Origin of the sequence: Fructobacillus tropaeoli (assembly GCF_001047135.2) — a bacterium.
GTDB lineage: Bacteria > Bacillota > Bacilli > Lactobacillales > Lactobacillaceae > Fructobacillus > Fructobacillus tropaeoli.
Map to the genome: position 1 here is coordinate 173,015 of NZ_DF968080.1, position 53,429 is coordinate 226,443.

At 45.2% G+C, this 53,429-nt stretch carries 54 protein-coding genes, 2 pseudogenes and 1 riboswitch (1 of these 57 cut by a window edge); of the genes and pseudogenes, 14 read left to right on the top strand and 42 right to left on the bottom strand.

Annotation, left to right across the window (positions count from 1 at the left end):
- From AOQ32_RS03685 to AOQ32_RS03740, 11 genes and pseudogenes are all read right to left on the bottom strand, one after another.
- A protein-coding gene (locus tag AOQ32_RS03685) for a glycoside hydrolase family 73 protein (protein WP_207657365.1) crosses the window boundary here: on the bottom strand, window positions 1–75 show its 5' end (the start). Its footprint begins 1,074 nt before the window's first position; the window shows 75 of its 1,149 coding nt (coding positions 1–75); its start codon is at window positions 73–75; the stop codon falls past the left edge of the window.
- Between the two features lie 243 nt (window positions 76–318).
- Complete coding sequence (locus AOQ32_RS03690) at window positions 319–1,551, bottom strand: acetate/propionate family kinase (RefSeq protein WP_059393642.1); 1,233 nt, start codon at window positions 1,549–1,551, stop codon at window positions 319–321.
- A 42-nt stretch (window positions 1,552–1,593) separates the two neighbouring features.
- Entirely contained in the window at window positions 1,594–2,598 is a 1,005-nt protein-coding gene (locus AOQ32_RS03695; protein WP_059393643.1) for a class I SAM-dependent methyltransferase, read from the bottom strand.
- A gap of 37 nt (window positions 2,599–2,635) precedes the next feature.
- Complete coding sequence (locus AOQ32_RS03700; RefSeq protein ID WP_059393644.1) at window positions 2,636–2,956, bottom strand: hypothetical protein; 321 nt, start codon at window positions 2,954–2,956, stop codon at window positions 2,636–2,638.
- 3 nt (window positions 2,957–2,959) lie between these two features.
- The gene (locus AOQ32_RS03705) at window positions 2,960–3,409 is read right to left on the bottom strand and encodes a type IV pilus modification PilV family protein (RefSeq protein WP_059393645.1); all 450 of its coding nucleotides are present in this window, start codon (window positions 3,407–3,409) and stop codon (window positions 2,960–2,962) included.
- On the bottom strand, window positions 3,390–3,590 hold the full coding sequence (locus AOQ32_RS03710; RefSeq protein ID WP_059393646.1) for a hypothetical protein: 201 nt from the start codon (window positions 3,588–3,590) through the stop codon (window positions 3,390–3,392). The genes AOQ32_RS03705 and AOQ32_RS03710 overlap by 20 nt, the downstream gene beginning before the upstream one ends.
- A 34-nt stretch (window positions 3,591–3,624) precedes the next feature.
- Entirely contained in the window at window positions 3,625–4,023 is a 399-nt protein-coding gene (locus AOQ32_RS03715; RefSeq protein ID WP_148666517.1) for a hypothetical protein, read from the bottom strand.
- Window positions 4,007–4,309: a competence type IV pilus major pilin ComGC gene (gene comGC / locus AOQ32_RS03720; RefSeq protein WP_059393698.1), complete on the bottom strand. Its 303-nt coding sequence runs from the start codon at window positions 4,307–4,309 to the stop codon at window positions 4,007–4,009. The genes AOQ32_RS03715 and comGC overlap by 17 nt, the downstream gene beginning before the upstream one ends.
- 242 nt (window positions 4,310–4,551) lie before the next feature.
- The gene (locus tag AOQ32_RS03725; RefSeq protein WP_059393648.1) at window positions 4,552–5,586 is read right to left on the bottom strand and encodes a type II secretion system F family protein; all 1,035 of its coding nucleotides are present in this window, start codon (window positions 5,584–5,586) and stop codon (window positions 4,552–4,554) included.
- A 3-nt stretch (window positions 5,587–5,589) separates the two neighbouring features.
- Window positions 5,590–6,549, bottom strand: a pseudogene (locus tag AOQ32_RS08975) (ATPase, T2SS/T4P/T4SS family).
- Between the two features lie 196 nt (window positions 6,550–6,745).
- A complete protein-coding gene (locus AOQ32_RS03740; RefSeq protein ID WP_059393651.1) occupies window positions 6,746–7,600 on the bottom strand; it encodes a bifunctional 5,10-methylenetetrahydrofolate dehydrogenase/5,10-methenyltetrahydrofolate cyclohydrolase in 855 nt (284 codons plus the stop codon).
- 109 nt (window positions 7,601–7,709) lie between these two features.
- Here AOQ32_RS03740 and AOQ32_RS03745 point away from each other — a divergent pair, with 109 nt between their 5' ends.
- Together AOQ32_RS03745 and AOQ32_RS03750 are read left to right on the top strand one after the other, a co-directional pair.
- Complete coding sequence (locus AOQ32_RS03745; RefSeq protein ID WP_047975365.1) at window positions 7,710–8,189, top strand: deoxycytidylate deaminase; 480 nt, start codon at window positions 7,710–7,712, stop codon at window positions 8,187–8,189.
- A gap of 78 nt (window positions 8,190–8,267) precedes the next feature.
- On the top strand, window positions 8,268–9,230 hold the full coding sequence (locus AOQ32_RS03750) for a thymidylate synthase (protein WP_059393652.1): 963 nt from the start codon (window positions 8,268–8,270) through the stop codon (window positions 9,228–9,230).
- Between the two features lie 90 nt (window positions 9,231–9,320).
- Here AOQ32_RS03750 and uvrA read toward each other — a convergent pair whose 3' ends face one another.
- The 11 genes from uvrA to tgt form a co-directional block, all read right to left on the bottom strand.
- Window positions 9,321–12,209, bottom strand: a complete 2,889-nt coding sequence (uvrA, locus tag AOQ32_RS03755) for an excinuclease ABC subunit UvrA (protein ID WP_059393653.1) — start codon at window positions 12,207–12,209, stop codon at window positions 9,321–9,323.
- Window positions 12,210–12,295: 86 nt separating this feature from the next.
- Window positions 12,296–14,305: an excinuclease ABC subunit UvrB gene (gene uvrB, locus AOQ32_RS03760; protein WP_059393654.1), complete on the bottom strand. Its 2,010-nt coding sequence runs from the start codon at window positions 14,303–14,305 to the stop codon at window positions 12,296–12,298.
- Window positions 14,306–14,417: 112 nt separating this feature from the next.
- Window positions 14,418–16,481: an LTA synthase family protein gene (locus AOQ32_RS03765; RefSeq protein WP_242976716.1), complete on the bottom strand. Its 2,064-nt coding sequence runs from the start codon at window positions 16,479–16,481 to the stop codon at window positions 14,418–14,420.
- 71 nt (window positions 16,482–16,552) lie between these two features.
- Window positions 16,553–16,813 (bottom strand): DUF1797 family protein, encoded by a 261-nt coding sequence (locus AOQ32_RS03770; RefSeq protein WP_047975370.1) that lies wholly within the window; start codon window positions 16,811–16,813, stop codon window positions 16,553–16,555.
- A gap of 6 nt (window positions 16,814–16,819) precedes the next feature.
- Window positions 16,820–17,875, bottom strand: coding sequence for a lysylphosphatidylglycerol synthase transmembrane domain-containing protein (locus tag AOQ32_RS03775; RefSeq protein WP_059393656.1), 1,056 nt, complete (start codon window positions 17,873–17,875; stop codon window positions 16,820–16,822).
- Window positions 17,876–17,885: 10 nt separating this feature from the next.
- Window positions 17,886–18,965, bottom strand: a complete 1,080-nt coding sequence (locus AOQ32_RS03780) for an LTA glycolipid anchor biosynthesis glycosyltransferase, IagA/BgsA family (RefSeq protein ID WP_059393657.1) — start codon at window positions 18,963–18,965, stop codon at window positions 17,886–17,888.
- A 1-nt stretch (window position 18,966) separates the two neighbouring features.
- Window positions 18,967–20,196, bottom strand: coding sequence for a glycosyltransferase family 4 protein (locus AOQ32_RS03785; RefSeq protein WP_059393658.1), 1,230 nt, complete (start codon window positions 20,194–20,196; stop codon window positions 18,967–18,969).
- Between the two features lie 119 nt (window positions 20,197–20,315).
- Window positions 20,316–22,088, bottom strand: coding sequence for an ABC transporter ATP-binding protein (locus AOQ32_RS03790; RefSeq protein WP_059393659.1), 1,773 nt, complete (start codon window positions 22,086–22,088; stop codon window positions 20,316–20,318).
- Window positions 22,081–23,814, bottom strand: a complete 1,734-nt coding sequence (locus tag AOQ32_RS03795; RefSeq protein ID WP_059393699.1) for an ABC transporter ATP-binding protein — start codon at window positions 23,812–23,814, stop codon at window positions 22,081–22,083. Before AOQ32_RS03795 ends, AOQ32_RS03790 begins: the two co-directional genes overlap by 8 nt.
- A 142-nt stretch (window positions 23,815–23,956) precedes the next feature.
- Window positions 23,957–24,301 (bottom strand): preprotein translocase subunit YajC, encoded by a 345-nt coding sequence (gene yajC / locus AOQ32_RS03800; protein ID WP_059393660.1) that lies wholly within the window; start codon window positions 24,299–24,301, stop codon window positions 23,957–23,959.
- Window positions 24,302–24,348: 47 nt separating this feature from the next.
- Window positions 24,349–25,566 (bottom strand): tRNA guanosine(34) transglycosylase Tgt, encoded by a 1,218-nt coding sequence (gene tgt, locus AOQ32_RS03805; RefSeq protein WP_059393661.1) that lies wholly within the window; start codon window positions 25,564–25,566, stop codon window positions 24,349–24,351.
- 170 nt (window positions 25,567–25,736) lie between these two features.
- Between tgt and AOQ32_RS03810 the strand changes: the two genes are divergently transcribed.
- Entirely contained in the window at window positions 25,737–26,255 is a 519-nt protein-coding gene (locus AOQ32_RS03810; protein WP_059393662.1) for an NUDIX domain-containing protein, read from the top strand.
- Window positions 26,256–26,648: 393 nt separating this feature from the next.
- Here the strand turns inward: AOQ32_RS03810 and AOQ32_RS08645 are convergent, their stop codons facing one another.
- Window positions 26,649–26,810, bottom strand: coding sequence for a hypothetical protein (locus AOQ32_RS08645; RefSeq protein WP_158531861.1), 162 nt, complete (start codon window positions 26,808–26,810; stop codon window positions 26,649–26,651).
- 162 nt (window positions 26,811–26,972) lie between these two features.
- On the opposite strand from AOQ32_RS08645, the gene AOQ32_RS03815 reads away from it, so the two are divergent.
- Window positions 26,973–27,713 carry a sulfite exporter TauE/SafE family protein gene (locus tag AOQ32_RS03815; RefSeq protein WP_059393663.1) on the top strand — a complete coding sequence of 247 codons (741 nt, stop codon included), beginning with the start codon at window positions 26,973–26,975 and terminating at the stop codon, window positions 27,711–27,713.
- A gap of 72 nt (window positions 27,714–27,785) precedes the next feature.
- Here the strand turns inward: AOQ32_RS03815 and trpA are convergent, their stop codons facing one another.
- Genes trpA through AOQ32_RS03850 form a run of 7 tightly spaced genes read right to left on the bottom strand, consistent with a single transcriptional unit; the run spans window position 27,786 to window position 34,549 of the window.
- Window positions 27,786–28,574: a tryptophan synthase subunit alpha gene (gene trpA, locus AOQ32_RS03820; RefSeq protein WP_059393664.1), complete on the bottom strand. Its 789-nt coding sequence runs from the start codon at window positions 28,572–28,574 to the stop codon at window positions 27,786–27,788.
- Window positions 28,567–29,775 carry a tryptophan synthase subunit beta gene (gene trpB, locus AOQ32_RS03825; RefSeq protein ID WP_059393665.1) on the bottom strand — a complete coding sequence of 403 codons (1,209 nt, stop codon included), beginning with the start codon at window positions 29,773–29,775 and terminating at the stop codon, window positions 28,567–28,569. Before trpB ends, trpA begins: the two co-directional genes overlap by 8 nt.
- Window positions 29,775–30,602: a phosphoribosylanthranilate isomerase gene (locus AOQ32_RS03830; RefSeq protein ID WP_059393666.1), complete on the bottom strand. Its 828-nt coding sequence runs from the start codon at window positions 30,600–30,602 to the stop codon at window positions 29,775–29,777. Before AOQ32_RS03830 ends, trpB begins: the two co-directional genes overlap by 1 nt.
- Window positions 30,595–31,386, bottom strand: coding sequence for an indole-3-glycerol phosphate synthase TrpC (gene trpC, locus AOQ32_RS03835; protein WP_059393667.1), 792 nt, complete (start codon window positions 31,384–31,386; stop codon window positions 30,595–30,597). The genes AOQ32_RS03830 and trpC overlap by 8 nt, the downstream gene beginning before the upstream one ends.
- Window positions 31,383–32,396 (bottom strand): anthranilate phosphoribosyltransferase, encoded by a 1,014-nt coding sequence (trpD, locus tag AOQ32_RS03840; RefSeq protein ID WP_059393668.1) that lies wholly within the window; start codon window positions 32,394–32,396, stop codon window positions 31,383–31,385. The genes trpC and trpD overlap by 4 nt, the downstream gene beginning before the upstream one ends.
- Window positions 32,389–32,988 (bottom strand): anthranilate synthase component II, encoded by a 600-nt coding sequence (locus AOQ32_RS03845; protein WP_059393669.1) that lies wholly within the window; start codon window positions 32,986–32,988, stop codon window positions 32,389–32,391. Before AOQ32_RS03845 ends, trpD begins: the two co-directional genes overlap by 8 nt.
- The gene (locus tag AOQ32_RS03850; protein WP_148666518.1) at window positions 32,972–34,549 is read right to left on the bottom strand and encodes an anthranilate synthase component I family protein; all 1,578 of its coding nucleotides are present in this window, start codon (window positions 34,547–34,549) and stop codon (window positions 32,972–32,974) included. The genes AOQ32_RS03845 and AOQ32_RS03850 overlap by 17 nt, the downstream gene beginning before the upstream one ends.
- Window positions 34,550–35,430: 881 nt before the next feature.
- Here AOQ32_RS03850 and AOQ32_RS03855 point away from each other — a divergent pair.
- From AOQ32_RS03855 to AOQ32_RS03890, 8 genes are all read left to right on the top strand, one after another.
- Window positions 35,431–36,309: a shikimate dehydrogenase gene (locus AOQ32_RS03855; RefSeq protein ID WP_059393671.1), complete on the top strand. Its 879-nt coding sequence runs from the start codon at window positions 35,431–35,433 to the stop codon at window positions 36,307–36,309.
- The gene (aroD, locus tag AOQ32_RS03860; protein ID WP_059393672.1) at window positions 36,306–37,058 is read left to right on the top strand and encodes a type I 3-dehydroquinate dehydratase; all 753 of its coding nucleotides are present in this window, start codon (window positions 36,306–36,308) and stop codon (window positions 37,056–37,058) included. The genes AOQ32_RS03855 and aroD overlap by 4 nt, the downstream gene beginning before the upstream one ends.
- Before the next feature lie 12 nt (window positions 37,059–37,070).
- The gene (locus AOQ32_RS03865; RefSeq protein WP_059393673.1) at window positions 37,071–38,507 is read left to right on the top strand and encodes an MFS transporter; all 1,437 of its coding nucleotides are present in this window, start codon (window positions 37,071–37,073) and stop codon (window positions 38,505–38,507) included.
- Window positions 38,508–38,670: 163 nt separating this feature from the next.
- Window positions 38,671–39,840, top strand: a complete 1,170-nt coding sequence (gene aroC, locus AOQ32_RS03870) for a chorismate synthase (RefSeq protein ID WP_059393674.1) — start codon at window positions 38,671–38,673, stop codon at window positions 39,838–39,840.
- A gap of 9 nt (window positions 39,841–39,849) precedes the next feature.
- Window positions 39,850–41,136 carry a 3-phosphoshikimate 1-carboxyvinyltransferase gene (aroA, locus tag AOQ32_RS03875; protein ID WP_059393675.1) on the top strand — a complete coding sequence of 429 codons (1,287 nt, stop codon included), beginning with the start codon at window positions 39,850–39,852 and terminating at the stop codon, window positions 41,134–41,136.
- Between the two features lie 5 nt (window positions 41,137–41,141).
- On the top strand, window positions 41,142–41,999 hold the full coding sequence (locus AOQ32_RS03880) for a prephenate dehydrogenase (protein ID WP_059393676.1): 858 nt from the start codon (window positions 41,142–41,144) through the stop codon (window positions 41,997–41,999).
- Window positions 41,996–42,508 carry a shikimate kinase gene (locus tag AOQ32_RS03885; protein ID WP_059393677.1) on the top strand — a complete coding sequence of 171 codons (513 nt, stop codon included), beginning with the start codon at window positions 41,996–41,998 and terminating at the stop codon, window positions 42,506–42,508. Before AOQ32_RS03880 ends, AOQ32_RS03885 begins: the two co-directional genes overlap by 4 nt.
- Window positions 42,509–42,519: 11 nt before the next feature.
- A complete protein-coding gene (locus AOQ32_RS03890; protein WP_059393678.1) occupies window positions 42,520–43,062 on the top strand; it encodes a hypothetical protein in 543 nt (180 codons plus the stop codon).
- A gap of 60 nt (window positions 43,063–43,122) precedes the next feature.
- Here AOQ32_RS03890 and AOQ32_RS03895 read toward each other — a convergent pair whose 3' ends face one another.
- From AOQ32_RS03895 to AOQ32_RS03920, 6 genes are all read right to left on the bottom strand, one after another.
- Window positions 43,123–43,401: a hypothetical protein gene (locus AOQ32_RS03895; protein ID WP_059393679.1), complete on the bottom strand. Its 279-nt coding sequence runs from the start codon at window positions 43,399–43,401 to the stop codon at window positions 43,123–43,125.
- Between the two features lie 148 nt (window positions 43,402–43,549).
- Window positions 43,550–44,272, bottom strand: a complete 723-nt coding sequence (locus tag AOQ32_RS03900) for a gamma-glutamyl-gamma-aminobutyrate hydrolase family protein (protein ID WP_059393680.1) — start codon at window positions 44,270–44,272, stop codon at window positions 43,550–43,552.
- A 140-nt stretch (window positions 44,273–44,412) separates the two neighbouring features.
- Window positions 44,413–44,685 carry a hypothetical protein gene (locus AOQ32_RS03905; protein WP_047975489.1) on the bottom strand — a complete coding sequence of 91 codons (273 nt, stop codon included), beginning with the start codon at window positions 44,683–44,685 and terminating at the stop codon, window positions 44,413–44,415.
- A gap of 77 nt (window positions 44,686–44,762) precedes the next feature.
- The gene (locus AOQ32_RS03910) at window positions 44,763–45,326 is read right to left on the bottom strand and encodes a hypothetical protein (protein ID WP_059393681.1); all 564 of its coding nucleotides are present in this window, start codon (window positions 45,324–45,326) and stop codon (window positions 44,763–44,765) included.
- Window positions 45,327–45,526: 200 nt separating this feature from the next.
- Entirely contained in the window at window positions 45,527–46,201 is a 675-nt protein-coding gene (locus tag AOQ32_RS03915) for a hypothetical protein (protein WP_158531862.1), read from the bottom strand.
- A gap of 228 nt (window positions 46,202–46,429) precedes the next feature.
- Complete coding sequence (locus AOQ32_RS03920; protein WP_059393683.1) at window positions 46,430–47,182, bottom strand: 3-oxoacyl-ACP reductase; 753 nt, start codon at window positions 47,180–47,182, stop codon at window positions 46,430–46,432.
- Between the two features lie 101 nt (window positions 47,183–47,283).
- A riboswitch (TPP riboswitch) is annotated at window positions 47,284–47,373 on the bottom strand.
- Window positions 47,374–47,569: 196 nt separating this feature from the next.
- On the opposite strand from AOQ32_RS03920, the gene AOQ32_RS08875 reads away from it, so the two are divergent.
- Both AOQ32_RS08875 and AOQ32_RS09045 read left to right on the top strand, forming a co-directional pair.
- Entirely contained in the window at window positions 47,570–47,719 is a 150-nt protein-coding gene (locus tag AOQ32_RS08875; RefSeq protein WP_199504892.1) for a hypothetical protein, read from the top strand.
- 30 nt (window positions 47,720–47,749) lie between these two features.
- Window positions 47,750–47,878 (top strand): hypothetical protein, encoded by a 129-nt coding sequence (locus AOQ32_RS09045; RefSeq protein WP_275542754.1) that lies wholly within the window; start codon window positions 47,750–47,752, stop codon window positions 47,876–47,878.
- 132 nt (window positions 47,879–48,010) lie between these two features.
- On the opposite strand, the gene AOQ32_RS03925 is transcribed toward AOQ32_RS09045, so the two are convergent.
- From AOQ32_RS03925 to AOQ32_RS08650, 6 genes and pseudogenes are all read right to left on the bottom strand, one after another.
- The gene (locus tag AOQ32_RS03925) at window positions 48,011–48,280 is read right to left on the bottom strand and encodes an NINE protein (protein WP_059393684.1); all 270 of its coding nucleotides are present in this window, start codon (window positions 48,278–48,280) and stop codon (window positions 48,011–48,013) included.
- A 244-nt stretch (window positions 48,281–48,524) separates the two neighbouring features.
- Window positions 48,525–49,565: pseudogene (locus AOQ32_RS03930) on the bottom strand (hypothetical protein); the annotation flags it as partial.
- A 17-nt stretch (window positions 49,566–49,582) separates the two neighbouring features.
- Entirely contained in the window at window positions 49,583–50,059 is a 477-nt protein-coding gene (locus AOQ32_RS09050; RefSeq protein WP_083994394.1) for a glycoside hydrolase family protein, read from the bottom strand.
- A gap of 424 nt (window positions 50,060–50,483) precedes the next feature.
- On the bottom strand, window positions 50,484–51,611 hold the full coding sequence (locus AOQ32_RS03940) for a site-specific integrase (protein ID WP_059393687.1): 1,128 nt from the start codon (window positions 51,609–51,611) through the stop codon (window positions 50,484–50,486).
- Between the two features lie 175 nt (window positions 51,612–51,786).
- Entirely contained in the window at window positions 51,787–52,104 is a 318-nt protein-coding gene (locus AOQ32_RS03945) for a hypothetical protein (protein ID WP_207657366.1), read from the bottom strand.
- A gap of 371 nt (window positions 52,105–52,475) precedes the next feature.
- On the bottom strand, window positions 52,476–53,429 hold a 954-nt coding region (locus AOQ32_RS08650), incomplete at its 5' end, for a DUF5906 domain-containing protein (protein WP_059393689.1).

Here is a 53,429-nt window from a genome sequence, read left to right on the forward strand (position 1 = left end):
ATTCTTTGCCTGATATCCCTGGCGATTGAACCAGAAGGCCCCACCAGCTGCTAATAGCAAAACGAATAGGATCATGATAATTCGGAACCGCCAACTATGTTTTTTGCGTTTCTTTGACGATTGCCGACGTTTTTCAAATTCCATCAGTAATGTTTCCAATCTTCAATCTTATTTCGCCTGGTCAACTCGATTTGTACGGGAGTTTAACCAGCAACTCCTAGTATACTACCCTTTATAAAGAAATATAATTAAAAAAACATAACGAGTGCAAGCAGCGTTGTACTCATTATGTTTTCTTTTGATTAAGTAATTATAAAATTAAGCCATCAATTCTTGCACATCACGAGCAATCATCAATTCTTCATCAGTTGGCACAACTAAAGTCTTAATTTTGGCATCAGCAGCTGAAACATCAGCCTCTTCACGGCAACCAGTGTTCTTATCCTGGTCAATCTTGATGCCAAAGTAACCTAAGCGGTCAACGACTTCTTCTCGAACCCAATCAGCATTCTCACCAATACCGGCAGTAAAGACCAAAGCATCAGCACCACCCATTTCAGCAATGTACTGACCAATGTAACGAACAACACGGTCAACAAAGATTTTAATTGCCAAATCAGCCTGTTCGTTGTCCTGACGGGCAGCCAAAAGATCACGCATATCACTTGAGACCTGTGAAATTCCCTGCAATCCTGATTTCTTGTTCAAGATTGTCAACATGTCTTCATTTGACAAGTTTTCCTTGGTTTGGATAAAGTTTACCAATGAAGCATCCACATCCCCTGAACGAGTCGCCATCGTCACACCTGCTAATGGTGTGAATCCCATTGATGTATCAAATGACTTACCGCCCTTAACAGCCGTAATTGAAGCACCGGCACCAAGGTGCAAGGTAATCAACTTCAAGTCCTTCAAATCCTTGCCTAAAATGTCAGCAGCACGGCCGGCTACATAGCGATGTGAAGTTCCGTGAGCACCATACTTACGTGCACCATACTTTTCATAGTATTCATAAGGCAATGAGTAAAGGTAGTTCACCTTTGGCATTGTCTGATGGAAAGAAGTATCAAAGACGGCGACAGAAGTTGCGTTTGGCAATAACTTTTGGAAGGCACGGATGCCCAATGCGTTGGCTGGGTTGTGCAATGGTGCATAATCAGCCAATTCATCAATCTTAGCTAAGACATCATCGTTCACCAAAACAGACTTGTCAAAGTATTCACCACCGGCAACAACGCGATGACCAACACCAACGATTTCGCTAAAGTCTTGGATAATATCCAATTCTGACAACTTTTCAAGCATCAAGTTAATGGCAACTTGGTGGTCCTTGATGGCGGTAACGGTCTTAAACTTAGCCTTGTCACCAGATACCTCAACGTCAGCATTCTTGGCCGCTTGATCATTGGCCGCAAACTTGATCGTTACAATGGCATCATCCATTCCGATTCGTTCAATTAACCCTTGGGCGATTACTTGCTCTTGTGGCATCTCTAAGAGCTGAAACTTCAATGAAGAACTACCGGCATTCACTGCCATAATCTTTGCCATGAAAAAAATCCACCTATCTTTGTTTTTTAATTCATTTCTAACTTACTTTAGTTTACCCCAGGCTTGGATATCTTGCAAAAATTCTTGCAAGGCCTTTTGGTCCTTAACGGAAGGATACTGTCCCATCAAAACTTCTTGCTTTGGCAGCGCATCTTTCTTCCGCAAAACCAAGAAAGCTTTCGCCTGTTCTTGATTTTGGAAATACTCTGCTGGCAGTGACAAAAATGCCTTTAATTGAGCCTTTTGTGAGAATAATTTCAGGATTGACTCATGCCGTGGCCCTGTTAATAAATCATTTGGCACGATAAGATAAATCCAACCATCATTCTTCACTAAATCTAATGATTTTTCAATCATTAAATAATGAGCATAAGATTGGCCATCTTGTTCTGAAAAGGCTGTGACAAAGCTTTCCGGTGCTTCTTTCGGGTAGTAGCCGATTGGTAAGTCACCAATCACAACATCAGCAGGCGCGACTTCCTCTTTTTTCAAGCCAACAACATCCCCCAAAAACAGTGTTGGGTCTTCTTTCAGTGCAGCTACCAATTCACTGGCCAAATCAAGCTGGCCTTCATCGTTATCAATCCCAGTTAAATCGTGGATTGAAAGTTCATGACGACTAGAGCTTTCAACGATTGTCCATAGGAGGTTGCCAGTGCCAATAACCATGTCAGTGATACTCGTTTGTTCACTAGGATTAGCTGTCTGGTAAATCAGCTCGCCCAAAAGATAACCAATACCATCTGGGGTTAACTGAAGGTTTGCTGGTACTTTATCCTCTCGATCAGCTTTCAAAACCAAAAGTTGTAAGATATTACGTTGGTCGCTGAAAGACAATTTTGGCCAGTCAATCTCTTCTAACGACTGTAATGCCTTTTTAGAATCATCAGCCAATTGGTCATGGTCGGAGCTAAGAATCTCTTTTTTATTCAGCCTCTCTAAAGCCATGACGAGGGCTTCTCGATTGGTCGTTTTTTCTTGATTTTTCACCGTCACTACGGCTTGATCAATTTTTTCAAAATATGCAGGAATTTGTCGATTTATCATGGTCTTATTTTAGCCCTTTTTGCTAGTCTAGACAAGGCTAAGGGGCTAAAAGTGGTCGCCAGTAATCCTGATGTTTATTAGTAATTTTAATCTGCTTTTCTCCCGATTCAATTAACCAAGGATCACCCTGAATTTGGCCAGATTGTTGGTTATCTTGGTAAAACAATCGTGATGCTTCAATTTGCCTTGTATCGATGGTCGTCGTTTCCAACAATAATAATTGGCTATGCAGCTTTTGGTGAAAAATTTTTGTCTGTAAAAAGAACAGCAAGCCAATGAGTGTCAATGCCAAAATGGTCGGTAACAGTAAGTAGGCTGGCTGACGGTTTCGCTGCTGGCGTGGCTGATTATTAAACATCTTTTACCCCTCTTCTACAATGGCCTGTTTCGTATTAGGCAAAAAAAGTGTGCCGCTCGCTTTCTCATGCCCCCGAGAAAAAACAGTCAAAAGCTGATAGGTTCCAAAATTATCAATCCGTAAATCATCAATCCCGTGTAGCAAGAGCACGCGACCATGATGAGTCCCATCCAAAACTAAGTCATGCTTAGCAATTTTCAACGTAACCGGATCGCCAATGGTCTTCTTCAGCTGAATTTCATGCAATTGAACTTGATCCAGTTGATAGTTTTGCCGACCCAACTGTGTTAAGGCTGCCTGAAAATCAGTCTGTACATCTTGCGTCTGCCCCTTTTTACTTTGTGGCAAAATGACCATTAACGCTTCAAAGACCATCGCTGCCACGACGAGGGCCATGATTGCTTCCACCATGGTAAAGCCGTTCCGGCTACTTTTACTTTGAACTGCCGTCATGATTGGCTTCTTCCTTTTCCTTTTGCTTTTGGTCAACAAAAGACTGCCATCTCTCTAACGCCTTTCTTTTTTCCTGGTTGGCCGCCTTATTCTGCAAAATCAGTTCTCCCTGCTTTTTCTGATAGTTGCGCAACGTTTCTAGTTCAAAAACAACCACACCAGTAATTAGCGTCAGTGCCATCACCCCCTCAACGAGGGCAAATCCTAACGATTTTCTAGACTTTCTCGAAACGATAGGTACCACCTCCAAATTGGAAAATAAGACGCCAGTTTACTTGGCCCTGGCGCCAGGAAATATGACCGGGGGCCACATAGCCACTCGGCTTAATCACGATTTTTGCTGTCTGATCAACTTTACTTTTTACTGGGTAAGAAAGCACTTCTTGACCAATCACCAACTGGTCTGATTGAAAATCGAGAATACTTTCAACCTCTTTTGCTTGTGCTAATAGACGGGCTCGTTGAAAATGGGCAGCAAATTGCTGTTGAAAATCTGCAAAACTCTGCTGATTTGGCCTCGGCCGTAAGGCTAATCCAAGCCCAAGCAAAAGTGCTACCAGACTTAGGACAATCACGGATTCGATCAAGGTAAAGGATTTAAATTTTAGCTTCATGACCTGCAATCACAATTTTCAGTGCCTTAACTTTTTCAAGCTGTTCCTTGGTCAAGTAGTTTTCCTTTGCTAAATCATCCATTGTGACCTGTTTCTTTTCTGGGTGGTCATTAACATACAAATCAACCTGTGTCTGTACAGTGGCGACCATTGCCTTTGCATGGGTTTGCTGCGCCTTATCTCGTTGTTGCGTTAAATTCGGCAAAATCAGTAACATCAAAAGACCAATAATGAAGAGTACTACCGTCGCTTCAATCAATGTGAAACCGTTTTTCTTCGCTGCTATCCGCCGATTTTTTGCTCGGACTACTGCATAGCAAGCCTTTGATTGACAAATTTTACGATGTTCACGTTTAAGCCAAAAACGTTTGTGGGGTTGAAAAAAGGACCGCTGGTTGAATAAACCAATCTGCATCGGATGGTTCATCGGATGGGACTGATGGTGACAGTAATCCCGGGGCCTTCCAGCCAATCGAGACCGTCCCCCCGTTCCAGTTTGTGTGTGCTTAACAAAGTCAGATGTGTGTGTCATATCGACATTCCTCCTAAATTTTTATACAGCGGTAATAGCATTGCGAGGTATAACAAAACAATGGTCAGTCCAATCAGGGCAAAAAAGAGCGGTTGAACGAGGCCTAATAATCGGCTGACTTGGCGGTCAAACCGTTGAAATTCGCTTTTGGCATAGTAAGTCAAGTAGGTACCAAGTACTGGCCCGGTAAATCCCCTATCTAAATAAGTCGCTAGTGGCTTTTTCAAATAAGATTGATTGCCAATCCAACTTTGCAAAGTTTGACCGCTTTGCACGGCATCTTGTGCTCGCTTAGCAATGGCCACAACCAGTCCGTTTTTCTTAGCGGATAAGGCCGCAAAACGATCAATCACATTGGGCAGCGTGTGGCCTGCTAACAGCAAAATCCCCAGATGTTCTGCTAGCAGATAAGTTAAGAGCGTCTGCATCAGCGTGCCCAAAAAAGGGACCCGAGTGACGACTTGAATTCGTTGTAGTGGTGCTAAACGCTTCAGTAAGAAAATCGAAATAATAATCATGACTAAAACAAGGCCAAAGAGAAAAGCTAAGCCATGCAAATAAAAGAGAGCAGGATTGCTGCCTGGACCTTGCCCTCCCTTTTGTCCGGCCGACAAAGCATGAAAAATGGGATAAAGATACGTCTCCATCCCCACAACCAGGGATAATAAAAAAACCAATAAAATCACCGGATAAGTTAGAATCTGGCGGAGCTTTTGTTTGTAGCGCAACACTTGGTCAAAGTTACTCGCCAAAGCGGTCAGCGTTTGGTCAAAATTACCATGTGACTGACCCAAATCAAGATAAATTCCAACCGAAGGACTTAAAACCTTTCCCAGACTTGTAGCTAATGGTTGGCCATGCTCCAACTGGCCACGGATGGTCTGTAGCCTTTCTTGCCAACCTGGATGGGCACTTGCTAAAACATCGAGACTCAATGATAAGGCATAACCAGATGCCGTTAACTCACCAAGCTCAGCCAAAAAAAGAACCTGGTCACTTTCAGAAAAACGTATTTTTCGTTGCGGACGCATCAATTAAACCTCCTGATTTCCTTGTTGGTAGCGTTTTAAATTTTCGGCATAGGGACGGTGATGAGTTACTTCACCCGCCTGCCAGTTAGCCACCCCGCACACAACCCACAGCTGACCATCTAAGTCTGGAAGCAAGCGCTGATAAACTGTCTTAACTAAGGCTTGGTTCAGTAATTGACGGTCAAGGCCAAGGTTGAGCAAACGATCAAAAACTGCCAGTTCAGAATTGGCATGCAAAGTACTCAACACCAAATGACCAGCTAGGGCTGCTTGAAGGGCGGCCTGAGCAGTCTTGGCATCACGAATCTCGCCAATCACTAATAGATCTGGCCGGTGACGCAGGGCCACCTTGATTAAGGATTGGTAATCAATTCCTGCTTGTTCGTTGACCTGCAGTTACAAAAAAGCTGGCTGGTAGATTTCAACCGGGTCCTCAACCGTTAAGACAACTTTGCCTGGTGACCAGACATCCAACAAGCGATAAAGGGTACTAGTCTTACCTGACCCTGTGGGGCCGGCTACCAAGTAAAGACCGGCACTGATTTTTTCGGCAACCAAGTCTGCAAATGTTGCTGGATCAAACCAGCGGTTTTGTGACAAATCAGGGTAAATCAACCGCAAAACGGCACTTTCTTGCCCCAAAAAGTCGCCAACAGTTGAAACGCGAACGAAGCCCTGGCCAAAATCAAAGCGGCCCAGTTGTGGCCGCCGGCTCTCGGCCAAATTTAAACCCGCCCGGTACTTCACAACAGCTAAGGCTCGTTTTCCAAAATCTGCTTCCAGCACTGCCAGGATTCTCACTTGACCCAAAATTTGCGCTCGTACCTGGTAATTACCACCTTCTGCCGGTAAAAAATAAAAGTCCGTTACCTTTTTCGTCTGCCCCCAGGATAGGACTGCTTGAATCCAATCAGCGGGGTCTGCTCGTTCATGTTCGGGCCAATTGGCCAATTTCTTGATCATGGTGTCCTCCTTTCATCGCTAGTGAATAAGACGACCAATTCAGCAAAAAATTGCTCAACTTCAAAACGTTCGGTTAACCAATTTTTTGCTCCATTGCCCTCTATACAACACTATTGGGTTTGACGAAAAAAGATTTTGAAAAACAAAAAAGACCGAATTCAATGAATTCGATCTTTTAAATAAGCATAATTAATTTTTACTGATTTTTTTCTTGGTTCAAAGCTGCTGCAAAAGTATTTTTCAACAGCGTAGCAATGGTCATTGGACCAACACCACCTGGAACTGGCGTAATGAAGGATGCCTTCTTTTCGGCCGAGGCAAATTCGATATCACCGGTCGTCTTACCATCGACAACGTTCATCCCAACATCAACCAAAACAGCACCATCCTTGATTTGGTCGCCAGTAATAAAGTTCGCAATACCTACTCCAACGACAACAATGTCCGCATCCTTGAGGGAATCCAGGAGCATTTCACGTGGTGTGTAACGGTGAGCCAACGTCACCGTTGCGTTCGCGTTGTTCAACAAAGCAGCCATTGGACGACCAAAGAGTTGAGAACGACCAACGACAACAGCTTTCTTACCATATGGATCAATGTCATAATGCTTCAACATCGTCATCACGCCTTGAGGAGTGGCTGCCACGGCGTATTCACCAGGTTGGTCACCAAAGAGCATTCCCTGGTTGAAAGCACCTAATCCATCAACATCCTTTTCAGGGGCGATGGCTGAGAAGACCTGCTGGTCGTTAACAGCTTCTGGCAATGGTGCCTGAACCAAAATACCAGTCACGCTTGGATCTGCGTTCAAATCTGCTACAATCTTTAAGACGGCTTCTGTTGTCACATCGTCAGCAACCGCAATATCCTCAGTGGCAATGCCAACCTTGGCTGCTGCGCGTTGCTTCATGCCAACATAGAGACGTGATCCATCATTTTTTGGATCAAAAACAACCGCTAGCTTTGGACTCAACCCCGATTCCTTGACCTTGTCCGCCAGTGCGATTTTGAGGTCCTTTGAGAGGGCCTTTCCGTCTAAAATAGTTGCCATTATGTTTCTCCTTGTTCCTGATTTTCCGAACGTTTTATTATAAAATATCTTTGTAAGACCATTTTATCAGAATAAAACCGTTTTTTGTTTACAGAAAGGTAATTTTTTTATGTCTGACAACCGTATTTCTTGGGATCAATACTTTATCGCACAAGCCGCCATCCTCTCAACCCGGTCAACTTGTACTAGACGTCACGTTGGTGCCATCCTCGTGAAGGACCATCGCATTATCGCCTCTGGCTACAACGGTGCCGTTTCTGGGACCCCTCACTGTACAGAAGTTGGCGACTATATCGTTGATGGTCACTGCATCAGAGCCGTTCACGCTGAACAAAACGCCCTCATGCAAGCCGCCTCGATGGGGATTGCCGTTGAAGGATCAGAAGTCTATGTGACCGACGTTCCCTGCGTGCAATGTACGAAACTGTTGCTTCAAGCCGGTATTACCAAAATTAACTTCATGCGTGATTATCGCAATGATGAATTCGCCGAGTCCCTCTTAAAAGAAAAAAACGTTGCCTTAGTCCAAGTTCCCTTCGAAGCCCAAACGGCTGAACAAATCAACCTCGCTCAATTTATTAAAGACTAGCCAAAGAAAAAGCAAGGAGGACACCTTGCTTTTTTGCTATACTAAGAAGGACTAATTTTTATTAAAGGGGACTTAATCATGAGTCAAAACGAACAAACATACCTCGATCTGGCCGCTAAAATCTTGAACGAAGGCCACTACAAGGACGATCGGACTGGGACCGGAACCTATTCAATCTTCGGGACGCAAATGCGCTTTGAACTCCAGGAAGGCTTCCCTCTTTTAACCACTAAAAAAGTTTTCTTCAAGCTGATCAAATCAGAATTGCTCTGGTTCTTGCGCGGGGATAATAACATCCGCTTCTTGTTGCAAAATAATAACCATATCTGGGACGAATGGGCCTTTAAAAACTGGATTGAGTCCGACGAATATAGTGGACCGGACATGACTGATTTTGGCTTGCGTTCACAAACCGATGCCGAATTCAACGCCCTCTACCAGGAGCAAAAGGACATCTTCATCGACAAAATCTTAAACGATGATGACTTTATGGAAAAGTACGGTTATATCGGTGAGGTTTACGGTAAGCTCTGGCGGTCATGGGCATCTGTTTTGCCCGATGGTGGCACCACAGACCAAATCAGCAACTTAATCGACCAAATCAAGAACAATCCGAACTCTCGGCGTCTGATTTTGTCTGCTTGGAATGCCGAAACGACCCCTCAAGCACCACTGCCATCTTGCCACGTTTTGTCACAGTACTACGTTAGTGATGGTAAGCTCTCAGCACAACTTTACCAACGTTCGGGCGACTTCTTCTTAGGTGTTCCCTTCAACATCGCTTCATACTCGCTGTTGATTCACATGATTGCTGCTCAAACCGGTCTGGAAGTCGGTGACTTCGTCCACACTATCGGCGACACACACATTTACAAGAACCACGTCGACCAGGTCAAAGAACAAATCAGTCGGCCAATGCATCCATTGCCAAAGCTTTGGCTGAACCCTGAGGTCAAATCAATCTTTGATTACACCATGGATGACATTAAAATTTTGGATTATGAATCAGAACCAGCTATCCGCGGTGCAGTTGCGGTTTAAGCCGAGCTATTCACTTCCCAATTTATTATGAAAAAACAAAACGGCAGTGACCATCTAAAACTAAATGGTCACTGCCGTTTTTATTGTTCTTTAGGACTGCGCTGATTTTTCATCACGCTTTTCGCGAGCGATATCGCGGTCCATAATCTTTTTCAAATACTTAGCCGTATAAGATTCGGTGTTTTTGGCCACCTTTTCCGGTGTCCCAGTAACCAGAATCTTACCACCGCCGGCACCACCCTCTGGACCCAAATCAATCAACCAGTCGGCTGACTTGATTACGTCCAGGTTGTGTTCGATGACGACGACCGTATTGCCTGCATCAACCAAGCGGTTCAAAACCGTTAGCAAGCGAGCAATGTCATCAGTGTGCAAACCAGTTGTTGGTTCGTCGAGAATATAAATCGTCTTCCCGTTTGTCCGGCGATGCAATTCAGAAGCCAACTTCATTCGCTGTGCTTCCCCACCTGATAGTGTTGTTGCGGATTGGCCTAATTTTACATAGCCCAAACCAACGTCATTAATGGTTTGCAAACGACGGGCAATCTTTGGAATTGGTGCAAAGAAATCAAGAGCTTCCTTGGCAGTCATATCCAAGACCTGAGAAATCGTCTTGTCCTTGTAAGTGACTTCCAACGTTTCGGAGTTGTAGCGAGTACCACCACAGACCTCACAGGCCACGTAAACATCCGGCAAGAAATTCATCTCAATCTTGATGACCCCATCACCACGACAGTTTTCACAGCGGCCACCCTTCGTATTGAAGGAGAACCGTCCCTTGGAATACCCACGGAGTTTGGCCTCATTTGTTTGAGCAAACAACTCGCGAATATCATCGAAGACACCCGTATAGGTTGCGGGGTTTGACCGCGGTGTTCGACCGATTGGCGATTGATCGATATCAACCACTTGCTCTAGGTTTTCAATTCCCTCAACCGAGCGGTAGGCACCAGGCTTATTTGAATTCTTATTGAGCTTTTGTTTCAAAACTCGCTTCAAAATGGTATTGACCAGTGTCGACTTACCCGATCCAGAAACCCCCGTAACGGCGACAAACTTTCCCAATGGAAATTTCGCCGTAATGTTTTTTAGGTTATTTTCCTTGGCTCCCCGAATGACAATTTCTTCGCCATTGCCCTTCCGACGAGACTTCGGCACCGGAATGTAACGCTTTCCTGAGAGGTACTGACCAGTCAAAGATTTGGGATTCTTCATGACTTCAGCCGGCGTACCAGCGGCCATAATTTGGCCACCTAGTGATCCAGCCCCAGGGCCAACATCAATCAGGTAATCAGCAGCTTCCATGGTATCTTCATCGTGTTCAACGACAACCAGTGTGTTCCCCAAATCACGCATTGACTGCATCGATGCTAACAGTTTATCGTTATCACGCTGGTGCAAACCAATCGATGGTTCATCCAAAACATAGAGGACCCCAGATAGGTTTGACCCGATTTGTGTCGCCAAGCGAATTCGTTGCGATTCCCCACCAGACAATGTGGAAGCTGACCGAGACAACGTTAGGTAATCAAGGCCAACGGACCGTAAGAAACCAAGTCGATCTTGAATTTCCTTTAAGATTGGCTGGGCAATTTCTTGGTCTTGGGGACCAAAGGTCAAATCAGCAAAATAAGCCAATTCCTCATCAACCGGCAAATTCGTGACATCACCAATATTGCGGCCACCAACCTTGATGGACAAGGCCGCCGGGTTTAACCGGTATCCATGACATGCTGGACAGGTCAGTTGCGTCATGTATTGAGCCATCTGGTCACGAGTAAAGTCGGAATTGGTTTCCTTATAACGCCGGGAAACGTTGTTCATCACCCCTTCAAAAACCTGGTCAGCATCACGAACGCCACCAAAATCATTTTGGAAGTGGAAGTGGAATTCCTTCTCACCCGACCCATACAAAATCAGGTCCTGGTCCTTCTTCGACAAATCCATAAAGGGCACATTTTGATCAATCCCAAATTGTTCACAAAACTGTTCCAGCAGTGCTGGATAGTAGTTAGAAGAAATTGGGTTCCAAGGCGCCAGAGCGCCCTGTTTCAACGTCAGAGTATCATCTGGCACAACCAGATCCAAATCGACCTCTTGAGTCGCTCCAAGCCCCTGACAGACAGGACAAGCCCCCATCGGTGCGTTGAAAGAAAAGAGTCGCGGCTCCAATCGGCCAACCTTAAAATCTTTCAGGTCGCCCAAATAGTGGTCTGAGAACCGCAATGGCGCAGGAACTTCCTCGTCACCACGGCCAACCGGCTCCAAAACCACTAAACCGCCAGCTAGGTTCGTGGCTGCTTCAATCGAATCGAAAAGGCGAGACCGGGCATCAGCACGCAAAACAATCCGATCCACCAAAACATCAATATCATGGAAACGATTACGTTCCAAAGCGAGGTCGTCAACCGTATCAAGTTCAACAATCTCACCATCAATGCGAGCCCGTAAATAACCCTGCTTTTGCATCTGAGCAAAGGCCTTTTCGTGGGTGCCCTTCTTGTGCTGGATAATCGGTGCAAAGACCTGCAAACGGGTTCCCTCAGGTAACTCTTTTTGAGCATATTCGACCATCTGATCAATCGAATGCAGAATTTTCGTCCCATCCTTTGGATCATCAGGCTTCCCCACTCGAGCAAACAACAAACGGAAGTAATCTGAAATCTCGGTTACCGTTCCGACTGTTGATCGAGGATTATTCGAAGTTGTTTTTTGATCAATGGAAATGGCCGGTGAAAGGCCGTCAATCGAGTCGACGTCGGGCTTATCCATCTGCCCCAAGAATTGCCGGGCATAGGCGGACAATGATTCCACGTAGCGGCGTTGCCCCTCGGCATAGAGGGTATCAAAAGCCAGAGAAGACTTTCCAGATCCGGATAAGCCAGTCACAACCGTGAGGGATTCCTTTGGAATATCAACATCAATATTTTTTAAGTTATGGGCACGAGCCCCGCGAATTTCAATTTTATCTTTCGCCATAAAATCCTCTTTCATGGTCAAACGAGCACTCACTCGCTTGGCAAGTTCAGCCCTGTTTTATCACATCGGTGACCTGAGGCCAACCTTTAGCGGCCGGCCCGTTTCTTTAATTTCATAATATTATCGCGAATTTTAGCAGCCGTCTCAAAGTCTAAGCCCTTTGCCGCCGCCTTCATTTGGCTAGTGAGGTTTTCTAAAATTTCAGTCTGGTCTGATTTTGGCAAATCAGCAAAGTCAACTTGCGTCAAGTCAACGTCCTCAACCTCTTCGGCAGCCTTACTTGCACTAATTAGGTCGCGAATTTCCTTTTTAATTGTTTGTGGCGTGATGCCGTGTTCCTTGTTATACGCCATCTGAATGTCACGACGACGAGCCGTTTCATCCATGGCTTCCTGCATGGCCCTTGTCACCTTATCGGCATACATAATCACGTGGCCGTTCGCATTTCGAGCAGCACGACCAATCGTTTGAATCAACGAGCGCGGATTACGCAAGAAACCTTCCTTATCAGCATCCAAAATGGCCACCAAAGAAGTTTCGGGGACATCAATTCCTTCACGCAACAAGTTAATGCCGACCAGCACATCGTACTTGCCCAAACGTAAATCACGGATAATGGCTGTTCGCTCAAGCGTCTTGATATCGGAATGGAGGTAGGCAACTTTGATGCCAACATCCTTCAAATAATCCGTTAAATCCTCTGACATTCGCTTCGTCAGCGTTGTGATAAAGACACGCTCATTTCGTTCAACCCGCAGGTTAATTTCACCCACTAAATCATCAATTTGCCCCATCACTGGCCGAACTTCAATTTCCGGATCCAACAGGCCGGTTGGTCGAATGATTTGCTCAACAATATCACGTTTTGGTACCCGAGAAAGCTCATAGTCCCCTGGTGTAGCCGACATATAAATAATTTGGTTGACGTGCTTCTCAAACTCTGGCAGTTGCAAAGGGCGGTTATCCAGTGCTGAAGGCAAACGGAAACCATAATCAACCAACGTCTGCTTCCGGGCGCGGTCACCATTGTACATCCCACGAACTTGTGGCATCGTCACGTGACTTTCATCCACAACAATCAAAAAATCATCGGGGAAGAAATCTAAGAGGGTAAATGGTGGTTCGCCCTCTTTGCGACCGTCCATCCAGCGTGAATAATTCTCGATTCCAGATGTAAAGCCCATTTCATTCAACATAGCCAGGTCATATTCGGTTCGCTGCTTGATTCGTTGAGCTTCAAGAAGCTTGCCCTCTTTTTCAAATTCCTTGACCTGGTCTTCCATTTCTTGGCGAATACCAACTAAGGCTTCCTTCATCCGTTCATCATCGGTCATAAAGTGCTTCGCTGGGAAAATGGCGACATGGTCACGTTCTGAAACGACCTGACCCGTCAAAGCTGAAATTTGTCGAATGCGGTCAATTTCGTCACCGAAAAATTCAACCCGCATGGCCAATTCATCCTGGGAAGCCGGGAAAATTTCAATCACATCGCCTCGCACCCGGAAAGTTCCACGCTGAAAATCAATATCGTTACGGGTAAATTGGATGTCAATCAGATCGCGCATCAATTGATTACGACCATATTCGTTACCAACCCGCAAAGAAATCACATGGTTTTGGTATTGGTGCGGATCACCCAAACCAAAGATTGATGAGACTGAGGCAACGATAATCGTATCGTTGCGCTCAAACAGTGAAGCCGTTGCCGAATTCCGCAACTGGTCAATTTCATCGTTAATCGCGGAATCCTTTTCAATAAAGGTATCCGAAGAAGGCACATAGGCCTCTGGCTGGTAGTAATCATAGTAGGAAACAAAGTATTCAACCGCATTATGTGGGAAGAATTCCTTTAACTCAGAATAGAGCTGGCCAGCCAGGGTCTTGTTGTGTGACAAGACCAAGGTTGGCTTATTGTTTTGGGCAATCACATTGGAAATTGTGAATGTTTTCCCTGTTCCGGTTGCCCCGAGCAAAATTTGCTCCTTGACGCCATCTTTTAAACCCTTCACGAGTTTATCAATCGCTTTCGGCTGATCACCAGTCGGTTGGTACTTTGAAACAACTTCAAAGCTTTGATCTTTTTGCGGTGTAATCAAGATAAATCCTCCTCGCCTGGTAAAAAAATCACTCAGGAACATTATAACAAATATAACAAAAAACGAACACATGTTCTATTACTTGAACGTGTTCGTTTTCTTGTTTTGTTTTTTATTTCAGCTCCGGTGCATCAGTTTTGTAATCCGATACAGTTGATTGGCCGTTACGTAAGGCCAAAATCGAAGTTGGGCTCGATGACTGACTCGCCTTCAACGCTTTCAACGTATTGGCCTTCGTATAGTCGTACGATTTTTTATCAATTTGGTGGAAATTCCAACGGTTCTTATCAAAACGAAGCAAGTCACCTGTAATCACCTTATCCGAATTTGACAGTGACTCATCAACGTATGACTGCACCCGCTGGGCTGTTGCCTTTAGCGCTGGATTATTATCAATCGACAATTTCTGACCAGTCTTACTGTCGAAGTATTGGTTCTTATACTTTGTATAAGTTGGCGTCGTCCAATCACCATCACGGAAAGCAACAATTTGCGGATTCTGAGTTGACAACAAATCGTGACCGAACATGGTCATCCCTTCCGTAGAAACCCCCAAAAGGTTCATCAAGGTTGGCATCATATCAATTTCGCCACCGTAGGTATCGTTGATACCACCCTGCAAACCAGTTGCATGAATCATGAATGGCACCTTCTGGAATTGGGCCAAGTCATAATCACTCACGGAAGTCTTACCAAGCAATTTCGCAATGGCAGGCTTGTGGTTTTCAGAAATACCATAATGGTCACCGTACAAAACAAAGACAGAGTTATCGTACAACCCAGCCTGCTTGAGGTAAGCCATCAATTCGCCGAAGGCCTGATCAAGGTAATGAGCAGTTTGAACATAACCATCAACTGTCGTATCACCGGTCTTTGTAGCTGGGAAATCAGTATCTTCTTTGTCAAGTTCATATGGGTAGTGGTTTGTCACCGTAATTAACTTGGCATAGAATGGCTGTGGCAACTGCTCGATATACTGAGCAGTATCCTTCAAGAAAATCTTATCCTTCATGCCATAGCCAACGTTATAACTTGGCTTATCGCTATCCTTATAGAAGTTCTTTGAGAAGAAATAATTATAACCAAAGGACTTATAAGTATTGTTTCGGTTCCAGAAGGTTGGCACGTCACCGTGGAAGGCAGCAGAAGTATAGCCCTGCTGGCCTAGGATGGCAGGTGTCGCTTCAAAGGTATTACTTGAACCGTACTTGGTCATCGCTGATCCGGTCGAAAGCCCGTACAAGGAATTTTCCTGCATCATTTCAGCATCGGATGTCTTTCCCTGGCCAACCTGGTTGTAGAAGTTATCGAACGAAAGCGTATTTTGATCGTGGTAGAAGGCGTTTAAGTTTGGCGTAACTTCGCGACCATCAACCTTGTAATCAATCAAAAATTGCTGGAATGACTCAAGGTGAATAACGAAGACGTTTTTACCCTTTTCCGTTCCGGTATATGAAATATTAGCCGGCACTGAGTTTTGCTTCAAGAAATCTTGAACCTTTTGTAAATCAGCAGCACTGGCTTCTTTACGAGATTTCGTTTGATTGTTGGTCTGCCAGGCATTAAAGGCAGCGTATTCATTTAAGCCTAAGTACTTAACAATATAGTTATTATCAAATGAGCGCGTCAACAAGCCCGAGCGGTCAACCGAAGCGACTCCAAAATCAACCAACATCAAGACAATTCCTAAAATGGTTGTCAAAATCGCATAACGCTTTTGAATTGCTTGCTTATCAATGGGCCAGAACTTAAAGAGTAAGACAATGGCCATCACAATCAAGTCGACATAGACTAAGAAATCAGTTGGGCGAATAATGGCCGCAATCGACTTGCCCAGATTACTGCCGGTTGATGAGCCTGATCCCATAATCCCAAAGGATAGGAAATCAGAAAATTCACGGTAATAAAGAATATTAGCAAAGAGCCAAACAGTCTGAACTAAGTTCATCACCCAGGCTAAAATATAAGCTACTTTCCCGCGGAAATAGAGTGCAATCCCGAGCAAGATAATTGCCGTTGGAATTGGATTCAAGAAAAGTAAGAAATCTTGAATTGGTCCTTGGACGCCCAAAGAGAAATTGATGTGGTAATTAATATAGGTCTTTAACCACACAAAAAAAAGGTTCAAAACAAAAAAACCACTAATACTAGTCCAAAAGTCCTGAGTATTCTTCATCTTTTGCCAGAGTTTTTTTGGCTTGAATGCATTTTTAAGACGAGCTAACATATCGGTTTTCCTCACAAAACTTAAAAGGTATGTTGAATATCGAAGAGGAGGTCATAAATCTCGATGGCGACCAGATCAACATCATCAAATTTATATTGCTTATTGCGCCGGTGTTCTTCGATTGTCCAAACCTTGTCTTCTTGATCAAGGGTTACCTTTAAAACCTCTAAGCCATAGGAGTCAAAACGTCGAACTTGAAAACGTTGGTCCGTTGATTTTTCCATGGCAAAGAGCCGGTTTAATATCGTTGTTAAAACACTTTTACTGGCTAAATCATCCATTCTTTGTCACCCCTTTTGTTGCTTTGCCAACCGTTGTTCCTTATTCGGAATTACGTAGGCTAAAATACCAGCAAAGAGACAGAAGTAATAGGTAATGATTCGCCAAATTAAGATAACCAAGACTAAAGTTGCTGGGTTCTTAACGAAAGGCGTAAAGAGAAGTTGAAAAGACAACTCTGCTCCCCCAACACCGCCTGGAATTGGAAACAACGAAATGACCATCACAATCATAATGTTCATTGTTAAAATCAGCCAGGGGTTAACGGAGCCATAACCAAAGGCCCGGATAACAAAATATGGCACCAGGTAAAAGGCAATTAATTGCAGGGCTGTCCAGAGTGTTGCCACAAGGAGCGACTTAGCTGAGCGGGCAACACGTTTTGACTCCTGATGGAAATTATTGACCTTATCTTCCGCCGTGTCAACTAATTTTTTAACCCGACTAGCACTCATAAACTTTTGTGCAGCACGGCCAGACCATTCAACAACCTTCAAAGACAGCTTTGGCCAAAACATCACCAAGAGCAGGCCAATAATCACAACAGCATGGATGGCGATGGCAAAAGGAATGAAGGTAGCAAAGGTTGGATCAACATTTTTGTAGATGAAAGAATCGGCGGCTACATAGCCGACAATAAAGAATAAAACGACTACAATTTGATAAACCAAAAACTTCATTAAGGTTACGGACAAAGCCCGACTACCTTCGATTTTTCCTCGCGTTAACGCATATAATTGCGCTGGCTGTCCCCCGGAGGCAAAAGGCGTTAGACCTGTCCCCAGTTGATTAAGCAGCGGGACACGAATCAAAGTGCCCCAACTCGTATTCTTTCGATCAACAGAACTAAGGAGAGATCTAGTAGCCAATGCCTCAAGCACCAACGAAAGAATCATCGTCAGCAATGCAAGAACAAGAAAATGCCAGTCCAAGACTTTCAGAGCTGCCTCTAATTGCTTTTCGCGACCACTTAATTCCCGCGTCAAGTAATAGATGGTTAGACCTGTTAACACAAGGACTAGTAAGGCCGATAATTGGTTTTTTTTGGATTTTAAAACGTCCATCAAGAATCTCCTAGGACCGATTCGTCGACCAAGCTGGCACAAGCGCCCCGTCCTGGTCAGCGTTAAATGACAAGGCGCGATTCTCTAAAACCGCTTGATAAACCTCAGCAAGAATTTCTCCAACTCGGTTTAAATCTCTTTCTTGTGCAACTTGGAAGCCAGCCTGGGTCAAATCTGATTTTTCACCAGCTAAAATGGCAACCATTTGGCGGTCAAAGTCTTCTAAGTCTTCTGCCTTATAGCTATTAACACCGTCTTTCAGCCAAGAATCATAAACCGGAATATCACGAACCAAGAGACGTTGCTTAGAGGCCAGGGCTTCTAAGACGACGATTCCTTCTGTTTCTTCGTAGGATGGATACAAGAACAAATCAGCCCCAGCAAAGGCCCCTAAAATTACGTCCCCCGATAAGTAACCTGGGAAAATCAGGTTGTTTGGATGCTCACCACCAAAGACAACCCGGCGAATCTTACGTGGCAAGATGGTGGGGTTGGTGTGACCAAACCAAATAAAGGTAATTTCTGGGTGACGCTTGGCTAATTCAACAAAATCGAAAATCCCCTTGCGCTCAAAGAACAGGCCGACAGACATCACAACTTTCTGGCCTGGTCGGATATTAAAGTAATCCTTGTAAGCCTGAATTTTTTGAGGGTCATTTGCATATTTACTCAAACGAATCCCATTTGAAACAGGGTAAATTGGTTGCGTCAGGCCATAATTTTCCAAAAGCGATTTTGAATATGGCGTTGGCGTAATCAAAGCATCGGCTTGGCCATAAAGCGCCACCAAGTACTTCTTATACAAGGGAGCAATCAAGTTTGAGGCAAAGAATGAATTACGAAAGTCTTCGTAGGTCGAATGGGCGTGGTAAACCACCTTTTTCCCCATTTTATGGGCCTTTTTGACCATGTACATCGATTTCACACCATAAGTGTTGATATGCAAAATATCGTAGTCCGTACACTTGGGGTCAGTCGTCACCTCAACATCATCAATCGGTGCCAATGCCTCTTGTTGCAAGCGCATGGCCCGACCAATGCCTGATTTGGCAATTAATTTTTGGTTTTCAAAATATAACAGAACCTTCAAGTTAGCTTCTCCTAAAGGGGTTGCGTAAGAGACGTTTGATATAACCGACTTCTTCATCCGTTAACTGGTCTGAATCGTCATCATCGTCATCATGGTGGTAATCTTGCAAAACCTGGTCGTAAAAGTTTAAGACTCGATCCGCAAAAGTCGTTGCATCAACATTTTTTACTGCTGCTGCCCGAATTCGATCATCGGCAGCTGTATCAGAATGTTGTAAATAGTATAAAGTAGCGGCTAAAAACTCATCGTAATCGTCAATCAACGTTCCAATCGCCTTGTTGGTCACCACCTCTTCCAAATAAGGTGAACGAACAGCGACAAAAGGCCGGTCAGCAGCCAAGGCTTCAATAAAGGTCAGCCCTTGTGTCTCACTATCCGATGAGGAAACGAAAACGTTGGCCATTCGATAGTAATCACCGACTTGGTCATGGTTAATCATGCCCGTAAAAATAATGGCATCCTGCAAGCCCATGTCCTCAACCTGTTCTCCAAGAGATTTTTTGGCTGGGCCATCACCGGCAATCATGAGCTTCGCATCCGGAATCGTTTGCAAAAGCTCCGAAAAGGCGGAAATCGTTAAAGCCACATTTTTTTCAAAGGCTAACCGTCCCAAAGACAGAATCACCGGCTGATTTTCAGCCAAGCCATACTGCTGACGAATATCGTGGTGAGCTTCTCGCTTTGGAATCGCCACACCGGTTGGAATCACTGGAATTGGAATCGTCACACCATAACTAAGCAGGCTTTCTTTCACCCTCTCAGAAGGGGCAATCACGCCCTCCATTCCCTTCAGGTAGGCCTTTACGATATGGCCAACCGCACCAGGCCGGATTAACATCCCTTTGGCAACATAATGTGTGTAATCTTCATATTGCGTGTGGTAAGTATGAATAACAGGAATCTTTAACCGTCGGGCCACATACTTGCCAATTAAGCCCAGTGAAAATTCCGTTTGCGTGTGGACAATTTCTAAACCTAAGTCTCGGGCAATTTCAACGGCTTGAATCAAACCACGAAAAGTCAAACGACGATCCTTGAAACCAAAATAGGGCATCGATGAAAAACGATAAATCCCTTCTTCTGGTGTATGCTTGTCAACCTTAGGATCAGTGGTCGTAAAAATATAAACTTGGTGACCCTGGGCCTCCAAAGCATTTTTTAAGGTTTGAATTGAGGTGGCGACACCGGAAACCTGTGGAAAATAAGTATCCGTAAATAAGCCAATTTTCATAGGAATCTCCATTGCTCGTTGCTTTGCCCTTGGGCATAGTACTTTTAGTATACCATCTCGATGGGGTCGTTCCAAATTCTGCCCCAGAAAGAAGTAATGATTTCAGACCGCTAAAGGCCCTATTCAAAGACCATTTGGTTAGTATACAGTTCGGCGTAGAAGCCATTTTCCTTGACCAATTCCTCGTGTGAACCACGTTCAATGACCTGACCGTCCTTCAAAACGACAATTTGATCAGCGGATAAAATTGTCTTAAGACGGTGAGCAATCACAAAGGAAGTACGGTTGGCCATGACGTTATCCATGGCTTCTTGAATCTTTGCTTCAGTGACCGTATCGACGTTCGACGTTGCTTCGTCTAAGATTAGCAAATCAGGATCCGTCAAGATTGTTCGAGCAATTGAAAGAAGCTGCTTTTGCCCACTGGAGAAGAGGTCTTTTTCAGGGGAAATTTGTGTATCGTATTGGTCTGGTAAGGACATGATAAAGTCGTGGATGCGTGCCTGTTTGGCGGCCTCTTGGACTTCTTCTAAGCTTGCGTCCGGTCGACCATAGCGGATATTATCCATGATTGACTTTGAAAAGACAACTGATTCCTGCAAAACAATCCCAACGCGGTCACGCAAGGAATAAAGGTCAAAGTCTTGTAGCTTTGTCCCATCATAGGTGATTTCACCACCCGACAGGTCATAAAACCGATTTAACAGGTTCATCACGGTCGTCTTACCGGAACCCGTTGGTCCCACCAAAGCAACCATCTGGCCCTTCTTAACCGTAATGGAAACGTCCTTCAAAATTTGTCGGTCTGGGTTATAAGAAAAATCAACATGCTTTAAGGCAATCTCGTTCTTAAGCGGACCAGCAATCTTTGTCCCTGTGTTGACCTCATCGTCTTCCTTTTCAACCTCCGTAATCCGGTTGGCGCCCGTTACGGCCAGTTGCAAGGCGTTGTAGATGGTCGTCAGTGAAGTAATTGGTTGAAAAAGTTGCTGTGAGTAGTTAACAAAGACAACAACCAAGGCCAAACCAGAGGCCTTATCCATGCCATTATGCAACACTAACCAAGAACCAAAGAAAATCACAATCGCTAAGTTGAGCAATGAGAACCCCTGCATCAAGGGATTTAACAGGCCGGAATAGAACTGGCCCTTTTGGCTCGCTACTCGAACCTGATCGTTAAATGGTTCGAACTTTTCGATCGAATCCGCTTGACGGCCTTCTGTTAACAGAACTGTTTGTCCCGCTAACTGTTCATTAATATAACCGTTCATGTCAGCTGTTGCCGCCTGCTGGTGGTTAATTTGAACCTGAGCATATTTGGCAATCAGTAAGGCACCGATAATGGCAATCGGCGTTGAAGCCAATGTCACCCACGCCATCGTAGCTGATTTGGCAAACATCATCCAAATTACACCAGCAAAAAGCAGCGCTTGGGAGAAAATCTGGAAAACGGCGTTATTCATGGCCGTAAAAATATTATCTAAATCAGAAGTAAAGAGTGATAAAACTTTTCCGTCCTGGTGGGTATCAAAGTAGCGCACTGGCATTTTTTGGAGCTTGCCAAACAAACCACGGCGCATCACACCTACTGAATCAGACGAAATTTTGGCAGTCATGAGACCAGAAATTAGTAAAGCAAATTCAGTCAACACATAAAAAGCAATCATAGAAAAGACGGCCACATAGAAGTCATGTAGGGAGCCATGGCCACCAGGTGTCAGCGAGGCAACCAAGTAATGGGTCAAGGCCGAAATAGCATCCCCCAAATAAAGTGGCGCCTTAATCTGCGCATAGGTCGCCACTAAAATTAAGAGCAACGAAATGAACAAGGCCCGCCAGTATTGCTTTAAGTTTTTAACAAAGTAAGCAAGTGCCGTTTTAATTTCAGCCATGGTTGTCCTCCTTTGCTTTTTGACTTTGGTAAATATCTTGGTAGATTTCAGACTGGTCAAGGAGCTCTTGGTGGGTTCCAACCCCAACAATCTGACCCTGATCCATGACTAAAATCTGATCGGCATGGATAATTGAGGCAATTTTTTCGGCAATAATCACCTTGGTGGTTGTTGCAAAGTCCTTAGCTAGTGCCTCTTGAACCAGCTTTTCGGACCGGGCATCCAAGGCGGAAGTTGAATCATCCAAGATTAGCAGACTCGGATTTTTAACCAGGGCTCTGGCCAGCGATAACCGCTGCTTTTGCCCACCGGAAAGGTTGGAAGACCGTTCCGAAACTTCTTGACCAAAGCGGTCAGGATATTGATTAATAAATTCACTGGCTTGGGCCTGGTCGGCCGCTTTTTCTAAATCAGCCAAACTGGCATCTGGCCGGCCCATCTTTAAGTTGTCTTCAATCGTACCGGAAAACAAGACTGGCTTTTGCAAGACAATTGACAGGTTTTGGTGTAGCGTTTCCTGGTCGATGGTTTGTAAGTCTTGGCCATCGATGTCAATCTGACCCGCACTTGGCTGATACAAGCGTGCCAACAACAGTGCCAAAGTTGACTTTCCGGACCCCGTCGACCCGACGATTCCAAGCGTTTGGCCAGCAGGCAGATTAAAGGAAATATCGCGCAAAACCTGCTTGTCATCATTTGGATAGGCAAAAAAAAGGTCACGAACATTAATGTTCCCATTTAACCGCTTAACTGTTCCATTTTCAGCATTTTCATGAATATTAATGGTGCTTGGCTCGGCCATCACCGCCCCAATTCGCTTCAAAGAAACCAAACCACGGGAGGCCATGTTCGAAACCATCCCCATCATCAACAATGAGAACAAAATCTGATTTAAATAGGTGATAAAAGGCGTAATTTTGGCCAATTCATCAGGGTTCTTTAAAATCGTTTGCGAAACCAAAAGTAAAGCAGCAGCAATCGCGATATAAGAAATCAGCATATAAACCGGCGTCATTAATGAAAAGATATAAGCAATCTTTTGGTTTAAATCCGTCAATTCCTTAGTACTGGCTGCAAAGTTGTCTTCTTCTTGCTTTTCTTGGTTAAAGGACTTCACCACACGGACAGCTGAAAGACTTTCCTGAGTAATGGTATTGTTCTTGTCCAAGATATGTTGGAACTTGCCAAACAAACCGCCCATTTTTCCAAAAATGCGTCCTGTTGTCAGCATGATTAAGATAATCATCAAAACGATGACCCACCATAAACCAGGCATGGTCCAAATGGCCAATACCAAGCCACCGGCAAATAGAATTGGCACACGTAAAATGATTTGCATCAATTGCATGGCAAAGCGTTGAACCTGGTTAATATCGTTAGTTAACCGAATGACCAAGTTAGCAGATGAAAACTTTTGAATCTGCGTCAAAGAAAACGACTGAATTTTTTCGTATTCTGCTCGTCGTAAATCAGCCGCAACACTTTGGGAAACTCGGGAAGCAAAAAAGGTCCCAGAAACCCCGGCAACCATGCCGACAACCGCCAAAGCCAACAACCACACCCCGTTATGGAGAACAGCCTGCGAATTATCAGCAATGATGGCCGATAGCATCCGCTTTAAAAATTGCGGCTGCAATAATGTTGCCGTTGCCATCGTCACGACTGCTAAAACAGCGCAGGTGATTTGCTTCCAGTAAGGCTTGGCATAATGTAATAGTAAATTCATCAATTCTTCCTCATCACGTTTCTGGGGCAAATCAGCATTCCTTGGAATTTTTGTCCCTCTTTACTGGTAAAAAGACCCTCCCGAATTGTTTGGGAGGGTCTAAGACGACTGTTTGTTTGCGTCAAACAAAGCGAATCACGTCTTAATCTTTTGCTTCGTCCTTTGCTTCTTCAGCAGTGTTATCGTCAGACTTAGCTTCTTCAGCTGGCTTAACTTCTTCAGTCTTAGCCTCTTCTTCAGGCTTAACAGTCCGGATAGCAGTTGCTTCAAAAGTCAAAATAACGCCTTCGGCGTCCAAATCAACAGTCTTTGCTTCTTCGTTGACAGCATCAACAACAGCATGCAAGCCACCAATGGTGATAACCTTAGCACCTGGCTTCATGTTGCTACGCATTTCTTGTTGACGTTGTTGTTGCTTCTTGCTCGTCCGTGACATCCACCAGAGCATGACAACAATAATTAATAGAGGGAAAATGAAACTTTGCATAAGAACTTCCTTTAATTTATTTTTGTTTAAACTATTGTAACAAATTTTTAGAACAAACGCGCGTTGGCTTTGTTATAACCATAATCTTCCAAGACCTGCTCGCGGAATTCCAAGAGTCGGTCTTCTTCAATGGCAGTCCGCATTTCTTCCATTAAATTCAATAAGTAGCGCAAGTTGTGTTCCGAGGCAATCTGGGCGCCCAGCAACTCATTCGCATTAAAGAGATGGTGCAAGTAAGACCTGGAAAGGTTTTGATAGGGACTATAAGATGGCAAATCATATTGCGCTAGGTTGCCAAACTGATTTGTCCGGATTGGATTCTTTGAATAGTATTCCAAATCAGGATCGATGGGTGAAAAGTCATTCTTGTACTTTGAATTCTTGATCACCACTCGACCACGCTTGGTCATCAGTGTTCCCTTACGACCAACTCGCGTTGGCAAGACACAGTCAAACATGTCCACCCCGCGAATCACAGAGTCAATCAAGGAATCAGGAGCAGCCACGCCCATCAAATACCGGGGCTTGTCCTCGGGTAAGATTGGCATAGTAAAGTCCAAAACCCGGTTCATTTCCTTCTTTGATTCACCAACGGATAAACCACCAACGGCATAGCCTGGCAAGTCCATCTTGACTAATTCCTTAGCGGATTCAGTCCGCAAATCGCGGAAACCTGCTCCCTGGACAATTCCAAACAAAGCCTGGGTATCGGTCTTCTTGTGATACTGTTGTGCCCGGTCCGCCCAGCGCAATGATCGCTGCATCGAATCGCGGATGTACTCATAAGTTTCAAAATAGGGAATAGCTTCGTCGAGCTGCATCATGACATCAGAACCTAAATTGTTCTGAATGCGCATGGCCACTTCTGGCGACAAAAACATTTTGTCGCCGTTCACGTGGTTGCGAAAGGTTGCCCCCTCTTCACTCAATTTTCGTGAGTCGGACAACGAGAAGACCTGAAAACCACCAGAATCCGTCAAGATGGCCTGATCCCAGCCCATATACTTGTGCAAACCACCGGCCTCGGCAATTAACTCATCGCCTGGGCGAACCCACAAGTGGTAGGTATTGGCCAAGATAAACTGTGAGCCAATTTCCTTCAGTGTTCGATTGTTAACGCCCTTAACGGCACCCTGAGTCCCAACCGGCATAAACATTGGGGTTTCAAAGGTTCCATGGGGAGTATGTAACCGGCCACGACGTGCACCGGTATGTTTTTCAGTATGAAGGTGTTCGTACCAAACGGCACCCTTTTGCTGTGTCATATTTCACCTGCTTCAAAAAATTTTCACTATGCCCATTATAACACGGTCCATCTTGGAAACAGCTGACAAGCAAATTAGTCTGAAAAAGCGGCCGCAAAACATCATGATTGAGTGTTATGATACTATTGTGAAATTGACTGAAAGCTAAAAATAAGAAAGCTGGTTATATAATGGAACAAAATTACATCGCTCGGATGCGAGCAAAGGTTGGTCACGAAGGCATGATTTTCCCTTCTGCCTGGGGCGTCCTTTGGAATGAAAACCACGACGCTATTTTATTGGAAAAGCGTGGTGATTCAAAGAATGGCTATGGCTTCCCTGGTGGTTTCTTGGAGTACGGCGAATCACCAATGCAGGCCGTTGTCCGTGAATTTAAGGAAGAAACCAACCTGGACGTTGAAGTGGTCCGCCTCTTAGGCATTGCCAGTCACGTGACTGATAAAAATTCCTGGGGCGATGCCCAAGAGACCTTGTCAATGGGTTTTGAGGTTCGCTTGGTCCCTGGTGCTAGCGCAGCTGATTTGGTGGTCGATGGTGATGAAACCTTGGCCGCCGACTTTATTCCGGTTAACCCAAGACCAGAAATGTTTGTTCCCGCTGCGGCGGAAACACTCGAACGTGTTTTGACTGAAAATGAGGCAAGCGACCAACCTTGGTTACGTGAATCTGTTTCAAACAAAAAGGCCTAAGGTCTTTTTTATTTTACCTTTTCGACAAGGTAGCGCTTTTGCATTCCCTAAGTTGTAAATAATCAAAACCTGAGCAAATCAGCCCCCGGCACGCTTGGTTCTCGTGCCAGCTTTAATACCATCATTCTCAAATATTTAAAAGTATTCTTTTATTTATTTTAATCAACGTCGGTATATTTGTATAATATTTTAAAATAATGATTGTTATTTTAAAATTATGATATAATTTAGGTGCTAGGAACCTGGTGGCAGTATCCTTATATGAATACTTGTCTTAATTCCTACTTCTATTGTTCGACATTTGGTAAACAGGATTCTTTCGTGTAATCAATGAGTTCCTAACTATATTTCTAGCACGTTTCCCGAAAAAATTCATTTCTTATTCCACCCTGTTTACCTTTCCATTAATTCTTTCGTTGCCACCAAGCTACTAGCCAACTTTTGGACTGGAAAATCCCAGTCCTTTTTTGATGTTAAAGTTTTTTTCACTTTTTTTGTTACTGGCAAGCTCTGCAAATTTTTGTTGCTAGCATCCTCCGTTTCTTTTGATGACATCCTCGGACTATTTTCTTTTAAGCGCCTCCTACCTTGGATTTTTTGTCAAAGACTGGTAGACTACTATTAATTAGTGTCATTCTGATTGAAGGTTTGTACTTTAAACCTCTGCACTCCCTGATGGGTTTTGCTGAATATTTTATTTGAAAGCTGGTTTTTTTCATGATTGCAATTTTCTATGGTTTCCTAATTGGTTGCTTCGTTACCTTGATTGGTGGCGGAGGTGCCACTTTTTACCTTGGCGTCTTAACCTCGACCTTAGGCATGTCAACAGTCGTCGCCGTCCCAACCTCGCTTTTAATTGCCGTCTTCGCCCTCTTTTCGGGCATGGTGACACAGTGGCGATTAAAAAATATCGAAAGCAAGCTGGGCAATCGATTGATTATCGCCGGGATTCCAGGCATTATCATTGGTACCGCTGTCTCCCGATTCATTCCCGTCGCTGTTTACAATATCGGCGTTGGAATTTTGCTAACGGGCATGGGTCTGATTGTCGTCATTAAAAATTTCCGCAAGAAAAAGGAGAACGAAAAGGCCAACGAAAATAGCAAGGTTGCCCCAATCTTCGGACTAATTTCCGGCCTCATGGTTGGCTTTGGTGGCCTATCAGGTGGCTCGGCCACCGTGGCAGGCCTTTCGATTATGAACGTCCCCCCAGTTAAAGCAGCCGGTACGACAACCTACGTTCTATGGGTCTTGGCTGTTGTCGGCCTTGTTAGTCATTTATTGAGTGGTGGACCAATTTCTTGGACAGCTGGCCTCTACTTAATGATTGGTGGCGTCGCTGGTTCGATTTTAACCCCACTTGTCCTCAAACAATTCGATCCCAAAAAGATTAACAAATTCTTGTCGCCCTTTATCGGCTTCGTCATTATGTACTTTGGCATTCGTTTATTTTTCTAAAAATTAGTTATCAATAAAATAGGATGGTCGCGACAATCGCGATCATCCTATTTTTTTAGTTTTAAATCAGCCCTATCCGATTACTACCCCATCAACGGCAGCACGGATTTCCTCGGCGTATGTCTGTAACTTTGCCGGTGCATTTTGACCATTATCAGCCACAATCTGGACACAGGCAGACCCAATAATGACCCCATCGGCCAATTTCGCCATTGCTTGCGCCTGGCCGGCAGTATGGACACCAAAGCCGATGGCAACTGGCACATCCGTGACGGCCTTAATTTGCCCAACAACCTCCGCTAAATTAGAAGCAAAGGACTCACGAGTGCCTGTCACCCCCAAAGAAGAAACCAGGTAGATAAAGCCGGTCGCATCTTTGGCAATCATTGGAATCCGCTCACCAGACGTCACCGTAATCAGTGGAATCAAGTCCAAGCCATGCTTGTCAGTAAAGGGAGCCAATTCCCCTCGTTCTTCATAGGGCAAATCGGGGATAATCAGGCCATCAACACCGAATTTTTCACAGTTGGCAGTAAAACGCTCATAGCCGTACTGGAGGACAACGTTTAGGTAGACCAAGAAGACCAGCGGCACCGCTGTTTGCCGTCGAATTTCCTTTACAGCTGCAAAAATCGATTCAATCGGTAAATCAGGGTCACGCAAGGCCCGCAAATCGGCCGCCTGAATAACGGGACCGTCGGCGACTGGGTCGGAAAAAGGAATCCCAATTTCAACCACGTCGGCTCCGCCTTCAGCCAGGGCCACAACATTTTTAACAGTTGTTTCCATGTCTGGATCATTAGCGGTGACAAAGGCAATAAAGTTTTTATGGTTTTTAAAGGTCTGACTAATTTTACTCATGAATTTCAACCCCCCGATACTTGGCAATCGCGGCCACATCCTTGTCGCCTCGGCCAGATAATGTGCAGACAATAACCTGGTCTTTTGGCAATGTTGGCGCTAATTTTTGCACGTAGGCCACGGCATGGCAGCTTTCAATCGCAGCAATAATCCCCTCTTGCTTGGCAATGTACTCAAAGGCAGCCACGGCCTCATCATCGGTGATGCCAACGTATTGGGCCCGGTGTTCGGCCGCCAAGGCGGCGTGCTCTGGCCCAACTCCTGGATAGTCTAACCCAGCTGAAATCGAATAAACCGGGTTAATCTGGCCACTGTCATTTTGCAAAAAGAGCGACTTCATACCGTGAAAGACACCCAACCGGCCCTTTTCGATGGTAGCAGCTGTCAAATCAGTATCAACGCCTTTGCCGGCCGCTTCCACCCCAATCAAGTCCACCTCGGGGTGGTCGATATAGTGGGCAAAACTACCGATGGCGTTGGAGCCACCACCAACACAGGCAATGACCTTATCAGGCAAGCGTCCCAATTGGTCCTGGATTTGTTGCTTTGATTCCTGACTAATGACACTTTGGAAATCACGCACCATCTCCGGATAAGGATGAGGGCCGGTTGCCGAGCCCATCACATAAAACGTGTCCTCAGGTCGGGCAGCAAAGTCCTGCAGGGCAGCATTAATGGCATCCTTCAAGACCATTGATCCGGAAGTCACGGCGTGAACCTTTGCCCCAAGGAGTTCCATCCGATAAACGTTCAAACGCTGACGGTCCGTGTCTTCCTTCCCCATAAAGACTTCACATTCCAGGCCAAACAGGGCAGCAATCGTTGCCGTGGCTACTCCATGTTGACCGGCACCGGTTTCGGCAATCAAGCGTTTTTTGCCCATTCGCTTGGCTAATAGTGCTTGGCCAATCACGTTGTTAATCTTATGAGCCCCCGTGTGGTTCAGATCCTCGCGCTTGAAATAAATTTGGGCACCACCAAGGTCTTCCGTCATATTTTTAGCATAGTACAACAGCGATGGGCGGTTGGCGTAATTAGCCAGTAGGTCAGCCAATTCCGCCTGAAAATCAGGATCGGCCTTCGCTTCCTGGTAAACATCGGCCATCTTATTTAACTCATTCATCAGAGTTTCCGGTACATATTGGCCACCATACTCTAAGAACCGACCGGCTTGTTTCTTTGTCTTGTATTCTGTTTCCATTACTTTCTCTCCTCTTGATGGGCAATGGCCACCAGTGCCACCATCTTGTTTAAGTCTTTATGCCCCTTTGTTTCCGCTCCAGAACTCACATCAACGAAATCAGGCTGATAAATTTGCAGTAAGTTACTTAGATTATTGGGTTGAATTCCACCAGCCACAAATAGGTGGGTCGGTGCTAAACCAACTAACCGTTGCCAATCTAGTCGTTGGCCGGATCCGGCACCAGCATCAACCATTAAAAAATCAACTAGCTCGAGATCACTAGCTGGGTGTTCGTCCGATCCGCCATTGAAATCAGCTAAAGCCAAATCACTGGCTGACTGTTCGTCCGAACCGCCATTAAAGTTGGCTAAAGGCAAATTACTGGCTGGCAGTTCGGCCAAACGGCCATTAAAATGGGCTAAAGCCGGATCGCTGTCTTGACGCTTTTCCAAACCGCCATCCTGCTCTTGTAACCGACGGAGCCGCAACTGATTTTGCCAGTCCTTAGCCTGGTCAATGGCATCATCCCCCACCAGAACTTGGATAATTGGCACGCCGGCCACCCGTAACCGCCGTACTTCGGTGATTGGCCGCTGGCCATGCAACTGAATCATTTGAATCGTCCCCGTTTCAACTAATTTCAAAATCGTCTCGACCGGTTCAGCAACGAACACGCCGACCAGGGGGATCCGATCATCCAGCGCCTGGCGCACTACTAAAGCTTCTTCTGCCGTAACCTGGTGGCGACCGGGAGCAAAGACCACTCCCGCCAAATCAGGGCGCGCCTCGTTGGCCATCAAGGCCTCTTCCTCGGTCATCAAGCCACAAATTTTAATCTTAGTCATGGGCCTGCTCCCCCAATCCTGCTTCAATAAAAGCTTTCGGGTCAGCCGCCTTCATCAGGGCCTCACCGATAAGCACACCATTGATTCCTAAGGATTGCAGGTGGACGATGTCTTCCGGCTTTTTCACACCACTTTCGGCAATAAAGGCAACGGAATCGGGCACCAAATCAAAGAGTCGTTGGCTGTTGTCAAAGGAGACGGTAAAGTCCTTTAAATTACGGTTATTAACCCCAATCATCTTGGCACCGACGGCTAGTGCTTGACTGATTTCATCCTCGTCGTGTGCCTCGACTAGTACCGCCAGTCCCAGACTTTCAGCCAGGCTCAAATAGGCTTGCAAGTCCTTTGGTGACAAAATCGCGACAATTAATAGAATAATTCTTGCGCCCGCGACCTTGGCCTGATAGATCATATAGGGGTCGATAACAAAGTCTTTCCGCAAAACGGGGCTGGTCACCGCTGGCGCAATCTCGGTCAAATAATCTAATTTGCCCAGAAAGTAATCCGGCTCGGTTAAGACCGAAATGGCCGTTGCGCCGACTTGATCGTAAGTTTGGGCAATTTCTTGGTAAGGAAAATCAGCTGCAATCACCCCCTTGGAAGGCGAGGCCTTCTTGACCTCGGCAATCACGTGAATCCCTGGTGCTAAAAAGCGGTCGTAAACGTCCTGCGGGTCAGCCACCGGCAATGCCTCCGCCTGCGCTTTCAAATCAGCTACCGGCACCGCTTCTTTTTCTTTTACTAGCCGTCTTTTGGTGGCGACCACTAAGTCATCTAGAATCATTCAACAGCCTCCGCAGCGGTTAAGGTTGCCAGCAAATCGGCTACCCGACCATCATCGAGGGCCTCCTGGGCTAATTTCACACCCTCTTTAATCGTAATGGTTGGGTTGACGGCATTCAGGCCAATGGCTGCATTTAAGACCACGATATCGCGCTTGGCCCCCCGTTCCTCACCAGACAAGATAGCCCGGGTAATGGCCGCATTCTCCTGCGCCGTTCCACCAACAATTTCTTCTTTGGTGGCCCGCTTCAAACCGAATTCCTCAGGAGTAATCGTTTGGAACTGAATATTGTCACCCCGCAATTGCACTAACTTGGTTGGCGCTGAAATGGAAGCTTCATCGAGACCATCCGTTCCATACAAAATGTTGGCCGACTGGACACCGAGCTGGTGCAAGACCTGAGCCATCGGTTCCAACAATGCCCCGTCATAAACGCCCAAAACCATTTGCTTGGGTTCGGCTGGATTGGCCAATGGTCCCAAGACGTTAAAGATAGTCCGGATGCCTAAACCGCGACGAACTGGGGCCACATACTTCATTGCTTGATGGTACTTTTGAGCAAAGAGAAAGGTAAAGTGGTTGTCCTTTAGCATTTGTTCGGCCTGGTCAACCTCCTGATTAATCGGGAAGCCAAGGGCTTCTAAGACATCGGCAGCACCACTTTTTGAGGACGCAGCTCGGTTACCATGCTTGACCACGTCATAACCCAGACTGGCAATGACCAAACCCGCCGTTGACGAGATATTAAAGGAATTGGAGTGGTCACCACCGGTACCAACAATGTCCAAGCCCGCCGGCTGCTTAGGGAATTCTAAGGCTGCTTGGCGCATGGCTTGGGCAGCCCCGGCAATTTCATCGGCCGTTTCACCCTTTGCCGTTAAGGCCGTCAAAAGGGCGGCAATCTGAATCTCTTCGGCCTGGCCGGTCATGATTTCGCTGATGACCTGGGCCGCTTCCTCAAACGTTAAGTTTTGCTGTTGACTGACTGTTTGAATGGCTGTTTTAATCATGGTTCTTCTCTCCCGTATAAGCTAAGAAATTAGTAAAAATTTGTTTGGCGGCCGCTTGGTCCGTCATAATCGATTCGGGGTGAAATTCAACCCCGTAAACGTGGTTTTCTTCATCGGCAACCGCTTGGATAGTGCCATCATCGGCCTGGGCGGTCACGGCTAAGTGATTGGGGATGGTGGCTGGATCAATCATCAAGGAATGGTAGCGTCCAACCGTAAAGGTTGTCGGGCAATTGGCTAAAATACCCGCTAACTGATTGCCCTGCTGGCGAATCAGACTCGTCTTCCCGTGCATGAGAGGGGCCGGAACGATCTTGGCCCCATAGACCTCGCCAATCGCTTGATGGCCGAGGCAAACACCGAGAACAGGCACCCGACCGATGGCTGCTGCCAAAACGGTATTGAGGTTCCCGGCCTGATTTGGCCGACCCGGTCCCGGCGACAAAATCAGTCCAGTCAACGTTGGTTCCTCCAGGTCCTCAACGCTTACCTGATCATTTTTAACCACCTTGATGGTCTGCTTGATCAACTTGCCAATTTCTTGGTAGAGGTTATAGGTAAAGCTGTCATAATTATCAATTAGTAATAGCATCAGCTGCCGCCTCCTTTGTAACCAAGTCCAACATCAACCGGCTTTTATTTTCAAATTCTCGGTACTCTTCCTCTGGGCTACTGTCGGCAACAATCCCAGCCCCAGCATGGACAACCAGGTTCTGGTCCTTTTGATAGGCTGAGCGAATACCAATGCAGATATCGAGGTCACCATCAAAACCGATTGTGCCGATGCCACCACCGTAAATGCCCCGCTTGCGGCCCTCCAATTGATTGATAATCTGCATGGCCGAAATCTTGGGTGCCCCCGATAATGTTCCGGCCGGCAAGGTCGCTGCTAAAATATCGACAGGGGTTAAATCAGCCTGGGCTTGGCTTTCGATTGTCGAACCAAGGTGCATCACATTGGGAAAGTAAAGCAGGTGGCGCAGTTTCGTAACAGCGACCGTGCCAAATTGGCTAACTTGACCTAAATCGTTGCGCCCCAGATCAACTAACATATTATGTTCCGCGAGTTCCTTTTCGCTGTGCTGCAATTCCTGGGCAAAGAAGCGGTCCTCTGCTGCTGTTTTCCCCCGCCGCCTGGTACCCGCTAGCGGATACGAGAACAACCGGTCGCCGGTCTTCTTAATCAATGTTTCCGGTGAAGCGCCGGTTGCCTGGTAGTCACCGTTCTGAAAGTAGAACTGGTAAGGCGACTGTGGGCCCTCCTGCAGCCTGGTAAAGACCCCCGGTAGAAGTTGCTGATTATCCGTTTTGGCTAGGTAAGGATTGGATAAAATCAGCTGAAAGATATCACCGGCATGGATGTGTTCTTTCGTTATTTGTACCCGGTCACTGAAGGCGGCCCGGGTAAATTGATTGGTAAAAGTTAACGCTGGTTGGCTTTCAATCTCGTCGCCTTCAAGTGACTCATTAAAAGTTCGTGCTGGCTGGCTTTGGGTCTCGTCTTCCTCAAGCGACTCATGGTTGAAGCCAGCCTGGTTTTCCTGCTCAGTGGCTACTAACTCATTTTCCTGAACCCGGTCCATGATTTCACCAGCTTGGTCCGCCAAATCATTTAGCTCTTGTTGGACCTTTTCAAAGTCGGTCTCAAGCCGGTTGGACGCCACCGTTTGACTTAAAATCAGCTCCTTGGTCTCGTGCCGATAATTGGCGACTACCTTTGGTAAAAATAATTCAAAATCCGCTAAGCCAAGATCATCTTGGACCGGTGCTAAGTGAACATCGGGATGGTAGCGGACAAAATCATAGGCGAAGTAGCCAATTAACCCGGCTACAAAGGGGACGGTATCAGTCACCTTCGGAATTTTGTACTGTTGATAAAGCTGATTTAAAAAGGAAATTGGGTCGCCCTGCTTGGTTTCAACTTGGCCAGCTGCGCTCGTCACTTGGATTTGGCCATCACGGCCGGTAATCGTTTGCTCAAGCGAGAGGAAGAAGGTGGTCACACCCTCGCGTTGAAAGATCATCGTCTGATCCTTGGTTGTCCCCAGTTCTTCCACCAACACCACTGGGTCAAAATTACTGATTTTCTTGCTAACAATCACTGGCAGGAAGGGATATTCTTGGCCATATTGCTTTAGGTCTGTCTGATTCAACTCTTGGTCACCTCGTTTCGTTTTTTCAACTAAAAAATCCGCCGATAACAACGCAATTTATGCTTTGTTAAGGACGGATTTTTTCCGCGGTGCCACCTTAATTAGGCTAAAAAACTGATTTCTTCGACAAAAAAGCCGACGAAAAAAAGTCCTTAGCCCCTCCTTAGCGAGATACTAACATATCCCCGACAACTGACGTATGCCTGACGTTTCCCGTACTCGAGCAAATGCTCTTTCAGCAGAACCCTCCGTGGTCCATTTAACTGCCTGCGTTCCATCGCCTTCCCAGCATCGGCAACTCTCTTAGCGTGCACAACAATCTTGATCTCCACATCATTGGTTTTTATGGACGAATTATTTAATTGCCCTCAGTTTAATCACAAAATGAAAAACTGTCAAGAAAAAATGAGAATTATTTTCATTTTGTTGATTTAAAAAATAAATTAGTCCAAGAAACAACAACTAATAACTAACCTTTTCCTCTTATATAGTCTATTATTTAGGCACCACACAAAATGAACGAAAAAAGAATAAAATGAGAAAAAGATGATAATAACTCTTGCAAAAACAAATTTCTTATGTTTTAATTAAAGCAACTTAACGGAAAGGGATTCCAACAATGAAAAAACCATCAGCACAAATGATGAGTCGTTATTATGGCTTTTATTACTTTAGATAGCACGTCCAATTCTCGATGCGGACGTGCTCAAGCGTACGCATCTAGGTAATAAAGTCATCTTTGTGTTGGCCGACTAGATGTAACACCTAGTCGGTAATCGATGGCAATCATGATGGAATCTTTTCTTTCTCACTGTGAGCAATCAGCCGACTAGGTCTTTACCTAGCCGGCTTTTTTATTTACATCAGAAAGGAAGAATCACATGACAAGAATTGATGGACACACCTACTTAATTGGCTTGATGGCCTACCCCATCCGCCACTCCATGTCACCAACCATGCACAACACCGCCTTCGAGGCCTTAAACCTGAACTTCGTTTACCTGGCTTTTGATGTCCCAGCCGAGAAGCTCAAGGATGGTGTCGCTGCTATCCGTACCTTAGACATGCGCGGTTCCAACGTTTCAATGCCCAATAAGCAGGCCATCATCCCCTACCTCGACAAGCTTGATATTTCAGCCGAGCTCAACCAAGCCGTCAACACCGTGGTCAATGATAACGGCGTCTTAACCGGTTACACCACTGACGGCGTCGGCTTCGTCACTGATTTAAAGAAAAAGGGCCATGAAGTTGCTGGAAAAAAGATGGTCTTGATTGGTGCCGGTGGCGCTGGAACACCTATTGCCACCCAATCCGCACTCGATGGCCTCAGCGAAATCAGAATCTTCAACCGCCACGACGGTCGGTTCGACCACGCACAAGAAACCGTCGACATCATTAATGAGAAAACCAATTGCCAGGCCAGCTTAACGAACCTCGCTGATCAAAGTGCTTTAAAAGAAGCCCTTGCTTGGGCCGATATCTTCTGTGATGCCACCGGCGTTGGCATGAAGCCATTGGAAAATCAAAGCCTTGTCGAAGACCCAACATGGTTCAAAAAGGACCTGGTCGTTTACGACACGGTTTACGCCCCAAGAGAAACCAAGCTCATGACCATTTCCAAGAACGCCGGCGTCGACCACGTTTACAACGGCTTGGGGATGATGATTGAACAAGGCGCAGCCGCCTTCAAACTTTGGACCGGCCAAGACATGCCAATCGACCTCGTCCAAGCAGCAATTGAGGAGAAGGACCAACAATGAAAACACTGACCTGTCACAATACCATCATCGGGGAAAACGACCAAAGTGCCATTGCCCTCCCCATTGTCGCCGCCAACCTAGATGATCTGAAGGAACAACTACCAGCAATCAAGGAAAGCCAACCTGATTTAGTCGAATGGCGGATTGACCACCTCGACCACACGCCAGAGTTAAAGGACTTAAAAGAGATTCGAGCCGCCCTAACGACTGGCTTGGGTGATCTTCCCATTATCGCCACCTTTCGAACACAGGGTGAGGGCGGTGCCATGCCACTTGAAGAAGCAGCTTACGGCGACCTCTTAGCTAAACTTGCTCAAAGTGGCTTTGACCTGATCGATGTCGAAGTTGACCACGACCAAAAAATGGTTGAAAAGGCCATCCAAGCCATCCATGATCAAAACCTTCAGGTCATCGCCAGTTACCACAACTTCCAATCCACCCCAACCAACGCCTTTTTACAAAATCAATTTGAAAAAATGGCCAACTTGAAGGCGGACATGGCCAAAATTGCTGTTATGCCAACAACCAAGGCCGACGTCTTACGCCTCTTAACCGCCAGCCAAACTGCTCAGGAAAGCCTAGCCATCCCCATCGTCACAATGGCCATGGGTGACCTTGGCAAAATCAGTCGGATTGCCGGTCAACTAAGCGGGTCAGCGATTACCTTCGCCAGCCTTGATGAATCCAGCGGATCAGCGCCCGGCCAGCTCACCATCGCTCAAATTCGTCAAATCTTTCAACTACTCTAAGGAGAAATCGTTATGCAAACTTCCCGCCTTCGTCTCAAAGCTGGCCTCTTCACCAACTACCTGGTCCACGGCTTTGGCATGATTATTCTGACCCAAAACCTGGTCACCCTGGCCCATCACTGGCAATCCACTTTAACAGTGGCTTCCTTTATCCTTTCCGGAATTGGTATCGGTCGCCTCATCGCCTACCTGATTATGGGCTTTATCTCTGACCGCTTTGGCCGCAAGACAACCCTCTTAATCGGAATGATGACATACCTGATTTTCTTCGTGGCAACACCGCTGAACCAATCGGTTGCCCTGGCCTATGGTTTGGCCATCTTGGCCGGTGTGGCCAACTCAGCCCTCGACTCAGCAACCTACCCACTTTTGGCAGAAATCAACCAAAACGGAACCAGTAACAGCGTCCTCTTGAAGGCCTTCATTTCCGTCGGTGAATTTATCCTGCCACTAATCGTTCTCTTCTTGGCCGAACAAAAGCTTTGGTTCGGTCTCTCATTCTTGGTCCCAGCTGCGATTTTGCTGGTCAACCTCGCCAACGTTCTCACGATTAATGTGAAGGACGCCAGAGAAACGGCCGCTATTGCAGAGACATCCGGTCTCAAGCTTGGCTTCGCTAAGAAATCAGCCTTGACCGCTGGCCTCTTCGTCTACGGTTACACCTCAATGGCCGTCATGATTTGGTTTACCCAGTGGATTACCATCTTCACTAAGAAAATTGACTTCACAGCCGCCATGGCCCACTTCCTCCTTTCCCTTTACAGCCTTGGTTCCATCAGCGGCGTCATCATCGTCGTGGTCTTACTAAAGCGCCTGACCATTAAAAAAGAACTCTTCCTCACGTTAAACGCCGTCTCATTACTGGCTATCACCACGATTACCTTGAGCACCAACGAAACAATTTCGGCCATCGCCGCCTTCCTCTTTGGTTTGAGCGCTGCGGGTGGCTTGATGCAAATCGCCTTGAACACCCTCTTGTCCATCTACCCAAAGCACAAGGGTATGTTAACAGGTCTCTTCTTTATTTTCGGCTCCCTGGCCTCCTTCTCGGTGCCAATCATTACCGGCCTAATTGTGAAGAACCCAAGCATCAACTTAATGGCCGGTGACATTCTGGTCGCCTTGGTCGGTCTGGCCGTCGCCGTGATTATGTTCTGGGCTTTGCCAAAGGAAAAGCGGGCGAATACCTCTTTAGCCGACGCACGAGAAGATATTAACCGCATTGATGCACAACTGATTGACCTCCTCGAACAACGCTTCGCCGCTGTCGATGATGTGCATAAGTTCAAACAAAATGGGCAAATTGCCATCAAAGACCTCGACCGCGAGCGACAGGTTCTCGACAATGTTGCCAAGAAAACCAAAAATAAGGACCTGGTGGCTTATAATCAAGACATTATCCAAACTATTATGGATAATTCCCGCAAGTACCAGGCATCACTGAAGTAAGAACGCACTGGTGGTTAACCCGCTTTCAACAACTCGCCGTCGCCATAACTACCATTATCATTGCAATAAGAACCAGATGACGACTAACTTGTTTTCACCCATTAGCCACCATCGTAACTACCATTACCAAGAATCAATCCAGATACAGAAAAGGAAAAACATTATGCTCACATACTTAACCGCTGGTGAATCACACGGACCGGAACTTTCAGGAATTTTGACGGGCATCCCCGCTGGTCTAAAACTCGATATTGACGAGATTAACGCTGCCTTGGCTGCCCGTCAAGGAGGATATGGCCGTGGTAACCGGCAAAAGATTGAGCACGATCAGGTCATCATCACTGGTGGTGTCCGCCATGGTAAGACGCTTGGTTCCCCAATTGCCTTAACAGTTAAAAATCGTGACCACAAGCAATGGTCTGAAATCATGAACCCCACCTCAGAAGAAACGCCAGAAAATACCCTGCGATCCGTTAGTCGCCCCCGTCCCGGCCACGCTGATTTGGTCGGTGGAATGAAGTATGGTCATCGCGACATGCGAAATGTTTTGGAACGGTCATCGGCCCGCGAAACAGCCATGCGAGTTGCTATCGGTAATATCTGCAAGCAGGTCTTGCAGGCCCTAAATATCAAGATTGTCGGCTACGTGGAAGCCATTGGCGGCATCCATGCCGAGGGGAGCCAACCCACGGATGTTGACCAAATTGAAAAGTTGATTGCCCAAAACGACTTGCGCCTTACCGAAGAGACCCAGGTAACAGCCATTCACGAATTAATTGATACGGCCAAGCGCAATGGCGATACTTTGGGTGGCGTCATCCGAGTGGTGGCTGAAAACGTGCCAGCCGGCTTAGGCTCTTATGTTTCCTGGGATACAAAATTAGATGCCAAGCTTGCAGCAGCCGTCATGGGGGTCAACGCCATGAAGGGTGTTGAAATCGGTGATGGCTTTGAAAATGCCGAACACCCCGGTAGCCAGGTCATGGACGAAATCGACTGGCAAGAAGGACAAGGCTTTTCCCGTAATTCCGATCACCTGGGTGGCTTTGAAGGTGGCATGACCAATGGCATGCCCGTCATTGTTAAGGCTGCGATGAAGCCCATCCCAACGCTGTACAAGCCATTGCAAAGTGCCGACATCAACAGCAAGGAAGTTAAAAAGGCCACGGTGGAACGCTCCGACACCACCGCGATTGTGCCCGCCTCAATTGTGATTGAAAGCGTGATTGCTATCGAATTGGCCAAGGCAATTACCGATACTTTCGATGGTAGCAACCTCGCCCGCTTGCAAAAGCAAATTGCGGACTACCGTCTCGAACTCAAGAATTTCTAAGGATAAATCATGGCAGAACAAGATCGAACAAAATTAACCGGACGCATCACCGTTCCCGGTGACAAGAGTATCTCCCACCGCAGCATTATCTTTGCGGCGATTAGCACGGGTGTGACAACAATTGATAATTTTTTGAAATCAGCTGACTGCCTGTCCACGATGCAGGCCTTCAAGGACTTGGGGGTCAAAATTGATGAACGAGACGGCCAGGTGGTTATCACAGGTGTTGGCTTAAAGGGGTTGACCCAAAGCAACCAGCCTCTGGACATGGGCAATTCCGGCACGTCAACTCGGTTGATTACCGGACTCTTGGCGGGTCAGGACTTTGATTCAAAATTGGTGGGAGATGCCTCACTTTCCAAGCGACCAATGGCCCGGGTCACCGACCCACTCAGCCAGATGGGAGCTGATTTTACCAGCACTGAGAACCACCTACCGTTAACGGTCTTCGGTCGCCCCCTCCATGGGATTCATTACCGCCTGCCGGTTGCCAGTGCCCAAGTCAAAAGTGCCATCATCCTTGCCGCCCTTCAAGCAACGGGTGATACCGTGATTGAGGAGCCAACGGCTTCAAGAGACCATACGGAACGGATGTTGGCTGCCTTTAGCCCGGCCAGCATTGACCGTGAGGACCACAAGATTACCATTCACCCTGGCCACCCTCTGACCGCCCAACACGTCACCGTTCCTGGTGATATTTCCTCTGCCGCCTTCTGGTTGGTTGCGGGTGCGATTGTGCCCGGTTCTTCCATTACGATTGAAAATGTTGGAATTAATCAAACGCGTACCGGGATTCTCTCAGTTCTCAAGCAAATGGGTTCACAACTGTCCATTCAAGAACGCCCCCAGGCCAACGAAGAAACGGAGCCCTCTGCTGATATTACCATTACAGCTTCGGCACTCAAGCCCTTTGAAATCGGCGCTGAAGAAATTCCCGCCCTTGTTGATGAAGTGCCCCTCTTGGCCCTCTTAGCAGCCAGAGCGGATGGCATCAGCCGCATTACCGGCGCTGAAGAATTACGCTTCAAGGAATCCGACCGGCTTGCGGTCGTGGCAGCAGAATTCCGGAAGTTCGGCATTGCCATTGAGGAATTACCTGATGGCTTCGTGATTGATGGCCGCAAGAGTTGGCAAGTGCAAAACACTGATTTGGACAGCCACCAAGACCACCGAATTGCAATGACCCTCAAAATTGCTTCCCTACTAGTTCCAGAGGACGTGACGATTCGAGACTTTGATGCCGTTAATATTTCTTACCCCAGCTTTTTAGCTGACTTGCAACGATTAAGGAGTTGATCAAATTGAAAACTGTCTTTATCAACGGGTTAGGGCTGATTGGGGCCACCATGGCCAGGATCATCAAAGCCGCTAACCCGGCCACAACCATTATTGCTTTTGATCCAAAACAAGAAAATATCACCACGATGGTGGACGATGGCGTCGTTGATTCGGCCGTCGACTTTGAAACGGGAGCCAAGCAGGCTGATTTAATCATCCTCGCCACACCCGTTTCCGGCATCTGCTCGAGCCTACGCCAATTGGCCGAGCTTGATTTGAAATCAGATGTCCTCGTGACCGACGTCGGCAGCAGCAAGGAAAACATCCTAGCTGCCGCTGAGCCGCTCATGAACCATGGTGTTCAATTCTTAGGCGGCCACCCGATGGCCGGCTCCCACCTAACAGGAAGCAAGAACAGTCGGTTAGACCTCTTTGCTAATCATAGCTTCTTCTTGGTGAATGGGAACGCCAGCCCAGCCGCTATCAAGAAATATCAGGCGCTCTTGGCTCCTGGTCAGCTGCACTTTAGCTCTCTAACTGCTAAGCAACACGACCAACTCGTTTCAGCCACGAGCCACCTGCCCCACATGGTCGCCTTTGCCTTGACCAACACCATCATTCCGGAGGTTGATGACATGGCCATCGACCCTGGCATCCCTTCCGGTGGCCTCTTAGACACCACGCGGATTGCCAAGGCAGACCCTGACATGTGGACCGCTATTTTCACGAGCGAACGCGCTGATTTATTAGCACAAATTGATCAATTTCAAAAGCAACTAACCCGGTTACGGACCGCCATCGCGGTTGATGACCAAGACAGTATTCATGATCAACTACAGGCCGCCAATGAGGCCCGCCTACGATTGGAGGAAAAGCGATGAGAATTACTTTAATTGGCTTTATGGGTTCCGGCAAAACCACCGTTGCCCAAGAACTCAGCCAACAGTTGGCCTTACCAAACAACGATCTCGATACCCTCATTGAGCAGGCTGCGGGCTTGACCATTCCCGCCTACTTCGAACAATTTGGCGAAGCCCACTTTCGCCAACTCGAACAAAAAGTCTTAGCCGAGGCCCTGAGCCTGGAAGGCATTCTGTCAACTGGCGGTGGCACCCCGGTTCAGGTCAGCAACCAAGACTTACTGAAAAATCAGGACAGCCCCGTTATCTTCTTGGATGCAAATGACCAAACCATTACCACCCGCCTCTTGGCCGATGGGGTTGCTAGTCGCCCACTTTTCCAGCAACTGGGGATGGACGGCCTGCTAGAACTTAAGCTGGCGCGCCAACCAATTTACGAAAAAATTGCCAGTGAAATCATTACCGTCGATGGCAAACAACCGGCTGAAATCGCCGAAGAAATTATTCATGCAATCAACGTCAGCATTTAGGAGGATTGACGATGGCTACTATTCATACCTTAGGACCAAAAACAACCGACAGCTATAAGGCCGCAAAGCACCTGCAAGATGAGGACCCTGACTATCAGGGTCTCACGATTACCCTGCATGAGAACTTTGAGGACGTCTACCAGCACCTGACTGATTTTATCGGTGATTATTTTTTGGTCCCAACCGCCTACCAATCGGACGATGGTGACAGTTGGACAAGAAATAACTACCGTTACCTCGATCACCTGACGATTCAGACGACCTTTGCTTTGCCAACTATGCCGATGTTGTTAACGGAAAACCAAGCGTTGAAAAACAAAAAAGCCATCCTCCATCCGGCAACGACGGAGCTAATTCATCAATACATGATTGACAGCCACCAAAATCTGGCCGTTGACTTCGTGCCCAGCAAGCCACTGGCACAGACAGCCTTTGAGGAAGGCAACTACCAATACGCCATCTTCAGTAAGCAATCCTTCCTTCCCCATGATTCACTGACCATCATCAAGGAATACCACCCCGAGATGGTCTGGTGCCTTTATCAAATCAAATAAAAAATCAGCATCCGCTCATACAAAAAGACCGACTTTTCAGTCGGTCTTTTGTTTATTATTTTATTTGGCAGCGGAATGTTTTCTTTTGGACTGATTTTTGAAATAAAAATAAACCAGCCAAAGAACCATAAAGACGGTAAAGTATACCAGCATATCCCAGGTTCCCGTCACAACATTGCTCATTGAACGAGCATCGCGTTCGGTTTCAATCCGAATTCCTAGTGCTGTTTCTGTCACTCCGCTTTGGGAAATATTAAACATTGCAACAAAGAAATCCATCAACAGCAGTCCCATAAAAATGAGTCCACCCTTCGTCACCGGCCATAAATATTTTTGCATTCTAATCACCTCATTGCTATTAAATTTGGTTTTCGCTTGCCACCATTATAAGCAATTCAGTTTGCAAAATTTATTCCCATTTGGCATAAATTTACGGGCCTCAGTATTGTAAAATTAAGGGTTTATCCCTGCATTTATAATCGTTCAATTAGGCCTTTTTTTCAGCCACCAAAGCAAAGAAATCCTGGAAAAGCTTTTCCTGATTTTCATGGTCAGACCAAAAAGTTTCCGGATGCCATTGAACGCCATAAACGGCCAAATCAGGATTTTCAATCGCTTCAATCACGCCATCATTAGCCCGTGCAGTGACCTTGAAACCGTCCGCGACCTTTTTCACCGCTTGATGGTGCTTGGAGTTCACGAAGGGGTGAGTCCCCTGCGACTTGGACACAAAGCTACCCTCTTCCACGTTGACGAAATGAGTTGGGAAAGCTGAATCCGGCACCTGTTCGTGGCGAATGGCTTCTTGCTCATATTGTGAGGGCAAATCTTGATAGAGCGTCCCACCAAAAGCAACATTAATGATTTGAATACCACGGCAAATTCCAAAAACAGGTTTATTCTGCCGAACACTTTCCTCGATGACCGCCTTTTCAAAATCATCGCGTGGCACATACGTTACGCCAATGTGCTGGTGCGGATCTTCACCGTAAAGGTGCGGTGAAACATCCGGTCCACCTGGAATGATAATGGCATCCACCATCCCGACCATTTCTTTCGCCATTTCTGGCTTAGCAATTGGCAAAATCATCGGAACCACGTCGTTTTTAACCAAGACGTCCACTAGGCGCTTTTGAACGTAATCAGCTAACTTCAATCGGCTCGGGGCTGTTTGTTGCATATTTGCATCTGCTGTAATACCAATTTTCATCAATCCGTCCTCTTTTCAAGTAGAATAAGTAATTTTGATTATAGACCAGTTGGGAGAAAAAGGAAAATGTTACTAAAAAATCAGTAGATAGCAAAAAAAAAGACGACCTTTCAGTCGTCCTTATCAAAGTCATATTTAAATTATTTTGAATCGCTTTGTTCTGCTTCATCGCTAATGTCTCGACGACCAAAGCCCGTATCCGGTTGATCATCAACAACCCGTCGCTTTCCACTGCGGACAATATAGACGATAACTGCCGCGATAATCAATGAAAAAATCCAATGATGGAGGAAGAAACTCAACACTAACAAAATACCAACTAAAATTAAAAAGTATGAAAATACATTTAAAGTGAACCGGAAAAGTGAAACAATTCCCCAAATCACTAATATTAAGCCAAATAATAAGAACACGTTTTATACCTCGTTCAATATACTAATCGTAACTTTATTGTAACGTGAATAGATTAAGCGGGGATATAATAACGCCTTTATCGCTCCTGACTCACCAAGTAGTCCTGGTAGGCCTGCCGGTTTTGCTTCACGCATTTTTTCAACAATTTTTCAAAATAATCAGCTGGACTTGTTCCAATCACAGGATTTTCTCGCCGACTGAGAGTTGTATGAACAAAATCACCATCATCAAAATCCAAAAAGTTTGCCGCAATGGTCTTAGTCTCTTCGGTTTCCGCAACCACTTCATAGTGCTCAATTTCATCAAAGTTTTCAATGAAATAAAGGTTGCCGTCGGCATCAGCATGGTCCAAGTCGTAAAACAGGTACTCCGTCTTCACGTCAATAAAGAGACCGTCGCCGAGGTTTAAAGCATTTTCATCCTCGAATTGCTTCTTTAAATAGTCATGAACCTCTTTTGGCGTGTGAACATCAAAATCAAAGTTATTATCATTCTGCTGATTTTGCTCAGCCAATGCTTGATTAACTTCTCGCTTCAGCATTGCCCGAATGATTCGACGGCGTCGTGCTAAATGGTGTGCCTTCACAATTGCAGTCAAAAACAGCAAACCAATGATAGTCAATGAAACCAAGAAAAACATTCTAACTCTCCCAAACAATTAAAAATCAGGACATTTACAGACCTGATGTTCAACTGGACCTAATAGATTTTGTACCAACCTTTTAAAACTAGATCGGTAACTGACTCCATTAGTTTAACTCTCTTGTTGTCAGTTTGTCTATCATTCTAATAACAATTTGTAGAACTTATGTTCGGCCGTAAAAATAAAACGCACAATCATTAATGGCTCGTCCCAGCAATTCCTTGCTGGTCATCGCTTTGAAGTGGGCTAGCCTCTGGGTGCACAGCAGAAATTTGTTGTGCCAAGATACCTTCAAAATAGTCGGCCGGACTAACACCCAAAACATCATTTGTAGCCTTACTTAATTCAATATCGGCAAAGTTGTACCGGCCCATATCTGCAAAACGAACGCCAATCACCTTGTTCTCCGTCGTTTCTTCGCGTACCTTGTATTCCTGCACAGCAGAAAAATCTTCTAGTAAGTATTTCTGGCCACGCATTTCTGAGTCACCTAAATCAAGAAACATCTGTTCATTTTTTGTATCAATAAACAGACCATCCCCCATGTTTAACGGATGAATTTTTTCCATCTGTTTCCACGCTTGGTCACGTTGTTCAGCAGGTGTTAACGCAACTGGCTGAGCGATTGGTGTTTCAACATCAGTATCATCGGCCACTGCTGGGCTGATTTCTACAGTATTTTCAGCGTCTGCTTGATCTGCCGCACTTTCATCATCAGGATGACGTAAACCATAAATCCAAGCAGAAATCAGAATCGCCGCAATTACCAGAATAGTCAATAAGATACCCGTCTTGTGGTCCAAAATAAAGTTCAAAATATTCAAGGCAATATAAAGCAAAATCAGGTATGGCAGCATTTCAATAATTTTCATCGAAAGCCAAAAAGAAAACCATATCCCAATCAGCAAAATTGCAATCAAGCCAATAATAACCATTGTTATTCCTTCTCTCTAAAAAAATTATTTGATGGCTAACAATCAGCCGTCAGTAGTATCTACTCCTGATTTTAACGCTAATGATTCTAGTTTACCTATTACACTTTGCTTTCTTTTTGACAAAAAAAGCAATGCCCGTCTTGGACATTGCTGAATGTACTTCAATTAGTTCATTGTCAAACCGCCGTCAACCGTCACGTTTTGTGCCGTTAACCCCCGGCCCTGATCACTACCAAGGAAGAGAACAGCCTTGGCAACATCACTTGGTTCCGTCACCTTTCGCAGCGGCGTTGTCTGCTTAATGTAGTCAAACACTTCTGGCGTTGTGACCGCACTGGCATCCGTTGTTTGCAAAAGACCACCCGAAACCATATTGACGTTGATTCCAAATTCACCCAAATCAACTGCCAAATTACGGGTAAAACCAATCATGGCAGCCTTGGCCGTGGTGTATTCATGGTAAGCCACAACGGGATTTTGGAATAAATTAGTCCCAATATTAACCACTTGTCCAGCTTTTTGCGAAATCATTTGTGGCAAGGTACTTTGGGTCACATTAAAGGCTCCCTTCAATGTACCATCGATTTGCTCCTGATAAGAGTCCCAAGTCAAATCCTTAAAGGGTTTCTGTGCCACTGGATCAAATTTAAAGTTGATGAGGGCGTTGTTCACAACCGTATCAAGTGAACCAAATTTAGCAACGGCCTGTTGGACCATTTGATCAACCTCGGCTCGATTCCGGACATCAGCTTGAATGGCCACGGCACGGTCAGGTCCGATTTCCGCTACCAATTCTTCGGCCTTCTCCTGACTATGGTAATAATTAATCACTACCTGAAAGCCATCTTTTGCGAAAGTGCGTGCAATTTCCGCTCCCAAACCTCGGCTACTTCCCGTAATCAAAACTGTTTTCGACATTCCTCTACCTTTCCTTTTAGAAAGGCATCTCAACGACTGACCTTATGCCGTTTGCTGCAAATAAAAAGGTGCTTTCTTGATAGAAAGCACCACTAAAAAATTCATTAGCAATGACACTTTCCTCCGCTAGTACTAACTAGTTCAGGTTCAAAGGGTTCTTCTCAGTCAAATCGACGCCCCTAGCGTTGCTTATATTTTACCATATGAAATCAGCCGTCAACCATATTTTAGACTGATTTTAAAATCAAACATTTAACGGCTTGATAATGACTGATATGCCAGCCCAAATCCTTCAAATTTCATAAAAAATCAGCTCCTATCATTGAAAAATGTGTCGCTTTACTTACAATGAGGATAGAGAGTTGATTTAAAGAACGGAGGGAACCTATGAAAACAAAGGTCATCACCGCTAGTACTGCTAGAGGCTTTGAACAAAATTTAAATGCCGCTATCAGCAATTTAGAAGCTCAGGGACATGAGGTCATAACGATTTCACCCTGGTCCCTTACCTATCGCGCCATTATTTTATATAGGTAACCTGCTTTTGTATAAAGGAAAGGTATTCTGATGAACAATAAAAACAAAGAAGACGAAGACCAGCAACCACGAGACACGCTTTACACGCGCCCATGGTTCGTTATTATCGGAATCATCGCTGTGCTGAGCATGGTGGGTTACGTTGCCCTACTGGGTTGAACTAACTGCTACTAATACTAAATCACAGCATTTAATAATCCGCTTTAATAACATCAAATAAAACCCACCGTTCAGTAACGGTGGGTTTTATTAGTTAGTAGCTATCAACTATCTTTTTCACGAAAATAACTTTTAGTTGGCGTAACGACCGTTAATAAATGTTAATTCATTGCTATGGTTGTTTGATCCATAGGCTTTTACAAGCGCAATCACAAAATCGACAAAGGGCCAAATACCCAAAGTAATCCATGAGCCGATGAAAAGCTTGAACAGCCCTAGACCGATTTGTCCTCGAATAAAGCGGTCAACACCAAATTCACCGACCAAAAAGTTGCAAATCCAAACAAAGACATGCTTGTTTACAGTGTTAATCTTTGCGTTACCATCGTATACAGTATCCATATATTTTTCCCCTTATGTTTCAAGTAATTCAATCAAAAATGTCCAACTACAATTTTATCATTAATTTTACTTTAGTTACATAGAAGATGTCGTTTTGAAGACGATATTTTCATAAAACAGATTAAAAAGATTTTGATTAATGACTAATTCGTTGACCCTAACCATATTTTTAGCGCAATCAGTTAATTCCAAATTATTTTAATTAACATTCCGAAAACCAAATATATTTAGCCAATCAAATTCGTCATCTATAATCATATTCCTTACAATTAACCGATACTGGCATATTTCCACCTTGCAATGACAAAGTAGTTGACCGATTGTTTTTCTTCCCCCACTTAAGCAGTGTATAAACCTGGTGTGAGTCAGTAAATTCAATTTCAATTGATTTGGTATCGAAATAAATAGTCAAATGCGTATCTGTTAATCCTGGTTTTCCATAGGTAATATTTTTAGTTTCAGCATTGTAAGTAGAATTATTGAAATTCCCTTTCATGCTTCTTTTGGTTCTAATCCAACCACCGTTGATGTCAAACATCAGTGTCGAAATGTTGTCATCTTGCCGAACGTCAACAACAAATACTCCTCCTGGTTGACCACCTTGTATGTCAAAATCAACCACCTTGCTGTTATCAATCGTTCTCAAATATTCTCCACCTGATGGAATATCATGATAAACATTGTAGTCATCATTTGTTGGGAAAGTGCGGTCGACCACATCACGAACGAAAAGTTGCAAAGAATAACCAGACGGTACTGAAGCGTCTTTAACCATTTTGATATCACGAAACAAAGCACATGTCGTGCCTTTTTTCGTTTGATTTCCGTCAATGCCAATAACCTTCTCATTAGCATAAGCCCAGTTATTGACCCACGAACTAGTAATCAAAGTCTGTTCATCCACCTTGCCAAAGTTTGATCCATAATAGTCAGTCCCTAGGTCAATTCTAACTGGCAATGTCTGATCGTTTTGCTTGGTAAAGATGCCACTACTGTCAATTGAGCCAATCAAATAACTCGTTCCAGTTGTGTACCCCCAGTTATAATCATTAGCGCCAACAAATTGAACCGCGTGACGAGTGCCATCATCTGCCATCATTGTGACAACATAAGGACATTCAACGATACCGTGGTCCTTCCCATCCAAAAAGGCATCAGGGTTCCATGACGTACTGCCAATATAACTCCAGTTTTGGCCATCTGTTGATGAATAAGTACCGACTTTGTCTCCCTCAGCCATATACATCACCCATTGACCATTGTATTTCATCACATATGGATCACGAAAATCAGGATAATTATCTAAACCGCTAAATCAGATAGAGGTTGATAAGAGTGCCCATTGTCTTTTGAAATCGCCGCCCAAATTGATTGCTCACCGCAATTTACCGCACCGTAACTTGAAAAGAAAGCTACGAAATCCCCATCGGTTGTTCCAGCAATTGAGCCATCACTAATCACAACAGAACCAGTAGCAACTGAGCCCCATTTAACTGTTGGGTCTAATTTTCGTGATTTAATCGCAATATCTGAATCATTCACCCAGTGTGTCCCATCAATTGAAGTTGCATGTTGCCAATTCGAGTTCCCTATTTCATTGTTAATGCCCCAAGTTGGTTCGTTCAGATAGTAAACATGCCAAAGTCCACTACGATCTTGAAAAATTGACTGCATATCATCCATAAAACCAGCAGGATTTTCCAAGTGGTGTTCCTGGTTATAACTAGGGTCTGTCTGTGGTGTATAATTTACTGTTTTAAATGTATTAGAATCGCACATGTCTAACTCCCACTTTACTTTTAGTTACCCACTTTTAAAATGATTATTTGTTACCCATCTATTCGTTAACTAAAGATACAATGATTATTATCATGTTCAGCCAAATCCTGGATAATATCAAGGTCATTTTTGACAATTTATAACTTCGATCCCCCCTTTTTGGGGGCTTTTTTTGGGGCAAATTTGGGGCAAATTATCAAAAAAGTGTCCTATGAGGCAAATTTGGGGCAAATTTTCGACTTATTTTGAAAGACTTTGCTAGACATTAAAACCGTATGAAAACGTTGATATATAGCCATTTAAAAAGAAAAAAAAGCTATACGGTGCGTGTTAGCACCGTATAGCTTGATATAGCCCCAGAGGGAGTCTATTTATCCCTCATATATCAACGTTTTAGAGTTTATCCGCTACTTTATCCGCTATTTTATTCAATTAACCCCGCTAATATCTCGGGTGTGTCGTCGCTTGCTCGCTTGGTTATATCGCTATAAATGTTTAATGTGATTGAGGCGTCTGCATGGCCTAAATAGGTCTGTACCTGTTTGACCGTTGCCCCTCTATCTAGCGCTAATGTCGCCCATGTATGTCTTAGCTTGTGCATAGACAACCCAACGGCCACTCCATAGCGCTTGCTTACCTCGTGTAGCCATTTATTCGGTCTTAATATCTGTAATGGCTTTCCTTGGTTGTTAAAAACAAAATCAACCTTTTTAATATAGTTGCTAAACTCGTACCACCTAGCCAAGGCTCTCATCATGTTATGATCTATTTTTAAAGTTCGCCGACTCGTTTCAGACTTAGGAACTTTTATATATGTTCCGCCACCTATTCCACGGCCTAAGGCCTGCTCTATGCTAATGTAATTATTTTTAAAGTCTACATGCTTCCACTGTAAAGCTAGTACTTCCTCGGTTCTCATCCCCGTGAAAGCAACCAACCTTAACAGTGTGTACGCCTGCCTATTTACATGGCAATACTGGCCATCCAGTACCTCTATAAACTTTTTAAATTCCTCAACATCTAAAAACTTCGGCAAGCTACTTTGTTGCTTCCGTTGTCGTGGCATATCTACCTTGCTAAAAGGGTTTGCGTCAATCATCCCCAATTTAACCGCCATATCTAGCAAACGCCTTAAATATCCGACTGCCTTGCGGTAGTAGATTATTTTCTTTTGTAGTGTGTTAATATATTTCTGTAATGATATGGGTGTTATGTCGTTTACTAGCACATTGCCCCAATCAGGCAGAATATAAAGCCTAAAGATTCTTAGTGTTTTGTTTAGTGTACTTTCCTCTACAGTGTTTTGATAGGTTTCTAGCCACATTTCATAAAGCTCCCTGACAGTAAAAACTGTTTTGGGGGCTTTTTCGTTGTATTGACTTTGTCCGTTGCTAAATAACGTTACTTCATTGTTAAACCATGCTGTCGCCTCACGTCTGCTTGTAAAGCCTCGCTTTTGTACCTTCTTTCTTTTTCCGTTGGGCTGTAGTCCTAAATAGCCGACTACTTCCCACGCTTTGCCTTTCTTCGTTTGCACCTCTTTTAATTGCATACCACTGCCTCCATAGCACCCCAGCTATGTACAAAAGGGCAAAATAGGGGGATGTCATGAAAAAAGGCGTGCGTTTTGACCGTCACTGACAGCCCATGAACGTCACGCCTCTTATTTTGCCACCATCTTGTCCCTTTGTACAATGTAACAGCTTGTATTACTTTCTCCTATCAACTCATGAGCTTAAACGTTCATAGGTTTCTGTTGCTTTCTTCAGTTTTTTATCAGCTTTCTCTAGAATGATTTGACGGCTAGTATTGGCATTTACTAGTCGTGCCTTTTCTGCGTCCGATAATTCCCTAAGCCTTACCTGACCAGTCGAGATATTTTCAATGTCATAGCCAATCATGGCTAAAAGGTCTTCTGCAATATCGCTTTTAGCGTCAGCATGGATCGCTTTGTTTTCGTATATCTTTGAGTAGTAGCGGTAAAATATCGCACTTTGGTAATACCTATTTATTTGCCACTTTTGGAAAAAGATAATTCCAGCCATAACTACCAGTAAAATTGCTATCAAAATGTTCATCGTATTCCTTTCTTACTTTGGGTCAAAATGTGCCGTTTTTTGTGTCACTTTAAAAATCGCTGTATCTATTGTGGCTCTAAGCGTAAAAGCTATTTGTGTCGGTTTGTGTCGGTTTTTCGCCACTTCTCTTCCCTATATATGTTTCTATTACCTCCCTCTCTCTTTATTCAATTACCTTTCTATATACTCAAAACATAACACTTATAACACAAAATATAGTTAAGACTTAGAGTAACAAGGGGTTTCAGGTTTCAACTTTGGACACATTCGTGGCACGGTGACGCCTCTTGACGTCTCCTGACGGTTGGCCTCTGACACGGGAACGTGCACAATCGCCCTTAAACGTACTTTTCTAGGTCTAAACCTAGCCAGCTAAATTGTGGATTATTTGAGTCTCCCTCTGGATGAAGGCGGGTTCGTGTCTCTAAATACCCATTTTGTGCCACTTTTGTGTCAAAACTCTTCTTGCTCATTTTCGACTCAATTTTATTATCCCTTAGCCAATCTTCAAACCTTGAAAAAGCAACTCGTTTCGATATTCCACCGGTATATCCTTCTTCTGTTTCTCGCCGTGCTTCTAGTAAGAAAGAGCTAACTAGGTCTTGACTGTTCGCCCAGTCTTTCGTGGTTTCTTCAATTTCATTACTAACCGTCAGCTTCATGTTAGCCTTGGCTTCTTGAAAGGCAGTAATGCACTCAATAGCAAAGCCTCCTAGTTCGTTAATTGCCTCTGACTCATTCCACAAGCTTTCACGGTGCTTGGCCTCTCGTGGATTGTCTCGTACTTTCGGCGCAACTACTGGCACTAAGTGCATGCGCTGGACTAAGGCAGAGCTAACCGATAGCTTAGGCTTGTTATTGCTGGCAAAGATAAGTAAGGCATAGAGCTCAACACTAATTGAGTTCGATCCTTTACCCTCGACTTCTACCAAGTCGCCCCCTGATAGAGTTTTAAGAGCGTCTGGCATGTCGATACGGGTGTCGGGGATGTCTAGGTGGATATTAGCTAACTTCCCAATCAGGTCAACCGTCCCAAAGCGGGCGCTCTTGCCATTACTACCCGTTAATGTGTCAATGTCCTTAGCTGTGATGTTAGCCTGCCCTATCAAAGGCTTTACAATCTTATCCACAAAGTAGCTTTTGCCACTGCCACCCGTTTCATCTAACAAAATTGTGATGGTGTTAAAGGTGTGCTGTTCGGGTATAAAGGCATAGCCAATAATCTCCTTCAGATACTGCCAAGAATTGCCAAACAGGTATGCACCCCAAGCGTTGATATTCGGGGATGCTTG

Coding starts and splice junctions, on each gene's coding strand:
- trpA (WP_059393664.1), bottom strand. CDS start 28,574: ATGAGTAAAATTAGTCAGACCTTTAAAAACCATAAAAACTTTATTGCC.
- AOQ32_RS03940 (WP_059393687.1), bottom strand. CDS start 51,611: ATGCAATTAAAAGAGGTGCAAACGAAGAAAGGCAAAGCGTGGGAAGTA.
- AOQ32_RS09045 (WP_275542754.1), top strand. CDS start 47,750: ATGAACAATAAAAACAAAGAAGACGAAGACCAGCAACCACGAGACACG.
- AOQ32_RS03750 (WP_059393652.1), top strand. CDS start 8,268: ATGAGTCAAAACGAACAAACATACCTCGATCTGGCCGCTAAAATCTTG.
- AOQ32_RS03815 (WP_059393663.1), top strand. CDS start 26,973: ATGATTGCAATTTTCTATGGTTTCCTAATTGGTTGCTTCGTTACCTTG.
- AOQ32_RS03715 (WP_148666517.1), bottom strand. CDS start 4,023: ATGAAGCTAAAATTTAAATCCTTTACCTTGATCGAATCCGTGATTGTC.
- AOQ32_RS03830 (WP_059393666.1), bottom strand. CDS start 30,602: ATGACTAAGATTAAAATTTGTGGCTTGATGACCGAGGAAGAGGCCTTG.
- AOQ32_RS03885 (WP_059393677.1), top strand. CDS start 41,996: ATGAGAATTACTTTAATTGGCTTTATGGGTTCCGGCAAAACCACCGTT.
- aroC (WP_059393674.1), top strand. CDS start 38,671: ATGCTCACATACTTAACCGCTGGTGAATCACACGGACCGGAACTTTCA.
- trpC (WP_059393667.1), bottom strand. CDS start 31,386: ATGATTCTAGATGACTTAGTGGTCGCCACCAAAAGACGGCTAGTAAAA.
- AOQ32_RS03795 (WP_059393699.1), bottom strand. CDS start 23,814: ATGAATTTACTATTACATTATGCCAAGCCTTACTGGAAGCAAATCACC.
- AOQ32_RS03765 (WP_242976716.1), bottom strand. CDS start 16,481: ATGAAGAATACTCAGGACTTTTGGACTAGTATTAGTGGTTTTTTTGTT.
- tgt (WP_059393661.1), bottom strand. CDS start 25,566: ATGACACAGCAAAAGGGTGCCGTTTGGTACGAACACCTTCATACTGAA.
- AOQ32_RS03865 (WP_059393673.1), top strand. CDS start 37,071: ATGCAAACTTCCCGCCTTCGTCTCAAAGCTGGCCTCTTCACCAACTAC.
- AOQ32_RS03785 (WP_059393658.1), bottom strand. CDS start 20,196: ATGAAAATTGGCTTATTTACGGATACTTATTTTCCACAGGTTTCCGGT.
- AOQ32_RS03945 (WP_207657366.1), bottom strand. CDS start 52,104: ATGGCTGGAATTATCTTTTTCCAAAAGTGGCAAATAAATAGGTATTAC.
- AOQ32_RS03925 (WP_059393684.1), bottom strand. CDS start 48,280: ATGGATACTGTATACGATGGTAACGCAAAGATTAACACTGTAAACAAG.
- AOQ32_RS03705 (WP_059393645.1), bottom strand. CDS start 3,409: ATGACGGCAGTTCAAAGTAAAAGTAGCCGGAACGGCTTTACCATGGTG.
- AOQ32_RS09050 (WP_083994394.1), bottom strand. CDS start 50,059: ATGTGCGATTCTAATACATTTAAAACAGTAAATTATACACCACAGACA.
- aroA (WP_059393675.1), top strand. CDS start 39,850: ATGGCAGAACAAGATCGAACAAAATTAACCGGACGCATCACCGTTCCC.
- AOQ32_RS03725 (WP_059393648.1), bottom strand. CDS start 5,586: ATGCGTCCGCAACGAAAAATACGTTTTTCTGAAAGTGACCAGGTTCTT.
- AOQ32_RS03910 (WP_059393681.1), bottom strand. CDS start 45,326: ATGTTTTTCTTGGTTTCATTGACTATCATTGGTTTGCTGTTTTTGACT.
- yajC (WP_059393660.1), bottom strand. CDS start 24,301: ATGCAAAGTTTCATTTTCCCTCTATTAATTATTGTTGTCATGCTCTGG.
- uvrA (WP_059393653.1), bottom strand. CDS start 12,209: ATGGCGAAAGATAAAATTGAAATTCGCGGGGCTCGTGCCCATAACTTA.
- AOQ32_RS03770 (WP_047975370.1), bottom strand. CDS start 16,813: ATGGATGATTTAGCCAGTAAAAGTGTTTTAACAACGATATTAAACCGG.
- AOQ32_RS03890 (WP_059393678.1), top strand. CDS start 42,520: ATGGCTACTATTCATACCTTAGGACCAAAAACAACCGACAGCTATAAG.
- AOQ32_RS08875 (WP_199504892.1), top strand. CDS start 47,570: ATGAAAACAAAGGTCATCACCGCTAGTACTGCTAGAGGCTTTGAACAA.
- AOQ32_RS03920 (WP_059393683.1), bottom strand. CDS start 47,182: ATGTCGAAAACAGTTTTGATTACGGGAAGTAGCCGAGGTTTGGGAGCG.
- trpB (WP_059393665.1), bottom strand. CDS start 29,775: ATGGAAACAGAATACAAGACAAAGAAACAAGCCGGTCGGTTCTTAGAG.
- trpD (WP_059393668.1), bottom strand. CDS start 32,396: ATGATTAAAACAGCCATTCAAACAGTCAGTCAACAGCAAAACTTAACG.
- AOQ32_RS03690 (WP_059393642.1), bottom strand. CDS start 1,551: ATGGCAAAGATTATGGCAGTGAATGCCGGTAGTTCTTCATTGAAGTTT.
- AOQ32_RS03790 (WP_059393659.1), bottom strand. CDS start 22,088: ATGGCTGAAATTAAAACGGCACTTGCTTACTTTGTTAAAAACTTAAAG.
- AOQ32_RS08645 (WP_158531861.1), bottom strand. CDS start 26,810: ATGTCATCAAAAGAAACGGAGGATGCTAGCAACAAAAATTTGCAGAGC.
- AOQ32_RS03710 (WP_059393646.1), bottom strand. CDS start 3,590: ATGGCACTGACGCTAATTACTGGTGTGGTTGTTTTTGAACTAGAAACG.
- AOQ32_RS03810 (WP_059393662.1), top strand. CDS start 25,737: ATGGAACAAAATTACATCGCTCGGATGCGAGCAAAGGTTGGTCACGAA.
- AOQ32_RS03740 (WP_059393651.1), bottom strand. CDS start 7,600: ATGGCAACTATTTTAGACGGAAAGGCCCTCTCAAAGGACCTCAAAATC.
- AOQ32_RS03855 (WP_059393671.1), top strand. CDS start 35,431: ATGACAAGAATTGATGGACACACCTACTTAATTGGCTTGATGGCCTAC.
- AOQ32_RS03745 (WP_047975365.1), top strand. CDS start 7,710: ATGTCTGACAACCGTATTTCTTGGGATCAATACTTTATCGCACAAGCC.
- AOQ32_RS03775 (WP_059393656.1), bottom strand. CDS start 17,875: ATGGACGTTTTAAAATCCAAAAAAAACCAATTATCGGCCTTACTAGTC.
- AOQ32_RS03915 (WP_158531862.1), bottom strand. CDS start 46,201: ATGAAAATTATTGAAATGCTGCCATACCTGATTTTGCTTTATATTGCC.
- AOQ32_RS03695 (WP_059393643.1), bottom strand. CDS start 2,598: ATGATAAATCGACAAATTCCTGCATATTTTGAAAAAATTGATCAAGCC.
- aroD (WP_059393672.1), top strand. CDS start 36,306: ATGAAAACACTGACCTGTCACAATACCATCATCGGGGAAAACGACCAA.
- AOQ32_RS03845 (WP_059393669.1), bottom strand. CDS start 32,988: ATGCTATTACTAATTGATAATTATGACAGCTTTACCTATAACCTCTAC.
- AOQ32_RS03700 (WP_059393644.1), bottom strand. CDS start 2,956: ATGTTTAATAATCAGCCACGCCAGCAGCGAAACCGTCAGCCAGCCTAC.
- AOQ32_RS03895 (WP_059393679.1), bottom strand. CDS start 43,401: ATGCAAAAATATTTATGGCCGGTGACGAAGGGTGGACTCATTTTTATG.
- AOQ32_RS03900 (WP_059393680.1), bottom strand. CDS start 44,272: ATGAAAATTGGTATTACAGCAGATGCAAATATGCAACAAACAGCCCCG.